This window comes from Saprospiraceae bacterium (assembly GCA_016717265.1).
Lineage (GTDB): Bacteria > Bacteroidota > Bacteroidia > Chitinophagales > Saprospiraceae > Vicinibacter.
The window spans coordinates 3,501,686-3,559,356 of sequence record JADKFX010000001.1; the positions used below are offsets into that span (position 1 = coordinate 3,501,686).

Genomic DNA, 57,671 nt, shown 5'->3' on the forward strand with positions numbered 1-57,671 from the left:
ATAATAAAAAAAATAAATATGTTATATTTTATATATATTTATTTTATTATAAATTAATGTTTTATATAGTATTAATAAATCATATGTATTAGAAAATTTAAATGTTAAATTAAATTCAAAACAGATAACTAAACGAAATTCTGGTAATTTTGAGCGTATGGACTGTAAACGTTTAATGCTTAGTTTAACTATTCAATTATTCTTGATTTTATTTATAATTGGTCAAAACAAGCCTGCTATACTGTTTGATGTAACCTATAATCTCGGTTTTCCACAAGCAGATTTGAAAAATCGCTATGGTAACCATTTAGGAATTTCCGGTGGAATTACCTATCAGCCTGCTAAAAATCATTTTAATTTTGGATTGGGCTTTGGCTACTATTTTGGATCCAATGTAAAAGAAGATGTTTTGAAAATATTCAGAACTAGTTACGAAGGTTTACTCATAGGCGAAGACCAATATCTTGCAGAAATGAAATTAAAAGAAAGAGCCTATTTAGCACAAATTTATATGGGAGGCTTAATTCCAATTGGTTCTCAAAAAATTGCTCGCCAAAGTTTTAAATGGAAGCTTGGTTTTGGTTTTTTACAACATAAAATTCGTTTTGTAGATGATGCCCGGGCCATTCGTCAATTCACTACTGAATATCTACAAGGTGTTGACCGATTGACCAATGGATTTGCATTGATCCCTTTTCTTGGATATGAATTTTTATCGAGAAAAGGATTGTTTTCATTTTATACTGGCATCGAACCCATAATTGGATTTACCCAAAATCAACGAAACTATAATTACGATACAAATGAATCTGAATTTGGAATTCATAGAAAGGATATATTAATTAATTTTAAAATTGGAATCTATCTTCCTTTTTATTTAAACACAGACCTCGAGAAGATCGAATATTGATGTTTTGGATTTACAAATTTTGCATTCCAATTTATTTTTTGGGTATCCGAATAGCCGCTCTGTTCAGGCAAGATGCAAGGCTTTGGGTCCAGGGCCGAAGGCATTGGGAACAATCCCTGGATATATTTAATAGTTTAGCTGAAAATCAAAACCGGAAGCGCATTTGGATTCATGCCTCTTCTTTGGGAGAATTTGAACAGGGAAAGGAATTAATAGAAACCTTACGGAAAAATCATCCTGAACTAATTCTTGTTTTAAGCTTTTTTTCACCATCTGGCTATGAAAAGCAAAAAAATTATAAACAGGTAGATTATGTATGTTATTTTCCATCAGACATTGCTTCAGAAATAAATAGTTTCATTCAAAAACTAAATCCAGCACTCGTACTTTTTATTAAATATGATTTTTGGTTTAATGCACTTCATTTTCTAATTCAAAGAAAAACTCCTTTTCTTTTCATATCTATGATTTTGCGACCAAATCATTATTTATTGCATCCTTTATTCAAACCATTTCTGTTATTTATAAAACAAAGTCGACAATTGTTTTTGCAAAATCAAGAAACCTATGATTTGCTTCAGTTACGTACTTTCAAAAATATGCAGATCACCGGAGATAGTCGTTTGGATCGGGTGGATCGAATTTCTAAAGAGAATACACCTATTCCAAAAATGGAACTTTTTTTAAATTCAAATCCAGTGTTTATTGCGGGCAGTATTTGGGAGTCTGATCTGGACATCATTTCAAAGGGAATTGAGCATGCCATTTTAAATTCCTGGCAAATTATTTTAGTGCCTCATCTTACAGATGAAGTGCATTTATTACAAGTTGAAAGTAGATTTCCAACAAAAACGATTCGCTATTCCTCTTTAGTAAAGAAAACAAACTATCCTATTTTAATAATGGATCAGGTGGGCTTTTTATCTTCCTTATATAAATACGCTCTTTTTGCTTATGTTGGAGGTGGATTTGGAAAAGGAATCCATAATACCTTAGAACCGGTTAGTCATAGAATTCTAGTTTGTTTTGGGCCAAATCATTTTAAATTTCCTGAAGCACAGGAGTTTATTAAAAAAGGCATAGGAATTGTTATTCATAAACCAGAAGATTTCGTTTCTTTAGTTGATGAAGTACACAGACTTTCCATCGAAATAAAGGCTTCGATAGATGATTATTTTTCAAAAAATCTGGGTGCTAGTCAAAAAATATATCAATATTTAATAGATGAACAATTGATAAGGTGAAAATAAAACAAGAGGAATTACAAATAGTAAAACAAGATTTGCGGGATCTTCATATTCTGGTAATCGGAGATATAATGTTAGACCGGTACATCCTTGGGTCGGCAACCCGTATTTCTCCGGAAGCTCCAGTCCCTGTTGTATTGTGGAAAGAAACAGAAGACAAGTTGGGAGGTGCTTCAAATGTGGTGTCAAATTTAAAATCCATGGGTTGTACAGCGAGTTTAATGGGTATCTGTGGCAATGATCCTGAAGGTAAAACACTCGAAAACCTGTTAAAAGAAATTGCGTGCGACCATTTATATTTGATCATTGATCCGGATCGTCCGACGACTTTAAAAACCCGAATTATTGCCGATCAACATCAGATCGTCAGGGTGGATCATGAAAGTGAACAGGAAATTTCAAAAGCAATACAGGATGAATGTCTTCAAACATTAAAACAAATTTTCACCTTAAAAAAAGTGGATGTCCTAATTCTACAAGATTATAATAAAGGCTTTTTACATGCTGGATGGATTCCTAAAATTATTGAATTGGCGCGTTTAAATGGGGTGAAAATAGCTGTAGATCCTAAAAAAATAATTTTTTTGAATTTAAAGGGGTTCAGCTTTTTAAACCAAATTTAAAAGAAGCGATTCAGGCTACAGAGTGGTCGCCTAAGCACCCTACGGATCTTGAACATCTATCTAAGTTACTGAAATCTAAGCTTTTATGTGATCGGGTAATGATTACTTTAGCAGCTGAAGGCATTTGGATTGACAGCAAAGAAGGCAAAAAAAAGTACCCAACTAATCCCCGCAAAGTTGCGGATGTAAGTGGTGCAGGAGATACTGTCATCAGCCTGGCAGCGATTTGCCTTGCTTATTCGTTATCAGATGAGTTTATGGCATATTGTTGCAATACAGGGGGCGGACAGGTTTGTGAACGATCGGGTGTTGTGCCTGTTGTTAAATCGGCTCTGATTAAGGAATTAGAGGATTAAATGTTAAAAATCACAATATTTTACTTCGGTTTTTTATATTTGTGGGCTTTTTTGAAAAAAAATTTATTCACTTTCATCAATTTACAGTTTTTATGAGAAAAATTTTTACATTAGTATTCTTTTTATGCTTGAGCATAAGCTGGGTAAACTCCCAGATTTTATGGGGAGGGCCAAATGATCCAAATTCTACATTTGCTGGCGGTTTCAATGGCTGGACCACACAGGGTCTAAGTTCAGAAGATCCTGCAAAAGCAGATAGTGCAAAATGGTATTTCAGTGCTGCTGCATCTGCTGCAGGTGGTGCCTATTATGGAACCAGGGGTGCAATTAATTCTACTTCTAGAGCTAATGGTGCCATGGTTTTTAATTCTGACTTATTAGACAATGCAGGAATTGCAGGAAATTTTAAAATGGGAAAATGCCCAGCTGTCCATTCTGGAGTGTTGGTGAGCCCGGTAATCAATTGTTCAACGTTTAATTCTACTGCTTTAAAATTTAACCAATATTACAGAAATTTCGAATCAACTTGTTTTGTAGATGTTAGTAATGATGGTGTAAATTGGACTCCATTTGCATTAAATACTGACATTGCTGTTAATGCTGAAACTGCTACCAATAGCCAAGTTGTAATAGATATTTCTTCTGTTGCTGCAAATCAAGCTACAGTGCAAGTGCGTTTTCGCTTCGAAGGTGAATATTATTTCTGGATTGTAGATGATGTTCAAATAATTGGAGTTCCAGGTTATGATTTGGCTTTAAATAGTCATTTTTATACACCTGCAGCCTACAGACAACCTAAACATATGATCTGCACAGATACCTTTGTTTTTTCTGCAAACCTTAATAATAAAGGAAGCCAGGCTCAAACAGATGTTGTGTTAAGAGGAGAAATTTTAGGAATCGATCGCAAAACGGTTTTGTTTAGTGATTCTGTAATTATTGATCGCTTGGAAACTACAGATGATGATACTTCCTACAGAACTGATAATTTCTTTGTTCCAAATACATTGGATTTTGGAAAATATTTTATTCGTTGGACTGTTTACAGCAAATCTGCAACCGGGGCTGATTTTAATACAAGAGATAATTCGAGAGTTGATTCATTTGAAGTTTCTTTGAATGAATTTGCAAAAGCACCTAGAAGTACCGGTGGTGTAAGAGCAGGTAGCGGTGCGGGTTATGTTTTTGGTTGCCAATATCGGACTTCAGATTGTTGGAATGACCAGGACAAATGGATCGCTAGACAAGCAAAATTTCAATTAGTTTCTAATGCTGGTGGTACGCTAGATGGATATTCTGTTTCTGTTTATTTAATGAAAGTAAAAGATGATGTAGATGCAGGATTTACAAATTTCGAAAGTTCAGGTGGTATAGCTTCAACTTCTATTGATATTTTATCTGCAGAATCCTGGACAGGTACTACTGAACAAAATTATGATGAAATCACGGTTGACCTTACAGACTTCAACACAGGTGACAATGGTATCCTGTTAGCAAAAAAATCAAGATACTTTATAGGTGCAGATCACCTTCCAACACCTTCTGGTGCTGTTCCTGTTTTCCATGCTATCAGCAATGAAAAATCTTATAATTCACAAGTTTTTTCAACGTTTGTAATTGATCAGGCTGGAGAATGGTTTAATGGATTCCAGGGAACAAATACTCCTATTATGGAATTGATTCTTGAGTTTGTTGTAAAAACAGATGATACTCCATTACCATCAACTGTAATGAGTTTATACCCAAATCCAGTGGTTAATGATAATCTTAAAGTAGGTCTTAATTTTGATAAAGCAACAGATGCAAATCTTACAATTGCTGATATCAATGGTAAAATCTTAGGATTTGAATCCCACAAAGCAGTGACAAAAGATATTTTTTCAATTAGCACTTCTGATTTGAAAGCAGGTTCTTATTTAATTCGTGTTTCTACGGATGAAGGAACCAGTACAAAACAATTTACAGTGATCAAATAAGAAATTATTAATCATTTATAAAAAGCCTGGAATCGAAAGATCTCCGGGCTTTTTTATTTTAAAAATTTAGTTGCAAATCAAGATCTACTTGAAATTCGAGGACCAAAAATAAAATGGATTCCTTGTTATAATAAATGTACTAGATTCGGAATTTTACAAAATAAATAAACTCTATTTAATCGCATTTGAATCCAACAGCTCATTGCGAATTGCATAAAGGATTAGTCCGACGATATTTTTTGAGTTTGTTTTCTCCAACAAATTTTGACGATGTCGTTTTACCGTGAGGGGAGAAATAAAAATTTTCTCAGCAATTTCTTCTGTTGTTAATTGCTGACAAATTAATAATAATATTTCAACCTCCCGTTCTGTTAATATCTCTAAGGGATCTTTATACGGTTGCAATTTTTCATTGATCAACCCATGAATCACGGTTGCACCTAACTCTGGGGAAAAAAATTGATTGCCTTCAAGAACATGATGAATACCTCGCTTTAAATCATCAAGGGAGGTGTTTTTAACAAGATAACCTTCTACTCCAATTTTATATAATTGCAAAAATAATTCCTTGTCATTATGAAATGATATCATAATAATGCGAATCTCCGGATGATTTTTTTTCATATACTTCGCAGTATCAATACCATTCAGATAAGGCATTTCAATATCCAGAAGTAAAAGATCTATTTTTGAAGTTTCTACAACGGCTATGGCTTCATTGCCATTAGCTGCCTCATAAATATGATCAATCATTGGAAATTTCTTGACGATATTTTTCATGCCGGTTCGAAAAATGGTATGATCGTCTGCAATTAATACATTGACTTTCTGCTCTGTCATATCAATAATTTTCCAGGAAGTTTGATAAAGGTATGAAATCCTTCATTTTTCTTGCTTTTATATTGTACTTCTCCTTCCAATAAGGTAACCCGACTTTTGATACTCAACAAACCATGACCCAATTTCACAACATCTGTGCCGATTCCATCATCCTGAAAACTTATCAGCAACTCTTTCTTCGGACTAATTTTAGCTTCGATTGCTATATTCTTACAATGCGAATATTTTAATGCGTTGTTGATAAGCTCCAATAAAATACGATAAATAGATAGTTCCGAGTCCTCTGCCATTTTGATCTCGGCAGGATAAAAGAACTGCACTTTGGGAGCATTCTCCGTCGTACTCAATTGTTTTAAAAAATTTGCAATCGACTTTTGTATACCTAACTCTTTAAACAAAATAGGTGAGGTACTATGACATATTCCACGGATTTCATGAATCGATTTCGCAAGTATTCCAGTCAATTCCGTTTTATACTCCTCATTCTCGTCTGTTGGCGGATAATCATAAGATTCTACTTGCAATTTAGAAATCGCAATTAAAGGAATTACCTGATCATGTAAATTTCTGGATAATTCCAATTTTTCCCGTTCGCCTGCTTCGATAACCGCTTTAAACATTTCATTGTTTTTGCGGATCATGTTTTTGTTATATTTGAAAACAAGGACAATAAAAAAAACAACAAGAAAAACTAAGGTAAACGTTGCAATAATTGCTGGAACTAAGAGTTCTCCTTGATTCTGCATAGAAAAGCGTATGAGTAAAACAAATTAGTACATATATTAATAACACTATGAATATTGTAAACATTTTCCATAAAATGAACATTCTCTAAATTTTCAGATCGGTCAAATAAACCCCAAACTATTAAGGTACTCGTAAAATACAATAATAATGCAGAACTAATCCAAAAAATTGGCTTATGAAATAATTCGCTGACTTCATCATTAACCATTTTTATTAACGTTAATGCGCAAAGACCAATTATAAGATAACAAGACACATAAACAATTGGCATATCCCATATGAAAAAATTCCCCATAAAACAGATTCTTAATACCACAAAAAGAAAATAACCCAGGATTAAGAAAAATACGTTTTTCGTGGATATCCCTGATATTTCACAAAAAAAATACAGAATCATCATTGTGCTTGTGATCCAGTGAATGTTATAAATATGACTATTTTCAATTACAATTTTCAAGCTAATAAATTCTGAGGTTGCCCATACGGCCATCACCATCATAAATAGCTTTAGCTTATTGTCAAGACCATACTTCAAGTATATAATTATACTGATTACAAAAGGGATTAGCTGAGATAAACTAGAGAAATCCGTGAAAGACATAAGAAAAATATATAAATAAGTTGGTCATAAATAAAATAATTATTGCTCTCGACAAAGAGGTGGACAAGGGCTTCCATTCTCCAAAATTGCGGCTTCATTTCCTATAAAACCCATTCCTAAGTTTAAAACAGAAACACCAGGAGAATATGACTTAGTATTTAAAATTGTTTTACCATTTTCATCTTCGGCCATGATGATAAATCTATTTTGCTTTGAATCTTCATTAGATTTAATCGCATTATATATCCGAAGTCCTTTACATTTTGGATTCGTTAATAAACTTAATAGATCCTCTCGATCAAAATACTCAGATTGCAAAAAATCAGAATCATTTAAATGTATATTTTTATACTCATTGATCATTTCTTTTGCAGCAGAATAATTCATTGCACGTACGTTTTGATTTTCCATTTTGATAAATTTTTAAAATTATTTAAATATTCAAATTAAATTAGAATAATATTTTCTTTAGAATCCTTTCCCAATAAAATCACACAAGAAATTTGGGTCTCTTTATATCCTTGAAGTTCTAGTTTTTTAATAATATCTTCATCTAAGTCACTCACTGGTTTGACTCCAAAATAAATATCTAAAAATTCACCTTTACTTATTAATTTCTTCAGATTTTTAGAAAATTTATTTTTGTCACCAATATTAAAACGCTCATAATTTATCAATAAAGTACTTTTTAAACGATTCGTTAGTTCGCTGATCTCAGGGCTTTTAAAAATTAGGTTTAAATTAGAAATTAATTGGAGTAATTCACTTAAGTCATTATTGAAATTAGTCCATTTGCGGATATAAGAATTGGCCAAATCAAGAGTTATTAAATGGTCATCTTTTGCCTTAGATGAAAATTTAGGAATAGAACCTTTACTTGGTATATTAGCCTTAGCTGCTTCAGCTTGGTTACTTGCAGTTATTGGCCTGAATTTTTCTTTCTTTGCCATAATAAAAAAATTTAGTTGATTATTGAAAATGGTTTACGTTCCAAATATAATCACTTTTTATTCATATGGAGAATTAATTAAAATATAAATATAATTAATCAATATATATAATATATTGATATACAATTTTTTAAATTTATATTGCCTTATAAAATACTACTAAAGTCGTATTGAAAATGGTTCCAAAGAACCAGTTAGATGAAGCTATAATTTTAAATTTTAAGCAGCCTGAAAGAATTCATCGGCTCTCACAGCCTATTCGTAGCGCGTACATACTCCTAAAGTACCAATAAAAAAATGGGCCTTTTTACCGATTGTTTTCCAGATACCTCCATCTGATCTTTGTATTGTAATTAGAACAACCACCAACCTCTGTCAGGAATTTTAACTGTAGAGCTCCCTAAAAATAATCATAAAAAGGTTCTCCATAACACGAGGACCTTTTTTTATGCAATCAAATTTAGCAGAATATAAGTTTATACATTGGATTTCAATTGCTTACACGGCTATTTATAAGCCGGCCAGGCGCTCTCGAAGCGCTTTTAATCTGGATTGTCCGTCTTCCAATTTTTGACGTTCCCGCTCCACTAAATCTGCTGGTGCCGAACTTACAAACCGTTCGTTTTCTAATTTTTTCATCACAGAATTAATAAAACCTTCATTGTATTGAATCTCTTTTAATAATTCAATCTTTTCTGCTTCAATATCCAATATAACCGGCAACTCCAGAAAATATTTATGCCGCATTCCAAGAAAAGATTGCGTTCCTTTTACTTCTTGTTCACTTTCTTGTATTTCACTTAAAACGGCTAACTTTCTTAAAATATCTACAGCGCCATCAACCGTCAATAAGCTAGCTTGTTCGTTTTTCATAATATACAAAGGCACGGCAACATTCATTTTAACTCCATGCTTATTGCGCAATTCTCGTACTTGTGTGATTACCGTACGTAGTTCATGTACGGATTCTAAAATCTCCTTCTTCCCTCTTTCAAATTTTGGATAAGATCCTTGCATACAATCATCACCATTCACACGCAACCTTAAACCATGCCATATTTCTTCTGTGATAAAAGGCATAAATGGATGCAGCGTTAAACAAATTTTCTCATAAATATCCAAGGTCTTTTCATATAAATCACTCGGTATTTCTTCATTCAATGGAGGCTTTGCAACTTCCAGATAAAATGCACAAAAATCTTCCCAAACAAAAGAATAAATTGTTTTTAATGCTTCCGACAATTTGAATTGCTCAAATAATTTATCGACTTCTTCTAAAGTTTCATTCAGTTTCTCATCAATCCACTGCATTAATAATTTTTCACCTTGGGTAGCAGTTTTTGTTGCATCCTGTTTCCATCCTTTGATTAATCTCAAAGCATTCCACATTTTATTTGAAAAGTTTCGCCCTTGCTCACAAAGTTTATCATCAAATAACAAATCACCACCTGCTGGCGAACATGCTAACATTCCAAAACGCACACCATCCGCTCCAAAATCTTCTATAAGTTTTAAAGCATCCGGCGAATTACCCAATGATTTACTCATTTTCCTCCGCTGCTTATCCCGCACCATTCCTGTAAAATAAACTTTATAGAATGGAAGCGTTCCTTTCCATTCATAGGATGCCATGATCATTCGCGCTACCCAAAGAAAAATAATATCCCAACCTGTAACCAATACAGCTGTTGGAAAATAATATTTAAAATCTTCTGTATCTTCATCTCCATCAAAAACGGATATCGGCCACAACCAAGATGAAAACCAGGTATCCAATACATCTTCATCTTGTTTTAAATCATTTAAACAAAGTTGTTGATTTCCCGTTTCACGGATTGCAATTTGCAAAGCTTCATCTGCTGTCTTCGCTACAAATACCTGTTCTCCATAGTACCAAGCGGGAACCCGATGCCCCCACCACAGTTGTCTTGAAATACACCAGTCCCGGATATTCTCCAACCAATGCCGGTATGTATTTTTAAAATGCTCTGGAATAAATTGAATCTCTTCATTCATCACTGCTTTTAATGCAGGTTCTGCTAATGAATCCATTTTAACATACCATTGCAAGCTTAATCTGGGTTCTACGACAGCATTTGTTCGTTCACTTCTGCCGATGCTGGTCATATAGGGTTCAATCTTAATCAAGACTCCAGCTTCTTCCAATAAAGGCTTAATTTTTTTCCGGGCTACAAAGCGATCTTCTCCGATTAAGATTTGAGCATTTTCATTGAGTGTACCATCTTCATTTAAGCAATCTATGATTTCAAGTCCATGTTTCTTACCAATTTCATAATCATTCTGATCATGAGCAGGTGTAACTTTTAATGCTCCAGTTCCAAACTCAATATCAATATAGGAATCAGTTATAATTGGAATGGATTTATTAATGAGTGGAATGATAACTCGCTTTCCATGCAAATGGGTATATCGTGAATCGTCAGGATGAACACAAACAGCGCTATCAACCATAATCGTTTCAGGTCTTTGCGTAGCAATTATGATTCCTTCCGTTTCTGAACCTTCTAGTTTATAAAGAATATGGAAAAGATTGGCTTGTTCCTGATTGTGAATTACTTCTTCATTTGATAATACCGTTTTCGCTTCGGGATCCCAATTGACCATCCGTTTACCACGGTATAATTTTCCTTTATTGTAGAGATCTACAAATGCATTTATGACCGCTTTTGAACGAATATCATCCATTGTAAAAGCCGTCCGATCCCAATCACAGGAGGAGCCCAACTTTTTTAATTGTTCAAGAATGATACTTCCATATTTATCTTTCCATTCCCAGGCATAGGATAAAAATTCATCCCGGGTAATATCAGATTTTTTAATTCCACGTTCCCGCAACATTTGAACTACTTTGGCTTCTGTTGCGATGGAGGCATGATCAGTTCCAGGTACCCAACAAGCATTTTTACCCTGGAGCCTTGCTCTTCTTATTAAAACATCCTGAATTGTATTATTAAGCATATGGCCCATATGCAAAACGCCCGTAACATTTGGAGGCGGAATCACTATTGAAAATGGCTCTCTACCATCCGGTTTAGACGAGAAATAATTGTTTTGCTCCCACCAGCTATACCATTTTGATTCAATGGGCCCTGGTTGAAATCGGGCATCTAATTCCATACACTATTTTTATCTGATACGATACTTACATTGATTCCAGATCGAAGGCTTAAGCTTGCTTCGTTCCAGGAAAACTAAATTTTCCGAGAGTTTATTTCCCATTTTCAGAGACCATTTTACCCCAGTCAAATGCTCAAAAATAAGGCCAACTGTCTCTGGATGCACAATGACCATCACTGGTTTTGGAAAAAGATTGTCAATGCCTTTTGTAAGTGCCTGAATATCAGCTTGATCATACAAATATGGGCGCATTTTTTTTGAATCTACAATAGGCTGCAAAGTCAAGATATTATTTCGAAACGGGGTTGTAAAATATCCTTCAAATGGGATTTCATTAAACAATTTCTTTAGATTAATCGCACGCCAACGCCCATCTACCGATAAACCAGGATCAAGACCAATAGTATCTTGCTCCGCATGATACAATATGATAATTAGCTGGTAATCTGCACTTTTTCCTGATTTAAGCACCAAAGAATCTCCATTTTTAAAATAAATCTGGTTAGGCGTTATACTATGAACAGTCGGCAAGTCTATTTGACTATACCCAAAATGAACATTCAGGAACAACCCGCTAATTAAAACAAGAATAAACCTTAATTGGATATTCATTAAAAAATCATTTAAAAACAAAATTACTCGGATAGAAAAACCTTAAAGTTAAGCGAGGCTCATTTAACAGGAGATTAACTTGATATATTTTTTTCTTTGGTTCTTTTAAATGGATTTCGAATCGTATATGCTTCTTCTGGTTTTAGGTATTGGACCAAATTTGGAACTAAGCGATTTGCAATTTTATTCCGATGGGTTAAGTAGCAAACCATCTCTACCGGAACTGCACCTACAGAACTTTTAATTTCAATTGCTGTGCGAGCCAGGTTAATTCGTTTAAAATTTCCGTGTATTCCGAAATCAATAAATTTCAATAAAATATTAAAATACACCTGATAACGCAAATTATTCTCAGGCATCGTACCAAGAAAATGGCCCAACAACTCATCTCCATCATTCATAAAAGAATAAAATGCAATAAGCTCATGATCTTTAAAAAAACCAAACAAACGATACCGATCCCCTAAGACTTTTTTAATATTTAGGAAGTACTCTTTATGTAAATTTACTAAATTGAAATCTGAACCATCTGCTGTATTAAAATAAAGTTTATAAATAGTGTCCTGATGTTGAGTTAATAAATCAAGGTCAAACTCCTTATGCACAAGATCTTCCGCAGCATGAAAAGCCTTTTTAATCCGCAAGCGATACTTGGATTGCAATGCATTTAAATAATCTTCCAAATTATGCCATTCACTAGATAAATTTAAAATCATAGAAGGCTGGATACAAAAAGAATGGAGATAGGATAAAGTCTTTGTTTCAGAAACTTCAAAAGATTTTAAAACTGGTAATTCCTTTATTAAACAAAGGGATGCATGTTCAATTTCTTCATTCCGTTCAAACAAAGCTTTCAGTAATTGGTCTAGAATTACTTGCAATTCATTAAAAGAAACAGTGGGCAAAGATTTCATACCATAGGGTCCGGTTGCTAATAAATTTCCATTTATTAAACCAACAAAATCAACTTGTTTGGCTACAATTTTTTTAAGCTGCTGGTAAAAACAAGAAAAAAAACTTTTCCGGGGAGCGGATGCCATTCTTAAACGTTCAGAAGCCTTAAAAGGCATCAGTTGAAAATAAAAACAAGCTATTAAGGCATCCTCCTTATATGCCAAAACATATCGAAACTTCATGGCATCGGGTGCAAATCTTTCCAGTGACAAGAGATACTCAGAACCTAACAATACGCTTGGAGCAGGAACGAAATCCCAAAGATCCTTGCTAGCTTCTAAGCTATCAAAGAGTCTGAATGAATATGGTAATTTATCAAATTTAGATTCCAAAGCTATATAAAGACAAAGTTAATAAACTTATAAAATACACAATAGTTCATAGATCCGAACGATAATACCTAAAAATTAGAGGAAAGCTAATAAATTTGTCACAAAATCATTACATTGGCTTTATGAATACTCGGGCAGCATTTTCATTTTTCATACTTATTTTGTTATCTGCTTGTGTATCCACTTCCCGATATCATTCCATGGCTTCTGAAAAAGATCAATTTGCCATTCAGAATAAAATGTATTTACTAGAAATAGATAGCTTAAAATCTCTGACGAATGAACTCGAACTTACGAAAGAACTGCTACAGAAAACGGAAAATGTACTCATTGAATTTTATGTAAAATACAATGACAAATTAAATCTGATGGATAGTGCAGCATCCCTTAAAAATGACAATACTGAGTTTCAAAATATCAATAAAATAAAATCATTAGAAACCGAACTCTCAAATTTAAAACTTCAGTTCCAAAATGTGCAGTCCGAACTCCTGATAGCTGAAAATAAGATTCTAAAACTCCAGGAAATCAAACCTGAAAAAATTTCAAAAAACAAGAAAACTGACAGTTTACATAGAGCACTAAGCAATGCAAAGCAACAACTATTAAAAAATAAAGAATTAATAATTAGCTCAAATTTTGAAATTCATAATTTAAATCAAATTATTGACTCTATAAATTCACAAAACCAATTTTTAGTGCTTCAAAATAAAAATTTGGAATATCACTTAAATGAGCTTAAAAATGAACAATTCGATGAAACTAAAAACGAATCTGTTGAAAATAAATTAAAGGAAAGCCAGTTGAAATTTGAAATTGACCAATTAACATCAAAATTAAATTTATTACAATCAAATGCTGATCAACAAGAACAAACTATTCAAACTAAAAATATTGAAATTCAGGAGCTCAATCAAAAAATAACGCAAGCGCAATCGAACGCACTTCAGCAAGAACAAAATCTTCAAAATAATATCCATGAAATCAAGGAATTAAATCAAAAATTAGACGAATCAAAAGAATTATTAGAAAATCAAAAAATTGAATTTACCATCTTATCAGAAAAAAGTAAAGCTCCCGATCAAAGCACTATAATTCAGGATTTAAAAGCAGATTTGGAACTAAAAGATAAATCCATCCATGTTCTGAATGAAATAATAGATTCAAAAAATTCAGAAATTGATAAATTAAAGCAAAGTATTAAAGAAAATAAGGAGGAACTTATTGCAAGTAAAAACCAGTTTTCTGAGCAACAGGATAAATGGAGTCAATTACAAGCTGAAAATACAAAATTAAGGAGCCTCCAAAAATCAAATGACGAACTTAATACAATTAAAAAACAACTTACCTCCCTAAATCAGAAATTGGATCAATTAGAAGCAGAAAATACAAATTTAAAGAATAAGCAAAAATCTATTGAGGAAATGAATGACATTAAAAAGCAACTTTCCTTGCAAAATGAGAAATTGTCTCAACTCGAGTATGAAAATTCAACTTTAAAGGCAAGTCAAATATCAAACGAAGAACGCAACCAATCACTCACCGCGAAAGCTCTTGAATTACATCAACAGATCCAGGAATCTGAAAAATTAAGAAAAGAGAATTCGGAACTATCTGCTGCACTCCTTAATAAAAGCGAACAAATCGAACTTTTAAGTTCGAAAATATCTGAACGGTCTGCTAACGATTCATTACAGTTAGAAAATGCCTCCATAAAAGATAGTTTACAGTACTTTAAAGATCAGGCACTAAAATCCCAACATGCAGAACGAACTTTATCTGCAAAATATCAATCGAATCAAAACGCTATAATTAAAATAAATGAATCCATCGACTCGTTGAATAAAGAGATAATGCTTAGGAAGTCAAATGAAAATAAACTGCAATTAAGTATTTTTGAAAAAGACAAACAACTAAATCAATTAAAATACGAAATTTCCAGAGTTCAGTCTATTCAAATTGAAAAAAAGGATAATCAAACTAAAACAGATGACTCGCAAACTCAAATAAACACTCCGTCCACTATAATAAAGAAAGAGGATCCAGAATATAAAACCAGTACCGAAAAAGATTTGAATCCTTTAAAATCCAACAATAAATCAATACCTGTTCAAATTATAAATAAACTAAAAGCATTTGGTAAAAATCAAACTTCGAAGGGTGTTCAAACCAACTATATTGATAATCAGTTTCATATATTGATACCGATGGATGCACTCTTTGAAAATGAACGTTTCGCTATGAAACAAACCGGAACGAACTTAATAGAATCGATGGTGTTAGCATGTAAGTCATCAAAACAAATTAAATACCAAATTAATAGTTTTTATCAAGTTCCAGACAAGCTTGAAAATAATGAAGCATCCGGGAGAAAAAAGGTAAATACTATTTCAAAACTTTTAATGGTTTATGGAATTCCGCAGTCTGCTATTTTAATATCCAATTCTATGAATGAATCCAAAAGTAATACATTAAGTATCCCTACTGGAATTGAAATAATGATTTATGCAGATTAAGAAAATTCTTGTCTTTCTTTTCAGTTTTTTGAATTTTTTTACGAGCGAAAACTTCCCATGTTATGGTCAACGTTGTTCTGTAAATTCGATTAATCAATCTACCCATACAAATACTCCAGCATCTATTTATTTACAAACAAGAAACACCTATAGTTTCAGATTGGTATTCCACATTCTATATTTGAATCCCGAAGAAAAGATTAGTTCGGCACAAGTGAATTCACAAATTGAAATTTTAAATGAGTTCTTCAGCAGTTCTACTACGAATGAAGATTTAAATATTCCAAAAACTTTTAGATCTTTAAAATCCAATCCTGGTTTTCAATTTTGCTTAGCAGATATTGACCCCAATGGAAATCCAACAACTGGTATCCATTGGTTTCCAATAAATAATCTTTCAGTTGCCTGTCAAATGCAATTTGGAAAGCGAAGTATAATGCATAAAACACTTGGCGGTGTGGATATTTGGGATCCAAAAAGATATATTAATATTTACATCGTTAACCGAGATCAATGTAATGCTTTAGGTGAAGCAATATTTCCTTGGGATGCTACGACAGAAGAAGATGGAATTATTTTAGATTATCGAACTATTGGCACTATTGGAACCGCATCGAATAACCAACCTTTTCATCAAGGGAAAACATTGGTACACGAAATGGGACATTATTTCGGATTATTGCATTTATCCGGCGATCGTTCAAATTGTAATGGAGAAGATTCTGTTGCAGACACACCTTCGCAATCTCTCGAATATTTTGGTTGTCCTGAATACCCTCAATGGAGTTGTAATTCGGAATCTATGTTTATGAACTTTATGAGTCTTGTAGATGATCCTTGTATGCAGTTTTTTACAAAGCTTCAAGTTACTAGAATGCGGACTATAATAGCTAGAGATCGTTCAGACTTATTAAACCATTCATGTTCCATAAAACCAGTTATACCCTTGGACAAAATAAGGGTAACTGAGCTGGATGGATTTTGGCAATTAATCAATTTAGAACACAATTCCTGGAGTGCTCATTTTGAATTGTATGATATATCTGGAAAGTTGATATGGTTGGATTCCGAAGAAAATATTATTTCTAAAACAATTCCAGGAATAAACATGTTATTAAACCCTGGTATATATTTTCTAAATATTTATAATAAAACATCCAAAAACTGTTTTAAGCTTTTAAAAAATTAAAAATGAAGACAATTCAAGCTTATTTACCAATCGTTTTTATCAGTATTTCAACGCTGTTATTCACCTGCAATCCTGCTAGAAAGAATTCAGGAAATAAACCGTACGAATTAAAACATTGGCTAAGCCTTCAAAAGTATCCTTGTTTTGGACATTGCCAGGTTTATAAATTAAATATTTACAGAAATGGTTTAGTAATTCTTGAAGGAAAGGAATATTTAGAGAAAACAGGGGTTTATTTTACGGAATTATCTGCAGAGAAAATTAAAAAATTTGTCCGATTAAGTGATTCCCAAAATTGGCCTTCCTATCAATCAGAATATACCGTTAATATTCCAGATTTGCCCATTACTGAATTCAATTATCATGATGAACATGGGGCCCGAATTAAAAACATCAAAAGCAATTCAAATCTTCCAAACCCAATTCATGAACTAACAAAAGAAATGGGTTCTCTCATTGGCTTTGAAAAATGGACCCAAATTCAGAAAAAAAGTGATTTAACAAATCCTGAAATAATCGCAAATGAATTTATCATAGATATGGATTCAAGCCTCAACGTTCAAATATTAGAAACTGAATTTTCACTATATGATTTAAAATCTCAAAATAAATTATCATCCAATATGAATCTTTGGAGTTTTAAATATGATGATACTAAAATAGGGAAATATGAAATGTTGATTTTACTTAGAAAAAAGTATGGCATCCGAAGTGTAAATTTCAATCGGAGAATATTACCCCGCGAATAGGCATCCTGTTTTATTTAAACAAGTTAAAAAATGTTTCAATAGCTTGCTTATTTTCAGGATCTATAAAGTTTCCCTGGCTTTCTTTTTTAAACCATGTAATTTGTCGCTTCGCATAATTTCGAGTATGCTGTTTGATTAAATTAATTGCAACTTCTAATGGGATATTCCCATCTAAATAAGAAATAATTTCTTTGTAACCCACCGTATCTAAGGCCTGACAATTCCGAAACTGGAGTAAACTTTTAGTTTCATCTACCAAACCAGATTTGATCATAAAATCCACTCTTTTGTCAATCGCTGCATACAATGTATTTCTTGCAGGCATCAAGGTAAGTTCCGAAACTTGAAAAGGCAATTCGTGTTGATTATTCAATTTAAAAGATGAATACGGTTTCCCTGTGAGTAAAATTACTTCAATTGCTCGCGCTAATCGTCTTGGGTTATTTTTATCTACCGTTGCAAAATAAGCAGGATCGGCTTTCTCAAGATAAGATTGATACCCTTCAATACCGTTTTCCAAAAACATTTGTGCCACCTGATCTTTTATTTCGCGATTAGATTCTGGTAAATTATCCAATCCTTTCAAAATAGATTTAATATAAAGTCCTGTACCACCACAAAGTATCAATTTATTATGCTTGCCAAATAATTCCAGCAGCAGTTCATTTGCATCTCGTTGAAACTGTCCCACACTATAGGATGAATCCACCGGTAATGTATCCATAAAATAGTGTTGCACAGTCTTTAGTTGATTCTGTTCAGGTTTCCCCGTACCAATATCTACTTGTTTAAAGAGTTGTCTACTATCGGCTGAAAGTATTGGACAATTCCAAATTTTTGCCCAGTTATATGCTAAATTTGATTTCCCACTTGCTGTCGGCCCGTCAATAACGATTAAAGTATTTTTCATCGAATCGTCCAAAATTAAATCAATTGTTTAATTTTACAGATTCTATTCTTATAATCTCATTAAATGTTTTACAAAATCCTTAAAATATGGGCACAACTAGCGTTTAGGCTATATTTTAGAAGAATATTCATTCAAGGTAAAGAAAACATCCCTAAAAAAGGTCCAGTCATTTTTTTGGTAAATCATCCAAATTCATTCTTAGAAGCTTGTATTATTGCTGCCTATCAACATAGAGATTTGCATTTTCTTGTACGGGGCGATATGTTTGATAAAAAATGGTTACTCCCTATATTAAAATCCACGTATCAAATTCCTATATTTAGATTTAAGGATGGCTTTGGAAAATTAAGGAATAATAAAAGCACATTCGATCAGTCATTTCAGGTACTTTCTGAAGGAAATGCACTACTACTCTTTCCTGAAGCCAGTTCAATGCTCGTAAAATATTTAAGACCTTTACAAAAAGGGGCTTCAAGATTGGCCATAGGTACCCTGGAGGAAAAAAACGTTGACTCCTTAACCATCATTCCTACTGGTATCTACTACATTGATCCAACAATCAGTAGAAACGATGTTTATTTAAAGTTTGGATCGCCCATTGATATGAAATCCTGGTATGATGAGAATAAACATCTTGAAGACAAACTAACAGCTCTAACGGCATTTTTTCAAGAAAAAATGGAAGCTGTTGTAATTTCTATAAGTCATATAAATAATGAAAAAATATATGATCAAGCATTTGAAATTACTGAAAAAGAAATATCACCCTATACCAATGCAGGCGTTTTAAAAAATGTAAATGCATTTTCAAATCTTGTAAAATTTGTTACAAAATTAAATCAACTTTCGGAAAGAAATATCCTGGAATTAGGGTCCTTAATAAGCCAATATATAAAACCAGTTCAAAATATTAAATCCATAGATGCAAGCATCCGATTTAGTTTACAATCAAAGTTAATTATAATTTTTAAAACTATTTTTTGCTTTGCAATTGGAATTTCAGGGTTTCTTGTTTATTTAATTCCACTGGCATTTTCAAAAGCATTTGCAAAAATTAAAATTAAACATTTAGAATTTTATGCACCCGTTAGATTAGCAATTAGTATGGGAACCCATCTTTTAACAAGTATTGTTGTATTTCTTATATTAACGTGTTATTTTAATATAATCGAATCCTTACTTTTATTTATTTTTATTCAATTTTCCTTATTTGTTTTTGGACTATTTATTGATTTTGCAAGATATACAAAATCTTTCTTTGATTTTGAAGTCCTAAAAAGCAAGAATCTGGCTTTAGAAAAACGTCAAAATATTTTATCAATTACCAATACTGAATAATTAAATCAGGATTTTTATTTCTATTTAACAAGCTATCGTGTTATGTAAAATATTCCCCAATACATTCAACAATTTTCAGAACATCTTCCTCCAGGATTTGATGGTGAATTGGTAAACGAAGCAACGAGCTTTCAAATTTTTCTGAATTTGGTAAATTTTGATTAAATTTATTGTGGTAAAATGGACTTTTATGCAATGCTAAAAAGTGGAAAACAGATTCAATTTCTTTGTTTCTCAGAAATATTTGTAATTCATTCCGAATTCTTTCATTCTCTAAAATGATGTAAAAAAAACTTCCATTAATCGTTGCAAATTCTGGAACCATTGGAAGCGACAGATTAGCATGAGCGCAATTCAATTGAAAAGCATCCATATACCATTTCCAGCTATTCAACCGATGTGCAAGTAAATCATCCAGACATTCAAGTTGGGCGTATAAAACAGCTGCTTGAAATTCAGACATACCAAAGGATGATCCGATATCCAGCCATTCATATTTTGAAACCTCATTTCTTATAAATGCTTTGCGGTTGGTTCCTTTTTCAAAAATTAAGGATGCCCGATCAAGGAATGTATCGTCATTAATAAATAAACAGCCACCTTCACCACAAGAAATCAATTTCGTTGCGTGAAAGGACATTGCCCCCAGAGGCGCAATGGTACCAAGATACTTATTTTTATATTTAGCTCCAATACCCTGTGCCGCATCTTCTATTACAAGAATCTGATGCAATTTTGCATATTCAAGAATGGGATCCAGATCCACTGCAATTCCTGCATAATGCACAACCACAATTACTTTTGTCCGCGCATTCACCAAGGGTAAAATTGTTTCTAATGAAATATTTGGTCGTTCCAAAATGGTATCTGCAAACCTAAGAATACAACCGTGCAAGTAGAATGCATTCGCCGTCGATACAAATGTAAAAGTTGGCAAAATAACTTCATCTCCAGCTTGAAGATTAGCCAAAATAGCTGCAAATTCTAATGCATCAGTACAAGAATTCGTAAAATAGATAGAGGGTGTATGCAATTTGGTTTGCAGCTTAGAACTACAGAGCTGATAAAATTTTCCGCCCGTAGCTGCATTACCATTAGCTAATACTTGTTCTAAATATCCAATTGAATTTGGTGGATTGTATGGAATATGAAAACGAATTCTTCGCATGGTGATTTAAAACCAATATTTTTATAAATTTACATCATAAAAGTATAACAATCCTAATTTGGAAATATACATTGATTGTAAAACTTTACTTTGATTGCAAAATAACATTAATTATTTCGATTCCTTTAGAATACCGTATTCATGGAGATTATCCAAAAACAAAGTCTTCAAAGTTCTACAATCCATTTGGCTGGTGCGATAATAGGCGCCTTAAGTACCATTTTTATTTATCCTTTGGACCTGGGATTATATGGAATTTATGGCTTCCTAACGAATACAGCTTCTCTTGTGGTGCCTTTTATAACATTGGGCTTTGGAAGCGTCTTGTTGCGTTACTTTCCTTATTATAATTTCTCTAAAAAAAATTATGCCGGATTTTTTGGCTTTATTTTTTCGGGATATGCATTGGGTATTCTAATTTTTTGTTCTGTTTTTTTAATCTTCTATCCTGAAATTTTATCCTTTTTATCTAAAAGTGATGACCAGATTAAAAGTTTTGTAATTATTTTATTACCCTTAACGATTTTGTATGTGATCTTTGAATTATTCAACACAATTTCTATAAATTTTCAACAAATTACGATACCAGCTTTAGTAATATTTATTATGAAGTTGTTACTTCCAATACTGTTCATATTAAGTGTACAAAATATCTTAACAAGGTTTCAATTTTCAATTTGCATCTGTCTATACTATGTTCTTGCTATTTGCTGGCTTATTTTATATCTCAAAAAAAAGGACAAACTGTTTGTTGATTTAAGTTTTAATTACAAACCCTTTACAAGAATCAAGCAAATGTTAAAATTTGCAGGATTTTCAATTTTAGGTGGTGCTAGTGCAATCCTTGCTTTGAGAATTGATTCCATACTAGTTACATCCTTTATCGGTGCTGAAGCCAATGGTCAATTTACATTGGCCATCTTTATTTGCAATGTGGCCTATATTCCTGCTACTGCTTTAACAGATAGTTTAAATGCTGTGGTATCCGCCATTTCAAAAAATCAAGATAATTCAGAACTTCAAAAAATATATACGAAATCATCCCGGAATATGTTTATTCCAACCTTATGGATCGCAATGTGTATTTATGTATCATTTCTTTCACTAAGTCAGCTGATGCCCAATACAGAAAAAGTGGCATACATATATCCTGCTATTGGATGGTTATTGCTCGCTAGAATAATAGATGCAATGACAGGTGTAAATCACCATATATTGTCGTATTCAAAATATTATACTTTAGAATTATACTTACTCCTTTTAATGGCTATTCTCAATATTATTTTGAATTATGTATTGTTACCAATCTATGGCATTCATGGTGCAGCGTTTGCTACGTTTGCATCGGTATGCATTTATAATATACTTAAAACCTGGATCGTATATTTAAAATTAGGGCTGCATCCATTTTCGAAAGAAACATTTCAAATTGCAGTTATCGGCATTGGATATACAATTTTCATTCTAAATATTTCATTTCCATTCAATGCGTTCGCAAATCTTTTAATTTATTCAGGAATACTTAGTATACTATTTTTAGGAACTCTTTATTATTTAAATTTGTCGCCAGATTTAAATCAATTAATAATTAGCATATTTAAGAAATTAAATCGCAATAATCTACCTCGTAGCACCTGAAAAAGATTGATTGTTTGGAATTCGAATAAAATCTAGGGAGCCGGGTTTTACGCCTAAAACAAAGGAGTAATAACCAAATTGTGGAGACCAGTCAAATCGCATAGTCCAACAATGGAGATCTCTTTCTAAACCAAGCGTTGGATATTGAATTCCGTTTTTATCAAAGTTGTATGAAATATTATTTATATTGATTCTCCAATTACTAGTTAAAGGAATACTACCATTAATTGTCAAATTATGGAGTGTCCTTTGAAAAGTATCTTTTCCACTTTCTAAACGGGTATGTCTAAAATTAATAATATACTGGATATTAAAATCATAAAAAAGTTCTTGCAATGCTGGTTTTGCTGCATCCTTTTTACTAAGAAATTCTTTATTGACTAAACCAACAAGTTGGCCGATTGTCATTCCTGAGCTTATATTTAAATAAGAGGATGTTACATAGGCCAATTTTTTATTTTTCCTTACTGCAAAAGTCTTGGAACGAATTTCTTTTCCGTTAATCAAAATTCTACCATAAGGATCCATATTTAAACCATAATATAAGGTCGTAATACCCTTAAATAATCGATTACTTCCACTAGCTGAAATAATACTCAACTTAAATGTATCGGCAAATACATTATAATTTCCTGAAAAATTGAAACCTTCAATGATTGGAATTTTTTTGGCTATAGTATCCTTCTTTGAATAATATTTCATTTCTATCCGATTGCCTAAACTAAAACCTATATTAAAATTTTCACCTGGTACGGAAGGTTCGCCAAATGGGCTTTTCGCAAAAATTAAATATTCTTTTATTGTGTTAAAAGAATCCCGAAGATCCGTATTTACAGTTCTATAATAATTAAATGGTTTGTCATGGTAGTTTGGTGAAAAATTAAAACTAATACTCGGCGTCATTTGATGTCTTATTCCTCTAAACCAACCTTTTGATGACAAAATTTGACCAAAAATTTGTGTATTCACACTGGCACCTGTTGAAAATGTTCGGAATGGGAAAAAGCCTTTATTTAGAAACTCTTCTTCAATACCATAAATGGAATCTTTTCGCACGCTATCATAAACAACGGTATCCTTCAAACGCAATTCCCGAGAATAAAAAGTGATCTCTTCATTATATGCAATACTTGGCGTAATATTAAAATACTTTAACAATTTAAAAGTCGCATTCAAATCTGCCCGATGTTTAAATCCATATTGAAGATCTTCTAATGTTTTACTGCTGAAAAGACTGGTATCTGTTGTATTCAAAGTATTTCTAATTTGAGAACTATAGGATAAATTAATACGGTCATACCATTTTTCCAATTGCGATATACGATTTTTCTTTTTAAATGGGGCAATGGTTCTCATTTGAACATTTAACTCTGGCAAAGTAATATTCAATTCATGTGAAATTAGATTCTGAGAATGGGTCATGGATGCCGATAATGAGAATGGGCTATTTGGAAAGGTATAATTATAATTTAAATTAGAGCGAAGTACGTTATTCAAAGAACGAGCAGCATCATAATAAACCAATTTACTAAATCCTCTGGTTTCGATATCCATACTACCACCAAAACTTTGGTATGGATGAGCTCCTGCATCCTGATTATGATTCCATCTTAAACTGATTGGCCGGTTAATATTCTTTTTATAATCATTTGGTATTTCCTGAATTCTATTTTCAAATTGCAAGGTAAAGCTTCCAGAATATTTATATTTTTTCTTATAGTTACCACTGGTATTCAATTTAAAAGAACCTTTAAAAAAAACATCCACTAAAAATTTCAAGTCCACATGGTCGCTTATTGGCCAATAATATCCTATATCCGCTAATCCAAATCCACGATCATCATATTCATATCGTTTGGGAAATAGAATTCCTGATCTTGCATTCTTTGAAATTGGAAAAAAACCAAATGGTAACCATAAAGGTGTTGGGACATCATTAATGACAACATTTGATGGGCCTACTACGACCAACTTATTTGGAATGATTTTTTGCCGTTTACTATAGATCCCAAAATGAGGATGCTCCGCATCGCAACTGGTAATTAAAGCATCCTGATTATAAATTACATCGTCTCCACCACTATCTTTACTTTGTTTTGAAATAAACTTGGTCTCTTCTCCATGAATATAAAGGTCTCCTTCTTTTGTAATGACCTGTTCGATTGAACCTTTCTTCGTTTTAAAATTATAACTTATTTTTTGCGCTTTAAAGGCTTGATCTCCCTCTTTAAATTCTGGAATTCCCGTTTTATTTCCGATACTATCTAACAAAGGAGTCGCAATCGCAAGATTCGTATTCATCTCAATTCGGATATAATCTGCCTTGATATCCATGGTTTTATAATGGATAAACGCATGCCCGTATAAGTGAATCACCTTATTTATATAATCAAACCGGACCTTATCATCTGCACCATACTCAACCGGAACATCAATACTATCGGAAGAAACTAAAAACAAGCTTCCTCCCTTTAAAACCAGGGAATCACCTTGTATAGATGCACTGTTGAGGCTATCTATAGGCTTTAAGGTATCTAGTATCTGGGCATGGATAGTTGATCCAAAAAGATATATTAATAAAAAAAGATATATTTTATTCAAAAAATTATAGTAATTTATATATATTATTTTATTTAATGTGTATATTTGTACTTAAGAAAACAAAACATGCAAAACTACGACAGCTCTTCAAGCATTGCAAGTGTATGTAAAATACTGAAATTCATTTTAATAACGACATACATTTCAATTAGCGTATTAAAAGCGCAACAACCTTTATTTTCATCCGGGGTAGCAATCGTTTTAGATCCAGGACATGGGGGTAAAGATGAGGGTGCTATTGGAAAATTATGTTCGGAAAAACAGGTTTGCCTCTCCATTTGCAATAAAATTCAACATTTAATTAACGACCAGATACCAGATGCCGCAGTTTTTTTTACCAGGCAAACAGATACCTTTATTCCATTACATGCCAGGTCTAAAATGGCAAATGAGTTAAATGCAGATTTATTTATATCTGTTCATTGTAATGCATTGCCTGGAAATCATGCCTCCGTTCGCGGTACAGAAACTTATGTAATGGGGCTTCATAAAGCGGAAAGTAATTTAAATGTAGCAAAAAGGGAAAATGCTGCTATTTTTCTTGAATCCGTAACAGACAATCATTATGATGTTTTAAATTTCGAAAACCCAGAATCCTTTATTGTACTGAATCACCTTCAAGATCAGTTTATTCAACAAAGTAATCGATTGGCGAAATCTGTTGAAGATGCTTTTGCCAAAAGACATCCTGGTAAAAGCAAAGGTGTTAAACAAGCGGGATTTCACGTTTTGCACCAGGTTAGTATGCCAGGAATTTTAGTAGAATGTGGTTATATGACAAATTCAGATGAAGAAAAATATTTATGCTCCTCTTCTGGACAATGGGAAATTGCACAAATGATCGTTGAAGGTATTTCAAATCATCTACTTGTCAATCCTGTTTATCCAACAATTGCCATGTCTGAACCAACTAAAAAAACTGGAACTCTAAAGAAAGAAGCGAATGATTTGATTTATAAGATACAATTAGCTTCATCCAGGTCATGCCCAGCACCACAATCCTCCTGGAGAGCTAACCCAGAATTTGAAATTATTAAAGAAGGTGAATTGTATCGTTTGGTTTATGGAAGTTTTCTTAGTTTGGAAGAAGCTCGAAAAGAAAAAGAAATAATGAGTCAAAAAGGCTTTCATGATGCATTTATAATTAAGTATGCTGGGGATCGCAAGATTAACTAAAGAAAGGACACAAATCGGGAAGGAAGATAAAAGCATCCGATTTTTCGTACTTTTGCCCTAAGAATAACAATCATATAATTTAGAATAAGTTTGCGTAACGAAATTAAAGTAGGAATACTCGGGGTTGTAACCTTGACATTATTGATTTTTGGGTATAAGTATTTGAAAGGAAGCAATTTGCTTGACCGTTCGAAAACTTATTACGTCAAATATCCTGATGTAGGACAAATGGATCCTTCGTCACCTGTTCTGACCAGAGGATTTAAAGTGGGTACGGTCACTAAAATTGAGTTAGACCCAACTAACCCTAAATTAGTCCTGGTTACCATAGATGTTAAAAATGAAATAAAAATTCCAAAAGAAACCAAGGCAATTTTAGTAAGTCAAGGTTTAATTGGAGGAAAAGCAATAGTTCTTCAGTTTAATGAATATTGTGATACAGATTGCCTACCCAATAAATCTTTAATTGAAGGTGAAATCGCTGGGATGCTTTCCAGTATGTTCAGTAAAGATGAAGTAAAAGATTATACGCAAACTATTGGTAAAGAATTAAATACACTGCTAGACACAAGTAGCACAAATCAGAATGTACAATTGGCTGCAACGGTTCGAAACGTGCATACGATCCTGGATAATTTGGCGAAATCTACAATCCAATTAAATCATTTACTGACAAACTCTGCCCAAAATATCAATAACTCACTTGTAAATTTGAACCAATTAACTTCAAGTTTATCAAAAAATGCAAACTCAATTTCTAATTCATTGAACAATCTGGAAGCTATTTCTAATAGTTTAAAACTATCAGAACCAGGTAAACTTGTAAAATCGGCAGAACAAACGATTACTGAAAGCCGTAAAACAATTCAAGAATTAAACTTAACCCTGGATGCAAGTCGAAAAACTGTACAAAAACTTAATAATATTTTAACAGAGGTTAATTCTGGAAATGGAAGTCTTGGAAAATTAATTAAAGATCCAACTTTATATCAAAATTTAAATCGAAGTTCAAAAAATTTAGATTTGCTTTTGCAAGACCTTCGTTTGAATCCAACCCGATATATAAATGTATCGGTCTTTGGAAAAAAAGGAACTTCCTATACAGCACCGGTAGAAGATCCCACCATGAAAAAATAATGAATTCTTAAACTTAAATGCTCTCAAATATATATTAGTTCGTTAGCTAAATCAATTTTCCAATTTTTTTACATTATAGTCATTCTGCAAAATACTCCTATATTTTTATCATTGGCATAAGAACTCCTTTTCCATCTGTCAATAAAAAGATACCGCAGGTCAATTGAAGCCTCCTGTTTTGACTCTTGTAAGCTAAATATTTACTTAACTTTACCTTACATGAAGGAAAGCAGACACCCATTAACAATTTACTTCTTTAAGTTTGTTTTGCTTTCAACGGTATTTTTTCCGAGTCTTGCGAAATCGCAAAATAATAGCTTAAATTTTCAACATCTTACTATTGAAAATGGTTTGTCCGACAATTCCGTAAATTGCATAACACAAGATAACGAAGGGTATATTTGGATCGGTACAGAGTTTGGTTTAAATAAGTATAATGCGTATTCTTCGAAAATTTTTCATCCAGACAAATTAGATTCAGACCTCAATGGTACAAGTCGGATAATATGTGCGTTTAGGGACCAAAAAGGGCGATTATGGTTTGGTGGAAATGGACTCATACTTTGTTATCCAAAAGAAGAGAAATTTATTAAATATCAGTTCGAAAAAGATAATCCAAACAGTCTGAATCATAATGATGTATTCTCGATTATAGAGGATGAATTCAACGACATCTGGATCGGAACAAGATTGGGATTAGCCAAATATAACGAATCTACAAATTCCTTTACCAGATTCATGCATGATACTATTGGAACTGCCACTGAAGTACATGGGCGAAATCGAATTATTGATATGTTTGCCGATAGCCGGGGTAGTCTTTGGATGACTACTTTAATGGGAATCTATCAATTTTCGCTTAAGAAGCACACATTTAAGGAATTTTTGCTGAATAAAAAGCAACGGAATTCCCACAATGCAAATCAATGTACATTTATGACACTTGATAAAAATGGTAGCATTTGGGTTAATTTTTACGCTCAGGGCATTTATAAATTGGATACCTCCACATATCAATTCACACCTTTAAATTTACCTAATATAGAATTCCAGAATGCAACTAAACGAATCGAATTCATAAGGTGCGATTCAAAAGGAAATATTTGGATTGCAAGCACTTTCAATGGTCTGTTATACTTTGATGCCATTACCAAAAACTGGAAACAATACAAACATGATATCTATAATTCAAAAAGTCTTGCCGATAACAAGACAACAACATTTTTTGAAGATTATTCTGGAATGCTATGGATCGGCACTTCAAGTCGAGGTGCGGATCGATTAAGTATGCGGTCAGAAAAATTTACAAAATATATACTTCAACCTGGAAAAACAAACTCCCTCTGTGAAAATGACATCACGAGTGCTTGTGAAGACAAAAATGCAAATCTCTGGATTGGAAGTAAAAATGGCCTTATGTATTTTAATAGAGCCCAAAATTCATTCACATGTTTTAAGCACGACCATAAAAATGTAAACTCAATATCTGATAACTATATAAATTCCATTGCAATTGATAGCTTAAATAATATTTGGGTTGCAACCGACTATGGTGTTAATTACTATAAACCGAAAATAAATAAATGGAAAAGATATTTTTACAATGAATCTAACCCAAATTCTTTACCCGGCAGAACTGCTTATGGACTTACCATTAGAAAAAACGGCGAAGTCTGGATAAACACCAATAGCTTAGTATGCCGTTATCAACCTAGCACTGATAATTTTGAAAACAGGTATAATAATAACATCATCGAAGATTTACCTCATGCATTTTACTCGACGATTTTTGAAGATAGTAAAAATACGATGTGGCTATCTACGACTCGATCAGGAATACTGAATGTAAATGATTCCTTTCATAAAATTCATGCATATATTAATTCAAGTATTTTTAATGCAAATACTGTTCATCAATTTGCTGAAGACTATTTAGGAAATATTTGGATGGCATCTAATAAAGGATTATATTATTGGAAAAGATCAAGTGCCACATTTCATAAATTGATAAGCAATCATGATATTTTAAATGGCGAAATAAAATCTGTTATTATTCCAAACAAAGAAACGCTATGGGTCAGTACCTTAAAAGGTTTAGTGCAAATTAAATTAACAAATACAAATGAAGTAAAACAAATTAAAACATTTACAATTTATGATGGACTTCAAAGTATTGCTTTTAATTCATCTGCTGCATTTCAACTAAGTTCCGGAGAACTATTTTTTGGTGGAATCAATGGATTCAACATATTTAAACAAGATTCAATCTTCTACAATACCTATATTCCCCCAATTTTGCTTTCTTCGTTTAAAGTATTTAATCAAGAAATAAAAATTACAAGAAAAGATCACATTCCAACATCCATTACTTTAAATTATAAACAAAATTTCTTTTCCTTTGAAATGAATGCCCTAAATTATGATTCCCCGGAAAAGAATCAATATGCATATCAATTAAAAGGATTTGACAAAGAAATGAATTTTGCAGGAACCAATAGAATTGCATATTATACCAACGTGCCTCCTGGCAATTATTCACTTTATATTACGGCTTCTAACAATGATGACTTGTGGAATCAAGCCGGAACTACCATCAATATTATAATCACCCCACCATTTTGGCAAACCAATTGGTTTCGTGCTTTCATGCTATTTCTAGTTGGTCTGTGTGCTTATTTACTATATTCATTCCGTATCCGTCATATTAAAAATCTAGAAAAAAATAAAACTGAAATAAACAAACAAATTGCCGAAGCACGTTTAACTGCCTTACGGGCACAAATGAATCCGCATTTCATTTTTAATTCGTTAAATTCAATTCAACAACTTATCTCGGAATCAGAAAAAGAGAATGCTCTAAAATATCTTTCAAAATTTTCAAAACTCATAAGAATTGTTCTTCAAAATTCAAATAAACATTCAAATTTCATATCTAATGAATTGAACCTGTTAGAATTATATCTGGAATTGGAAATATTAAGATTTTCAAATAGATTTACCTACCAATTTAAGATTGACCCAGAAATAAATATTCATACTATTGAAATTCCATCTATGCTGATTCAGCCGTATGTAGAAAATGCTGTGGTGCATGGATTATTAAACAAGAACAATTCCGGACATCTTCAAATAGTCCTAACTAAAAATGAAAATAAAATATACTGCATCATTGAAGATAATGGAATCGGAAGGGCTGCTGCTTCTATAATAAATAACAAAAAGAAAGGCCGACATGAATCCTTAGGCCTTCAAGTGACAAATGATAGAGTGCATATGATTGAAAAAATATCAAATAAAAAAGTAAGCGTATCTATTACAGATTTATTGGATGCCAATGGAAATGGTATCGGTACAAAGGTTACGATTGAAATACCTATTGAATTGTAAGTATGTTGAAAGCAATTATCATTGAAGACGAGCTGCGAAGTATTAAATTACTTGAGAATTTATTAGCAACGTATTGCACCGATGTCCAAATTCAAGGCACTGCAACTACGATTGAAGACGGATATAAACTCATCGTAAATAATTCTCCAGATGTCATTTTTCTAGATATTGAAATGCAAAGTGCAACTGGTTTTGATTTATTAAGTAAATTTAATGAAATTAACTTTGAAATTATTTTTACTACTGCTTTTGAACACTATGCCATAAAGGCCATAAAATTTTGTGCATTGGATTATCTCTTGAAACCAATTGATATTGAGGAATTAAAAACGGCTATTGTAAAAGTTCATTTGACAAGACAAAAAAATCAATTAAATAAAAAATTTGAAGCGTTCATAAATAATATGAATCATACTAAAACGGAACATTTTCAAATCGCATTACCATCTACTGAAGGTCTCAATATCATTCGGATTCAGGATATTATTTATTTAAAATCAGACAGACAATATACTATTTTCTATTTGAATTCCGGCGAAAAAATTATCACATCAAAAAACCTTGGAGAATACGAAGAATTATTATTAGAACATAATTTCTTTCGAGTGCATCATTCTGCAATTATTAACCTAAACGAAGTTAAAAAATATATGCGCGGTGAAGGTGGTGTTGCAGTCATGAGTAATGGCGAGCAAATTGAAGTATCTAAGCGAAAAAAGGAAGCCTTCATTAAAAATTTTTCTAAAAAATAATTAGCGAGCGCTTGAATCCTCTTGTAAAGCAATTTCCACCGCTTGTCAATTGCCACATTTTTAGAATCTCAAAAAGTAGAAATTTGCAATAGCACTGATTCACAATTCGTGATCATATTCAATCAAGCCATATTCAACAGTAGTTATTGAATACCCCTTGAATCATTAGAATCCCCATTTCTGATGATTCAAGCAAAAATTCAGAATATAAATTGCAATGTAGAATTCATTTCAATTAGAATCATTATTCAAGATAATTTAAATAAATATTTAATCACATTAAATTAATAAAATATGAAATCAGCATTGAATGCACTTCTTTTAGTTCTTAGTTTCCAAATTTTATCAGCTCAAACATTTAACCTAAATTTGGCGGCTAAATTAAAAGTAACCTTAGATTCGTTAGTCAGTATATATCCAAACACGAAAGGGATGTCTGCAAGTGTATATTGCCCCGACCAAGGCATTTGGACAGGTGCTAGTGGCTTCTCACATACCGGACAAGTAATTACAACAGATATGCAGTTTGGAATTGCAAGTAATTCCAAATTATTTACAGCGGTGGCACTGCTAAAACTAGCCGAAAATAATATTATAAGCCTGGAGGATTCACTTCATGAGTGGTTGCCAGATTTCGATAATATTGATCACAATGTCACGATCCGTCAACTACTTAACCATACGAGTGGCATCAGTGACATGTTTTCAACCAAGGCCCAACTTGATTCCATAAATAAAAATCCGAATCGAAATTGGACACCTGAAGAAGTGTTGAGTTGGATAGAACCAATGCAATTCTCACCGGGTACTAACTTCTTCTACTCTAACACAAATTATATACTAGCTGGAATGATAGCTGAAAGTGCTACAGGTTTTCATATTTCAAGAATTATTCGCGATAGCATTTTAACACCATTACAATTAGACAGTATTTTCAATGATGTAAAAGAAAATGAAATTGGTCCGATTGCACATAGATGGTTTGGTGGTATTGATTACCATGATACTTCCAGAGTTTCATTAAATACTGCTGGCGGACCTGCAGGTGCTATTTTCTCAAGCTCCAGTGAAATGGCAAAATGGTTTCAAGCACTTATGGATGGTCAGATTTTAAATGCTACTTCATTAGCTCAAATGACAACATTTTTAAAACCTGGAAATTACGGTTTGGGCATTGGCCTCTTTTCATTTTTCGGAAACAGCTGTTGGGGTCATGGTGGCATCACCATTGGATATAAAAGCAGAACCATTTATGATCCCTGTATGAAAACATTCGTTTGTGGTCTTTCAAATTCCAATCCATCTGCTGTAGATGGAATAACAGCATTGCTCTATAAAGTTCTTGTGGATTATTTGCCTGCATGCAGTGGAATAATTCAAGGTGCAACGGTGGTTTGTCAAGGTCAAAAATCAGTCGTTTATTCTGTCCCAATTATCAAAAATGCTACAAGCTATATTTGGACATTACCAAATGGTGCTCTTGGCACTAGCTCCACAAATAGCATTGTTGTCAATTATGGAGTAACTGCTGTCAATGGAATTATATCTGTTAAAGGAGTAAATTCATATGGAGATGGAGCTACTTCTACATTAACAATCACTGTAAACCCACTCCCTATAACAACGATCACTGTAAATGGATCAACAACGATCTGCCAGGGAACTTCAGTGACATTAACTGCAAGTGATGCAAGTGCTTACTTGTGGAATCAAGGCGAAAAAACAAAAAATATACTCGTTTCTAAAGCAGGAAATTACTTCGTTACCAATACAAATGAATATGGATGTAAAGCAACTTCGAATATTACAATAATAAATGTTATCAACACACCTTCCATGCCAGATCAAATCACTGGAAAAAAATTAGCAGTTTGTGCGAATTCTTCAGAAAACTATTCCGTACCAATTGTGAATGGAGTAAATTATTATTGGATTCCACCAACAGGTGCAACGGTAACACAGGGTCAAGGTAGTAACAACATTCAAGTAAATTTTGGTGGCTCATTTACAAATGGAAATTTAGCAGTGGTAATGTATAATACTTGTGGAATAAGTCCAATGCGAAAACTTATGATAAATTCCATTCCTTCAATTCCTGGCAATATTTCAGGTACTCCGTTTCCAACATGTAATTCACCAATCGTTTATTCAATCAAAAAAATTGAAGGTGCAATAGCTTATATTTGGTCAACGAATGTAAATGGCGCAGTAATCACACAAAATCCAAGTCCGGAAGACACCGCAGCTAGCATCGTATTTCCACAATTTATTACTGGAACCGTAAGTGTCAAAGCTACGAATGACTGTGGTTCCGGGCCATCAAGAACGATATCAATTAATGGATCCCCTGCATCAGCGACAAATATATTTGGAAATACCTCTCCTTGCGTTGGCGCAAAAGAATACTATTACATTGCAAAAATTTCGGGTGCAAGTTCTTATAAATGGACGGTGCCTAACGGAAGCAGTATTTTAACGGACCCTAACTTAAATAGTATTCAAGTTCTTATTGGAAATAATGCAGGAGACATTTCTGTCGCTGGAATAAATAGTTGTGGAACAGGCATCTCAAAAAAAATATCAATAATTAAACCCTGTCAAAGCCTCAAGTCGAAGTCAAAATCAGAATACAATCTTTATGCTTTTCCAAATCCTGCAACGGATCAAATTAAGCTTACATTTTTTGGAATTGAATTTGGAACTGGACATCTACAACTTTTTGATACTCGTGGAAGCTTATTACAATCGAAGCATGTATTCATAAATAAAGGTGAAAATCATCATGTTTTCGACTTACACAACTATTCTGAAGGCATTTACACCCTTCGATTAATAACTAATGATACAAATCAAACAGTCAGGATTGTAAAGGAATAAAATCATTGTATCATAATTTATTATGCAATCATAAAAGCTACTTATTAAAAACGATTAAAAGCCATTGAATACATCCTAATTTGCAAACAAAAGATTGATATTAAATTCCTCTAAAGAATGAATCAAGACTTCTTGCAATTTAGGATGCATTCAATGAAATCTCCAATATTAAAAAAGGTGGAACTCAGATATATCGCAACAAATTTGTTGCTGGTAAAAAATAATTAAATTGAAAGAAATACGATACTTCTTATGAAATAAAATTTTAAAAATGAGTATATTATAATTCGTGCTAAATATTGCAAAAAAGTCTATCAATATATACCATTATTCTGCCAACTTAACGATTTTACCGCTATCCAATAATAAACCAAATTTAGTGATTTTATAATAATACAATCCAGCTTCTATTGTTTGATCAAATTGGATTTTAGAAATCGAAGAATTTAAAATTTTTGTCAAAATAATTTTTCCTTGACAATCTATGATCTCCAAATTATAATCACCTGCAATACAATCACATTTTACCGTTATTTCATGAACGAATGGATTTGGATAAACCAGCATTTTATGTTTAGAATTTTCTCCAATAGGATCGCTTTCAGTAGATGGAATCCCTCCATGGAGTGTCAGCATACCATAGGCTGGTATACTGATATTTGCTTGTCCGTTAATTACATTGACGGTAGATGCTTTCCAATAATCATTTTCCTTAGAAACATAGGCATTCAATACAACATTAGTATATGGTAATTTCAAGGTGGTCGTTTGTAAATTTGTACTTGTGTTTAGAATTACAATCGTAATTTTTTTATTTTGATCCTGGGTATATGCACTCGCTACAATTCCATTTCCTCCAAGTACGTTTGCGTTAATCCTAACAGCACCGGGACGGATAAATTTATAAAAATGTTTGGCCGCATTAAATTTTGGGGAACTGTTTCCGCTAGCTTGATTTGACAAACCATATTGACTTACATTTCCATTGCTATCACTATCTGTAAACGTCCAGTAAATCCATGCACTTTCCATACCATTGGTGAGCGCCTGATGAATTCGAATCCCAACACCAAAAGCACCTTCTCCAGGAAAACCAGCTTTAGGATATATCCAATCAGGATATTCGCCAGAAGTCTCTGTCATCCAGGATTTTTTTCCAAGACTAGAAAAGCCTTTAACATTTGCAGGAATGCCAGGAGCTGGACTCGTAGTCCATCCTTTAACCCACCAATCCCACAATCCTGGATTTGATCCGGAAGTACTAACTCCATCACTTGCATATCCATGAATACATAAAAAATCTAAGGCTTTTAATGCTTCAGGATCTGCAGCAATATTCTTCAAATATTGCAAATTTTTATGAACAGGTCCACCATATTCCCACATACCATAGGAATCACCTCCCAATAAATCTTCAGGACCCATGATTCTTATATCTTTTAATTCTGGGTATTTGTCAAATTCGTTTCGAACCACTTTAATCGCCGCAATATATTGTGAAGAAAGTGGATAGGTCATACTACTATAATAAACTTCAAAATTCAATTCGTTCTGAATACTAATAGCATAAAATTTTTGTTGATGGAATCGTTGATAGCCTAAAATATATGCAGCCGTGCTCCTTGCAAATTGCGTTAACGAACTCGTTGGTCCTGTTCCTCCTAAATTTAAATCATTAAAAACTTGCAAAGGAGTATTTGAAACATCTAATCTGCCACCAGAAAAATTACCACCCCAAATAAATGGCCATGGTGAATTAATTACTGGACCCGGCCACCAATTCTCTGGATACCTATTTCCAGAGGAAACTTTAACCCAAGGTAATGGCGACCATATAGAGCCTATTAATTTAAAATCACCTAATTGGTTTATTCGCTGTTTTCCTGTTTGAATCGCAGTATTTACATCATACCGAAAATAGGCAATGTTTTTTTCAATATCGGGTCCCATAACGGCAATAGGTGCAGATCGACCTCCAAATTGTCGGGAATAGTCATTCGGACCAGTATACGTCCTGACACGATTACCCTCGGGTCCATTTGGATTGGATGCATCTTCAAAATTAAAAACACTTTTGACTGATGACCCCATGAACCAAGGTGAAAAACAATTCAAATCAGAATAGGGTGAAACTAATTTAGGAGTCAGATCTACCCTATAAATACTGCATTCTAAATCATCGTAAAACAATTGGTTCCACCAGGATTGATTTATGGAAGCATCACTTTGATGTGCCCCAAAACCATCTATAATTTGATATTTTACAGTATCTGAAATCGTAATGCTCCCAGGCTGGGCGAAATTAGGATTCAAACAAAAAATACAGATCAACAGTAGATTTAAAACTAATTTTTTCAAAAACATAGGATAGAATTTTAAAAAGAAAACCCAAACAATAAATGAGCATAGAAGCTCATTCAATAAGACCCGTAAGATAAACTAAAAGCTGCCTACCATAGGATTATAAACCAATTATCTCAATTTGAAATCTCTCTCAAGGTTTCTCTTTTCATCTTTTTCTTTAATGGATTCCCGCTTATCATACGACTTCTTACCAGAAGCTACAATGATTTCCAATTTCAGTAAACCCCTTTCTGATAAGTACATTTTATAAGGGATCAAGGTTAATCCTTTCTCCGCTATTTTACGTTCAATTTTTCTAATTTCTGACTTATTCAATAACAACTTCCGATCGCGCTTCGGATTATACTCCTTTTCCATACTTTGTTTATATTCTGTTATATGGAAATTTTTAATCCAAACTTCACCTCGTTCAATTATACAATATGCATCACTCATATTTGCATTTCCAGCTTTTATAGATTTTACTTCGCTCCCCGACAATAGAATTCCTGCTTCAAAGGATTGAAGAAAATGATATGAAAAACTTGCTTTCCGATTTATAATTTCTATGCCTTTCACTGTGTCACATATCGAGTGTAATCAAAAACTAACTTCTTGTCACCTGCCAGGTTTGAAATACTTGCAGACATAATATCAAACGCCTCTCTTTTATACTGAACGATTTGTGGGAAATCATGCTGTTCATTGACAAATTTCAATGCCACAATGGGGTCTGGCACCCATTTAAATAATACAGCATTGTTTTTATTCTCTACTAATATTGCCTCAAAAAACCAGGCATCCTTTCCTGTTGAAAAAATGCGCATATTTTCTGTTATGACTGCATAGCCTTTTGATAAATCATATGCAAGTCCTTTATATTCTGTTTGAGATACTTTAATCCATTTTTCGTAAAGCTCCCCATCCTTTTGCTTCCATTTCCCAACGATCCAATCAACCTCAATAGCCTTCTTATTCACGAGTGTTGTTGTACTTCCACAAGAAGCTAAGGTCAATCCCAATATTAATAATAGATATACGTGAAATTTTTTCATAATTAATTAAATTTTTTCTAATACAAATGAAGTCATTTTCGTAAATAAATGAAACTTGACCTTTTGTCCGAATAGGTCATGATTTTGATTAGGATAAAAATAGGTATCAAATTGTTTTTGATTTTTTATTAATGCAGATGCCATTTCCACCGTATTTTGAAAATGCACATTATCATCTGTGAGTCCATGAACTAAAAGCAAGTTTCCTTTTAATTGATCTGCAAAGTTAATAGGAGAATTCTCTTCATACCCATTTTGATTCTCCTTATAATTCCGCATATAACGCTCTGTATAAACCGAACTATACCATTTCCAATTGGTAACGGGTGCAATTGCTATTGCAGCTTTAAATACATCATTTCCTTTTAAAAGGCAAAGGCTTGCAATATACGCACCATAGCTTTTACCAAAAATTCCCATTCTGCTACTGTCAATGTATCTTTGTTTTGCTAAATATCGAGCTACATCTATTTGATCTTCTGTCTCCAATTTTCCTAATTGCAAATACGTCATTTTTTTAAATTCCTGGCCTCTACCACCGGTGCCTCTATTATCGACTATACAAACAATATAATTTTTTTGGGCAAGCATTTGAAACCACCAAAAGAATCCAAAAGAATCCCATTTATCTAATACCTTTTGACTTCCTGGTCCGCCATAACAAAACATCAGGACTGGATATTTTTTATTTACATCAAAAGTGTTTGGCTTTATAATGATCGTGTTTAGATCTACATTTGTCCGATTTCGAATACTTGTAATATCCACTTTTGAAGTTCCAAATTCTTTCAATTTGTCTTGAATTTCAAAGTTATTTTCTAACACAATTTGTTCGATTCCATTGGAATCAACAATTCGATACATTGGAGGACTGGAAATCGTTGAACTAGAAAGTAGAAAATTCTGCATTCCCAAACTCGCCAACAGCTGGTGTGTACCTTCTGTTCTTGTCATATTCGTTTTTGCTCCGTTCTCTAATGAAAGTTTATAGATTTGACGACGCAAGCCGCGATTTTCTGCGAATTGAACAAATACTGTAACCTCCCTTTTATCCAATCCGTAAACTTCCGCAACTTCATTGGTACCATTTGACAATTTTCGAATTAAGCTGCCATTCGAATCATAAAAATAAATATGATTGAAGCCATCCTGCTCACTCGTCCAAAGGAAATTTCCATTTTTTAAAAACCGAAGGTTTTCCTGAATTTCAATATAGTATTTGTTTCTTTCTTCCAACAATGTTTTAAAGCTAGAAGTTTTTGTATTCACAAGAATTAATTTAAGGTAATTCTGAGAACGATTCAGCCAGGTAATACATACTTTATCGTTCTCCTGAGTCCATTGAATTCTCGGAATATAATCATCTTCCCGAATACCTATTTTTATTGGCTTTAATTTTCTCTTCATGACATTATAGTTCCATACACTAAGCCTGGCATTTTTCTCACCAACTTTAGGATATTTAAAAGTATAATCCTCAGGAAAAACCTGACCAGTATAATATTCTAGTTTAAAATCTTCTACTTCTGATTCGTCAAATTTAAGGAAAACAATTTGATCGCCTTCCGGTGACCATTCAAATGCCCGGGTAACAGAAAATTCTTCTTCATAGATCCAATCTGAAGCTCCATTAATTATTGAATTAATAGCCCCATCTTTTGTAATCTGATCAATTTTATTGTCTGTCAAATTTTGAATATACAGGTTGTTTTCATAAACAAATGCAACTTTATCTCCTTTAGGGTTAAAACTTGGGTACATTATTTTCTTTGAAAAATAAAGATTTGTCAATTTTTTAGAATTCAAATTATAAACATAATAAACTCCTGACTTAGAGTATCTATAGATTTGACTCGGTTCTGTTTCCAACAAAACACTGGATTCATCGAAATTGAATTTGTAAGATTCAATTTTATTATATAAAATTCCATTTAAATCAGATTTTGAATCAAACAAAACACTTTCAGATATACCTGTTTTTATATTGTACTTCATTATTTTTGATCCTACAGATTGAGAATAATGAAGTCCATCCTTCATAAAATTAAACCCGGAAGGTTCTTTTAAAGCATAGGTACCCCTTTCATAAATAGCATCCAGCTGAATTTCCTTTGTCTGGGAATAAAGTACATAACTAAGAAAAAATAGTCCGAAAAAAATAAATTTTACTTTCATACTTTACCTAAATATTTAAAAGCAATATTTAATATTTTCACTTTCCAGGAATCAAATGGCGGATAAAAAAAACGAAGTGAATTAATTAATTTCCCTTGTTTGCTAATACCTCGTTTATGAGAAAACGCTTCAAATCCAAAAATTCCATGATTTGAACCCTGGCCACTTTGTTGGTCCCCTCCAAACGGCAAATTAAAATTACAATAATTCAATAAGCAATTATTAATAGTTACACCACCAGATCTTACAGTGTTTAATACCTTTTCAATAAATACTTTCTGCTCACTAAAAATATATAAAACCAAAGGTCGATCCATAGATTGCATTCTATTCAATTCAGGTTCAATAAATTCATACTCGATAATCGGTAAAACGGGTCCAAAAATTTCATCGGCCATACAAGGATGTTCCCATTTTGAATTCATTAATAGCACCGGTTTTATCTTTCTTTGGATTGGGTCACATTGAATTGGTTCAGATAATACTGCTCCTTGATCTAAACAAGATTGAATTAAATTTATCAATCTATCATAATGAATGGGATTTATGATTCCACCATAATCAGAATTATTCATTAAGTTACTGCCATATAAATTTTCAATTGCAACATTCCATTGCAATACAAATTCAGTTTTAAGTGTTTTAGGAATTAAGATATAATCTGGTGCTACACAGGTTTGACCTGCATTAATACACTTGCCATACACAATATCTTTAACGACTTTTTTTAAATTGATAGATTCATCTATAATCAATGGATTCTTTCCACCTAACTCCAGGGTTACCGTACTTAAATTTTCAGCAGCAGCTTTCATAACTTTCTTAGCGGTAGCTTGAGAACCCGTAAAGAAAATATGATTAAATGGAAGTTTTAGCAATATTTCTGCAACCTGGACATCTCCTTTACAAACTATAACTTCATTTGAAGAAAAGGTGTCGGCAATTAACTGTTCGATTACATCTGCTGTATTTTTAGAAATTTCTGAAGGTTTTAAAATAATTTTATTACCTGCTGACCAAGCAGCAATCAATGGGATGATTGATAAATTCACAGGATAATTCCAAGGTGAAATAATCAACACGACTCCTTTGGGTTCCTGTCGAATGTAATGTGAACTACCCAATAACTCCGTTGGGGTGGCGACCATTTTAGGCCTCATCCATTTAGCCAACTCGCGTTTTGCAATTCTTAATTCTAATAAACAAGTCAATATTTCTGAAGTATCAGATTCGAATTCGCATTTATTTAAATCTTGTTTGATTGCTTCTGTTATATGTTGCTTATATTTTAATAATTGGGTTTCCAATCTCTTCAATCCATTCAATCGATATTGTAAATCTGAATTTGGGTTTTTAAAGAATTCAGATTGGAGTTTCCTAAAATTTTGCTGAAGCTTATATTCTAAATTGGTAGCGGTCTCTGTTAATTCCATAATTGATTTCTATTGTAAAGATACATCTATGCCTTGAAGCCAATTAAAAATTTACTTTGCTTCAGTCTCTGCGGAATAGGTAAAATCGATACTTTAGGGTTGAAAATAGATTTATATTGGAATTAATGAGCTGCCTCTGAAACGGCTTTTGCTACTCTATGGGCAATGGTTTCATCCAATGCAGATGGAATAATATTTTCAGGAGTAGGATGCTCTACCGCTGATGCAATTGCAGCAGCTGCCGCAAATTTCATAGATAAGGTAATGCGTTTAGCTTTTGCATGAAGTGCTCCAAGAAAAATCCCTGGAAATGCCAACACATTATTAACTTGATTTGGGAAATCTGATCGTCCGGTACAAACAATGAATGCTCCACCTGCAATAGCTTCCTCTGGTAAAATTTCTGGAATTGGGTTTGCAAGTGCCAATATTAATGGGTCCTTTGCCATAGAACGGATATGTTCCCTATTTAAAAGATTTGCTTTACTTACTCCAATGAAAACATCGGCATCCAAAAGTGCATCATTTATAGTTCCGATCAAATTTCTTGGATTCGTATAAGACAATAATTCTTCTTTTATGTCATTCACCCCCAATCGATTTTTATGAATAATACCCATCGTGTCGCACATCACAATTTCTTTTGCAATGTGTTGATTCGTAGCTTCCCGATCCCGCTTCCCTAAATACCTCGCAATTGCAATACCAGCTGCACCCGCTCCATTAATGACAATTTTCAGGTCTTCCATTTTTCTTCCTGTTAACCGACAATAATTCATAAGCGCGGCTAAAACTACAATCGCAGTGCCATGCTGATCATCATGAAAAACCGGAATTCCTATATCTTGCAGCCGCTCTTCAATTTCAAAGCACCGAGGTGACGAAATATCTTCAAGATTAATTCCACCAAAAACAGGCGCTATATTTTTAACTATTGAAATGATTTCTTCTGTTTTTTGCGTGCTGATACAGATTGGAAACCCATTAATCCCGGCAAATCTTTTAAATAACATCGCTTTTCCTTCCATCACTGGAATCGCTGCGTGGGCCCCAATATTTCCAAGCCCAAGTACAGCAGAACCATCACTTACGATCGCGATCGTATTGCCTTTAATGGTATAATCATAAACTTTCGATGGATCTGTATGGATCTCTTCACAAGGTGCTGCGACCCCTGGAGAATAAGCTAATGACAAATCATCCTTTGTCCGAATGTCCAACTTATTTTCAACTGTAATCTTTCCACGCAATTCCTTGTGTAAATGAATGGAACGCTCGAATATATCCATAGAAGCCATATATCACAAAAATATTGCCATAATTGGATTACTGGTTATAGTATTAAATATCCTTCTGTTAAAAGTTGATAAACCTTTGGATTAAATTTTGAAATAATTTACACAAATAGCTGATAATGTGACTACTAAAATGATATTTTCGTCCAAAATCTAAATTTGTACCGCGAAATAATATTCAAGCTTAGGATCCATTTATTATACTATTCAATACGATATAGCACTATTTAAAAATTAAGCATCTAAACTTTACTTAGTATTTCTCCTATAAATTTCACATTTCCAAATTACAATTTTATCAATATGTAAAAAATATTGAATGAATTCTTCGGTTGGATTACTGAAAATTGAATTTGAATAAATCAAAATGAAGTTTCATCCATTTCTCATTGCATTTACCGCACTTGATTTTTCATAATGAATCCACCTAAAGACATTTCAATTTCCAACTTTAGATTTTTTTTCAAGCTGCATAATATTCGTACCGCCACCACCTCTTCGTCTCCTATTTTCCTTTTCCCTTTTGAATATATCAATCCGGGTTGGAGCTAATTCAATATTCCATTGATTGTTTGTCAAATCAATATCGGCTGTTTCTTTAAATGGATCCAATTGAATAGATTTTACTGGTTTTGTTCGGATAAATGTTTTTGTAACTTCGTTTTCATTTTTTCTCCAAATTTGAACATTTAAACGTTCATCTTCATAGGTTCCATCTGTATAATTCCAACGCAAAATAATGGGCATAACCATTCCACCTTTATTAGAAAATTGAATTTCATATAAAAAACAACTATCCATGGAATTCTGACTTTCAATATTTGAAATTACTGGATTATACTTCAGTTTCTTTTTCTCATTGAGATTATGATAATAATAAAAATCCCGCAAGGAAGTATCCTGATCAATTAAAAAACGCATCCCCGATTTCCGGTTTAGGTATTTCGTAATAGATTCATTGGATTCTTCTGTTTGCATATAATAATTTGTTACTCTTGGTGCCGGCATTACATCTGCAATTCCAAATTTTACGGAGTCAATGGAAATATCACAAGGTTCAATATCATAAAACCAAGCTCTCCAAAACCAATCCAGATCAGTACCTGATGCATCTTCCAGGGTCCTGAAAAAATCAGCTGGTGTTGGATGATGGAATGCCCACCGATTTGCATAGGTTTTAAAAGCATGATCAAATAATTCTCGACCTAATATAGTTTCTCTTAAAATATTTAATCCGGCAGCTGTTTTTGCATAGGCATTTGAACCAAAATGAATCAGGTTTTCACTATTGGTCATAATAGGTTCTAATTGTTCTCTAGGCAGTTTCATATAATCAACAATTTTACTAGCAGAACCCCGATCTGTTGGATGGTCATTATCAAATTCTTCCTGAGTTAAAAACTGAACAAATGTATTAAGTCCTTCATCCATCCATGTCCATTGACGTTCATCGCTGTTTATTATCATGGGAAAAAAGTTATGACCCACTTCATGTATGATTACACCAAGCATACCATTTTTAGTGCCTTCTGAATAAGTACCATCTTTTTCAGTTCTTCCAAAATTAAAACAGATCATTGGATACTCCATACCATTATTTGCCTCCACTGAAATTGCAACAGGGTAAGAATATGGAATCGTATATTTAGAATAAGTACGAATGGTATGGGCAACGGTCTTCGTAGAATATTTCCGGTATAATCCATATGCCTCCTTTGCATAATAACTCATACACATTACTTGTTTTCCATCAACATTTATTGGCATCGCATCCCATATGAATTTTCGGGAAGAACCCCAGGCAAAATCCCGAACATTCACAGCTTTATAAATCCAGGTTTTTGTCTCTTTTGATTTTTTCGCTTCAGCGGCTTTTGCTTCATCCAAAGTTACAATTTCCAATACCTCCTTACTTTTTTGGGCTTGCTGCCATCTTGAATACTGTGCTTTTGTCAATACATTTTTATAATTTTCACATTGTCCTGTTGCAGCAATTATATGATCAGCAGGAACCGTTAATTCAACATGATAATTCCCAAAAGCAAGAGCAAATTCAGCTCTACCTGTAAATTGCTTGTTTTGCCAACCTTGAAAATCAGAATAAACACACATTCTGGGAAACCATTGAGACATGGTAAATAAGTGATTTCCATCTTCTTTAAAAAATTCATAACCACCTCTGCCACCTAAACTCATACGATCCGGAATCCTATAATTCCATTTAATAAAAAATTTGATTTTCTTGCCTGGCAATAATGTTTTTGGCAAATCAATCCGCATCATTGTTTGATTTACGAAATAATTTAATTTCCTGCCATTCTCATCGGTAACTTGTTCTATATTAACTCCATACCCTTCCAAAGATGCCCTTTTATCAACGCGCTCTAAATCATTCTGAGAAATGGGCGCTTCCAATTTACTTTCATTGGATTCATAATTACTCGGAACTGTTGGATGATGTTCATTTTCATCTAATTGGAGCCATACATATTGAAGTTTATCTGGTGAATTATTATAATATGTAATCCATTCAGATCCAAATAATTTAGTTTTTTGTTCGTCCAATTTTGCTTGGATCTTATAATCAGCCCTCATTTGCCAATACTGATTTCCAGGGGACCCCGATGCAGTTCTATAAGGATTCGCATCTGGCAATATAAAACCTAATTGTTCGAATTTATTGCCATGATTTGATCTTGGATTATTCCTAATATTCTGGCATACAGCTTTAGAAAAAGCACCAACTAACAGTAAAACAATACAAAATTTATTCATAATTTAAAATCCTTTTAAGGAGCATTTGAAGAGCCCAAAGCAAAATTACGAAAGTTATCGTAGTTGTAATTATTTTTTCTTTCGACTTCCAAAAACTGATTAAAATAAATTTTAATATCAAGACAAACAAGACGATTATTATTTGACCTGCTTCCAACCCTAGATTAAAATAAAATAAAGGCAGTAGGATGCTCTCCTGATGTCCAAGCATTGATTTTAACAAATAAGAAAAACCAAGACCATGGACACACCCAAATAATACGACAGTCAAATACCTCCCCGAAATATCCGTTTGATTGCGTTTTAAATCTAAAAGGTTGAAAATGCTACTTATTACAATAGTTAAAGCAATACAAACCTCTACAAATGACCTTTGCAATTGGATCCAGTCAAACACACTCATCGCAAGGGTCAAAGAATGTCCTATTGTAAATGCCGTGACCAGAAATAATAGCGGTTTCCAATCCCGATAACTAAACAAAATAGATAAGACCAAAATAAATAAAATGTGATCGTAGCCATTTAAATCAAGGATATGCTCTGCTCCCGTCCGAAACCATAGTTGAAAATCATCCATTCCATGTATTTTTGTAGGATGCAAATTACAAAAAACAAATTCTTATTAAATTGCTTCGTCCTGATATTCATCAGCCTTGGTTCTTTGGCATTTTGTTTTAAGTTTCATCCCTTTTACTTAAGCGTTACTGAAATTCATTATAATGAATCGACAAAAAAAATTGAAATTAGTGCAAAGTTATTTATAGATGATTTTGAAAAAACCTTGGCTCAAACGTATAAAGTACCCATTGATTTAATCCATCCTAAAGATGAAATTTTCTTACAAAATAAAATAGAATCCTATATACAATCCAGATTATCCATTTCCTGTGATAAACAAATTCTAAATTTGATTTATTTGGGTTCTGAAATTGAAGAGGATGTAATTTGGTGCTATTTTGAATCGAAAGAAATCAACAAACCAAAATTAATTTCTGTTTCAAACTCCTTACTTTATCAATTTATAGAAAGCCAAATTAATATACTTCATTTAACGATTGGTAAATCTAAAAAGAGCTATAAATTAGAAAATCCAAATTCAACAGTTGATTTTATATTTTAAATCAACTTAAAAGTTAAATAAAAAATCCTTTCGGAGATATTAATCACAAGCTAAAAAATTAAATTTTAATTAATTTTCTGGAGTATATAGTATCCCCTTGTAAAATTTGAATAATATATGAACCCGATACGAATTGATCCAAATTCCATTTCAAAATTTGAAAATCATTTTTTGGTTGAATTTGATTTTCATAAATAGTCTTACCATCCATCGTTCTTACAAAGAGTCGAACAAGATCTGAATTATGATTTTGGAACTCAATTTGCACATTTGAACTTGTCGGATTCGGTGAAATACTTAATAAGGATGCTTTGTCAATTTGTTTGGTACCTACCGGTTGTGCAACTACAAAATCATATTGAAATCCGGCACCAAAATCTGAATTAAAATTCTTAATTGGCAACACTACATTATTCACTTTCCGCATCATTCGTGCATTCCCATTGCCATTCCCTGCATAAAACCAAAAATACAAACCATCGTGTGAAGCATCATTCACGTATAATGTATAGCAACCTGCCGGCAACAATAATTCATCTCGATAAGAAGTATTTATTGCCATATTTGAACGTTCCAACACGGTTACACCCTGACTATTTACGATTTTATAATCATTATCCTGCGGAATATTATTTGTTTTAAAATCAAAAAATAAATTCACTGCATACCGATCAACCATTTTAAATGGAGTGACTTTTTTATTATTCAAAATATCCGCATCCTGGATTGAATTTATTTCCGTAATTTCAACTTCGAAGACAAATAAACTATCCAATCCAGGATTCCAAAAATTAATATTTTGAACTGGTAATTCAATTTGTATTTCCTGTAATGAATTTAGCGTACCATTCCAGATGTAGGTTTCTTTTATTCCATTTTTTATTCCGTAAACAAGTTTGAGATTAGAAATTAGATCGCTACCACTATTTCGCACTAATACGGTAGGTGAGTTACACGATGGATTTAATCTATCAAACTCAACACGACCCGAACTTGGCCTTATAATTTCTTGCAAACTTGCATCTAACTTATGGTTTAAATCTCCATATGCAACAATTTGACTTGAGACCAAATAATTTGCTTGGTCTAGCTGAGGAGGCTCTAAACCATAATCAATAAGTACTTCATTTCCAGGAGCGGATAGACTTGTAATATCAAAACTAGTTAATTGAGAAGGCGCACCAGGGCACCAACCTGCTCTATCAAAAATCCAAGTTCCCCCTTGAGGATATATAGGATTCCAGGCGCATTCTTTCCAAACCGTAAATGGAAATTTCTTATTGCTATTACCATTAACAGTCACAAAGTGGTTCCTTGGTGTAAATTCTCCATTCTGCTCGTGACCTGTAATTGAAAACCGAAGTTTATAATTTTTAGATGCCGGGTTCAATAAAATTTTACGAGGTTCAAATCGACTGTTATTCAAAATCTCTGAAAAATAGCCTCTTTGAAATGTCCAGATATTGGATATATCGATTACATTTCGTTCAGGTGTTCCTTTTATAAATACAAATTTTAAATCAATCTCCTCTTGATTTTCACCACCTAATTCCATGGAAATTAATTTATTCCCTTTTAATATTGGTGTAAAATCAGTAACATCAAAAACAAAGGTTTTTCCATCCTTTCCTAAATCCAGATTATTTCCATAGGGTGTAACCAATGACAACAATTCAAATTTCGCAGGAGTCTTATTAAAATATTTTAAATTCGAAATTTCTAAGAGATCTTCCGGTTCAATAAAATTAGATTCTGCAATATCTCCATTCTCAAATCGAATATTATCATCTGCAGCAGCATAAATATAAAATACAGAATCCAGGATTAAATTATTTTGTACGACTTTATATTGAAGTACTTTTCTAGGTCCATTTGGTATTGAATCCTGCACATTTATATTGGTTATTTTAGATCCTGAATAAACACCTTGAATAAAACTGATATTCGGTCTATCATTGGATGCTGTAAAATTCAGCATGGATTTATCACCTCGCTCCTGATGTCTAATTAGTGGAGTTGGCAAAAGTAAATTATCCGGATCTTTTGATTTATCATTAATAATCGCTGGGTTTGCATCTTGAAAATCATAATAATAAATAAGTGAAGCATATGCAGGATGCGATGCCTGAATTGTTTTATTTTTCCATAGATTAATGGTAGTAGAATCCAGGACTTTATTCCATACAGACAATTCCCTCATTCTTCCATAAAATGGGCCTTGATAACTTGCTGGAGCCCCAATGGTTAAACTCGATAATTGAATTGGGTTAAATTTGGCAATTCCACTTTGCCATAATTCTCCATTTCGGTATATTTTCATTTCACCAGTGAGTGCATTTTTAGTAAATGTCCAATGGATCCACTGGGACTCATAGTCTGAAACCGTTGCTGTTTTTTCAATTCTATCATAGGATCCATTTTTAGAACCACAATCGAAATAAATACCTCCATTACTCCAGGGCAAATGGATATTTAATGCACGTTGACCTTTATTGTCTAAGCCTTCCAAAATACTTCCATTACTTGGCTGTAAGTGTGCTGTGCCAAAAGACCAAAAACTAAGGGTTAGTTCGTTTGAAATATTCATTAACTTAGAAGCAGTAGATGTAGCACCTACACCATCCCAAACAATAGATTGTTCTTTACCGAAAGCAGAAATTGAAAACTGATTTGAACCGGCATCATGGAATAAAAATTTAGGAGGATTCACTTGGTTGAATTCGGTATAACTTAGATCTACTAAAATTGAAGAAGATCCATTCCAAGTAAATGGATTATAAAACTGTAAACGGTTTAAACCTACGATTTTAAACTCTGTATCTTTATAATAGACTTCAGTGAATCCTTCTACATCCGGAACATTTTCGGATAAAGTCGACTTAGCAACAGCTTTTATCCGAATTCTCAAATGCGGTAATTTATTTCCAATATTAGCAACCTGGAGATCTATTCCTGTTAATGTACCTGCTTTTGCCCCAGCATTCAGTAATTCCTGAGCTGTAAATAAATACTGTGATCTAAAGCTGCCATCTTTAGTTTCCAGCGCTTGGACTTTCGTTCCATTTCCTATCATTCGCTTTTGCTCAGATACAATTGCTGTGTAGGTGGCATCTTTTTGAATCAACCGATAAAAAGTATTCGTCGGTATTGTAGTATAATAAAATTGAAGACCATTAAATCCTGAAATAACGTAATTTCCAATGGTAGAAACACTGCTATCTAACTTTGTACTATCTGTAATAAAGGTATTGCAACTATAATCCCATTCATAACAACCGACACTGCCAACACCCACCCGAGCCCCATGACATCGCATATTATAATACATTAAGATTTTGCGATATGTTTGAGAAGGATCATCCGGGAACTGAAATACCCCTCTTCGGCTATTGTTATCCCAGGTAAAGGTCTGTATCGTAATGCTATCTTGACTGAATAAGCAAGAAACAAATGAAAAGCTTACAATAAATAATAATAAATATTTCATACGGTATGAATTGATAGAAGGTAAAATTAATTCCAAAATGGAAATAATTTCTTTAAAGTTGGAAATTGAACAAAAGCTTGAATTTAGTTATAAAAAAAAGTCCCGCCGAAATGGCAGGACTTTTTACTTATATTTCTAAATCTAATGAAAATATTACATCATTCCATCCATTCCACCACCACCATGGTGATGACCGCCACCGCCTCTATCTTCTTTAGGCTTATCATTCACAACACACTCAGTCATTAAAATCATTCCTGCAATGGAAGCCGCTTTTTCTAAAGCTATTCTTGTAACCTTCGTTGGATCAATAACACCTGCCTTTTTTAGGTCTTCATATTCACCTGTTCTGGCATTAAATCCATAGGAACCTCTTTTAGCAGAAACATTCATAAACACTACTGAACCTTCTACCCCTGCGTTCTCTGCGATTACCCGGATTGGTGATTCCAAAGCTTTTTTCACAATCTCGATTCCGATATTTTCATCATCATTGATTGTTTTGGTTTTTGCCATAGAAGCGATTGCTCGTACTAAAGCAACTCCACCTCCAGTTACAATTCCTTCTTCAACAGCTGCACGGGTAGCATGTAAAGCATCATCCACGCGATCTTTCTTTTCTTTCATTTCAACTTCCGTAGCTGCACCAATATTTAATACCGCAACACCTCCAGCTAATTTTGCCAAACGTTCCTGTAGTTTTTCTTTATCATAATCAGAAGTAGAGGATTCAATTTGTTGTTTAATCTGATTGATACGAGCCTCTATCATTTTCTTTTGGCCTTTACCTTTTACGATAATAGTATTGTCTTTATCAACTGAAATTTTCTCACAAGTACCTAAATGATCCAATTCCGTATTTTCTAATTTATAGCCTTTTTCATCAGAAATTACAGTACCATTTGTGAGAATAGCAATATCTTCCAACATTGCTTTTCTTCGATCACCAAATCCTGGTGCTTTTACTGCAATAACTTTTAAACCACCGCGCAATCTATTCACAACTAAAACTCCTAGAGCTTGAGAATCTACATCTTCCGCAATAATTAATAATGGTTTTCCAGTTTGAACAACTTTTTCTAATATCGGAAGCATTTCCTGCATATTAGAAATCTTTTTATCATAAATCAAAATTAATGGATTCTCATATTCTGCTGTCATGCTTTCTGCATTGGTAACAAAATACGGACTCAAATAACCACGATCAAATTGCATCCCTTCAACTACATCAACGGTGGTTTCTGTTCCTTTCGCTTCTTCAACAGTGATAACACCATTGATTCCTACTTTTTTCATTGCATTCGCAATTAACTCACCAATAAGTTCGTCGTTGTTAGCTGATATAGAACCTACTTGTTTAATTTTACTAAAATCATTTCCGATTTGTTCAGATTGTTTTTTCAAGTCTGCTATAACGGTTGCAACTGCTTTATCAATTCCACGTTTTAAATCCATTGGATTTGCACCGGCAGCAACATATTTCATTCCAGCGGTAACCATTGCTTGCGCTAAAACAGTTGCTGTAGTGGTTCCATCTCCGGCAAGATCATTTGTTTTAGAAGCAGCTTCTTTTAATAACTGCGCACCCATATTTTCTATTGGATCTTCTAGCTCAATTTCTTTAGCTACAGTAACTCCATCTTTGGTTACTTGAGGTGCACCAAAACTTTTTTGAATTACAACATTTCTTCCTTTCGGACCTAATGTTACTTTAACAGCATTTGCCATTTGATCAATACCCGATTTTAATTTTTCACGGGCATCTGAATTAAAGCTTATTTCTTTAGCCATATTGTTTCGATTTTATTGTATTATAAATTGAATTAAATAATGATTAGGATATCGTCTTCTCTCATGATAAGATAATCCTGTCCTTTGTAATTAAATTCCTGACCTGCATATTTACCATAAAGTACAAAATCGCCTTTGTGAACAGTCATTAAATTTCCGTCTTTTCCTGGTCCAACGGCAATTACTTCTCCTCTCAGTGGTTTCTCCTTAGCTGTATCTGGTATTATGATACCGCCTTTGGTTTTCTGTTCAGCCGGAGCCGGTTTAATTACTACACGGTCGTTAATTGGCTTCATATTATAAAATTTTTTAATAAGTTAAATGATTAAATTTGTTTCGACTACACTCACCTATCATAGATTGTGCCACCCGAAAAATCGGGTTGTTTTGGCAGTCTTTTGTGCCAGAATGCTGAAAATTTATAATTTTTCTTGAATCTTTGAGGACAAATTGGCATATAAAATGAGCTTGCTTGCTCCATTTTTAAGGCTCTATACAAAATTCAAGTTTTCAATTCTTTGATTTTTTACGAATAAAGTAAACCATATTCTGATATAATCCCGGATCCTATATAAATACCATTTAAGTTTAGAGAGCACATAAATTGCACCAATACAAACTTGCAAAACCTATGCTAGAATTTGAAATTTTATACAATATCCTTACTAAAATACCGCGTAGAGATTAAACTTATAAACACGAAACCTATACACACAATTGGCGGCAGAAATGTAAATACCAACATTACGATAAAAGCAATACCGAATATGAAACAATATATATTTAAAACTCCGGTCATGACTTGTTTCGTCAAATTACATTTAAAAAGATAGAATAATAAAATGCCACCAAACAAACAGATTAAAGTAAAACATGCACTCACAGATAAAAAGATTTCATGAAATGTTCGAACAAATCCAGCACCCATATCCATTTGATAATTATTCATTAAATCTAATAATTGCCGCTCAGAATCATTTGCAGGTTCAGGTTTAGCAAAAAAACTTAAGGAATGGAAAATTGCTGATAGGAATAGAAATACCAAAGAGCTTACTATTGAAATACGATAGCCTTTCATTGTGTTTACTTTACATAAAATTACATTTTCCAAATCAAAAATATAAATAAAATTCAAAATCCTTTAAAGGCTACCTATGATGGTAGCGGAAAATCATTTAAAAACAGAAAAAATTAATTCGCCGAACCATGCGCTGTTGGTTGGTAAGGTATTCCATATTTCATTGTGCAATAAGCCAAATTTACCGCACTATTTTTATGATTAACAAATAAATCCATGAGCCCATTATAATTGCTGTGCATGATTCAGAAATAATCAAGAGTCTAATGATTAATGGTCAATGATCAGTAGTCAAATGATCAATAGTCAAATGATCAATAGTCAAATGGTCAAATGGTCGATAGTCAAATGATTAATAGTCAAATGGTCAATAGTTAAATGATCAATACTCAAATGGTCAATAGTCAAATGATCAATACTCAAATGGTCAATAGTCAAATGATCAATAGTCAAATAATCAACTAGACAAAGGAGCAAATTTCATCTGTCTTCAATAAAATTTTAAAATACGATTAAAATTGCCGAAAGAAAATTCGTTTCTTAGAAGCCAATTTTTACTTAGGATCACTTGTTGGCGGTTGAACAGGCTGCTCTGCAGGTTGTTCCGTAGGTGTTTCCTCCCCTGGTTGTGAATTTCCGATATTTCCACTAGCAGAAGACATAATCGCAGCAACGATACATAAAGCAATTAAAATACCGGCTAACCACCATGTTAACTTTTCAACAAAATCAGCTGATCTGGCAGCTCCAAACATTTGGTTGGCACTCTGACCTCCAAATGTAGAATCTACACCACCTCCTTTTGGGTTCTGAATTAATACAACCCCAATTAGGAGGATACAATCTAATGCAATCAATATTGTAATAAAAGTCAACATACAACTTAGCTTTTTAATTTTTGAATAGCGGCTGCAAATGTAGTACCTTTTTCCGGATATTTGCTTGCCAATTTTTGATACATTACTATAGCTTCTTCCTTATGTCCTTGTCTTGCCAAAAGCTTAGCGAGCGTTTCTGATACAATTTCTTCCCCTAATTTCAAGCTGCTTTCTACTGCTTTCCGGGTTTCATCCACTGGTAAAACATCCTTTTTAATCAAGGTTTTTTGTGATCTTTCCGCTTTTTTACGGTGTTTTGGATTGGTTTCAAGGTTTAATTCCTCTAACCAGGCGTAAAAATCAAGGTTTTTTGAAATTCGTTTACTTTGCTTTTCTGGCTTAGACACTTCTGGAATAACTACAAATACCTCCATATCATTTTGTTCTATTTTAGAACTATCTTCTAATTCCGCATCTATTTCAGTAGATTTTACGAGCTTTCTACCTTTTCGTTTTTTAAATTTTGAGTCGCTTTTAACACCTGTTTTCGATATTGCAGATTCTTGAAGCAAATTCGTTTTCAAATTTGGTTCTCGATCTGATGCATCCGTATTTAATATGATGGATGGATTATCATTACTTTTAATAACAGCTTCTTCAAATTCTTCAGGAATAAATTCTTCCTTTTTCTGCTCAACATTCAATTCATTTTCTTGAATAGCTGTTATTGCTTCTACTTGATTTTTATTCTCTTTTTCAACAACTACATCTAATTCAGCTGCTATTTCTACTTCCGTTTCTTGTTCTAATTCGGGATGTTTAGATTCCTGTTCCGAGCTTAATGCAACTTCTAAAATGGATTCTTCTGGTATCACTTCCTTAACAAAATCAATACGTGCTTTTTGACTTTTGTCATTCAAAACCTCCATGGCCTTTGTAAATTGGTAACTTGGCCAATTAAAAGAATCTGAATAGGAAGGATCTGGAAGTCTTACTGCAAGTTCCTGAATATCTGCAGATGATGCAAGCCAAAGATGTGAGACTAAAGGATGTGATTGCAATAATAATTTTGCATCCTCTTTAGAAATCTGTGCTTGTTTTTTCATGACTACCAATTCGTAAAGGCCTTATTAAAAATATCTTCAATTAATAATCCGTTAATATCAGAAGTTAAGCGTTGTTGTTCTGTAGAAAAATTTTTACCAGCATCAAAATCCTGATATCTAGTAAATGGAGATTTCCAATTTAGCTTTTCATCTTGTTTATTTACAAATTCAACTTCTATCGTAACGGTAAGTCTATTGATTGCAGAAGATACACCCGGCACAGGTGCTTGACTGGCTACTCCAAAGGCAGTAACTTTACATTTAAACACAATGTCCGGATTTTGATTATTTAAAATTAATCTGGATTCTTTTCGAATTTTGTTAGTTAACGCTTCCGAAAAATCAATGGCATAGGTTGCTGGTGCATTATAAGATTGATCTAACACTTGATCAATTGAAAATGTATTTACTTCTGGGGCAATAGAGATTCCCTTAAAACTATAGCATGCTGTTAAACAAAACATACTCATTACAATGAAGCCTTTTGTTATCATGTGTCGAGTGCGTATTCTTTTATTTTTCGATAAAGTGTTCGTTCAGAAATACCCAATTCTTCAGCAGCGTCTTTTCGCTTACCATTAAATTTTTTCAAGGCTTTTGAAATCATATCTTTCTCCATATCTTCTAAGGATAAGGTTTCCTCCATAACTTCAACTGCTTCAAAATTATTTTTATCACCCGCAAGTATAATTGGGTTTTCGTTGTTCTGATTCGATAACGATGCATTTGGATTTGTATTCCACACAGCTTGATTTTGAGTATTAAAAGCTAATTGCTGATTTTGGTTGAAACTTGAGGATACATTTTCCATTGCATCCGGCATCTCTAAATCATTTGTATGCACTAATTGAAAAAACATATTTTTCAATTGATTCAAATCTTGTTTCATATCAAACAAGAGTTTATATAAAATTTCTCTTTCATGAAAGCCCGTTTGAGCATCCGGCTCCATTGTATTCATTGGAAGATTCCGTGCATTCACATTTGGAATAATGCGAATTAAATCCTGCGCTTTTATAACTTTTTGATCCGATAAAACAGATAATTGTTCAACTGCATTCCGAAGTTCCCGGATATTTCCTGGCCAGGTATAATTTTCTATCAAAGTTGCACTTTGTTCATCAAGCTCAATGGGGGTTGTCCGATATTTTTCAGCAAAATCTTGTGCAAATTTTCTAAACAGAATTTGAATATCTTCCCTTCGTTCTTTTAAAGATGGCACTCGAATCGGAACTGTATTTAAGCGGTAATATAAATCTTCTCTAAATTTTCCATTCCGAACCCGATCCAATAAATTTACATTACTAGCTGCCACAACGCGCACATTTGTTTTTAATACTTTTGAAGCCCCGACTCTTATAAATTCACCAGACTCCAAAATACGCAATAAAAAGGCCTGTGTATCTTGCGGCATTTCTGCTATCTCATCAAGAAATATAGTACCTCCGTCTGCTGTTTCAAAATAACCTTTCCGATCTGCGGTAGCTCCCGTAAAAGAGCCTTTTTCGTGTCCAAATAATTCTGAATTAATAGTACCCGCTGGAATTGCACCACAATTAACTGCTATAAATTGATTGTGCTTTCGCGGACTTAAACTATGTATAATTTTTGAAAAAATTTCTTTACCAGTTCCACTTTCACCTGAAATTAAAACTGTCAAATCTGTACTTGCCACCCGAATCGCAGTATCCAATGCTTGATGCAATTGTTCAGATCTTCCATAGATCCCAAATCGTTGTTTTATTGCTTGTACGGATTCCAAAAATTAATTTTATTAATTATAAATAACTTGTTTCCCTATCAAGGTTGCACTGGTAGCTTCAGTTACTTCTACATCAACATAAGAACCTAGACCTACTGCATCATTTGCTGGGAATACGATAACTTTATTTTGTGAGTTGCGACCTTTCCACATCAATTCAGATTTTTTGGATTTGCCTTCAACTAAAACCTTATAGATCTTACCTAAATCTTTTAAATTATGCTCAAGTGAAATCTTCCGTTGCAAATCTACGATTTCTGATAACCGTCTTCTTTTTACAACTTCCGGAATATCATCAACATATTTTTTTGCCGCTAAGGTGCCAGGCCGTTCAGAATAAAAAAACATATAGGATAAACTAAATCGGGAATATTCCATCAAACTTAGGGTATCCTGATGCTCTTCTTCTGTTTCACTACAAAATCCTGCAATCATATCTGAGGAAATTGCACAATCCGGTAAGACTTTATAGATTTCATCAATCTTTCCCATATACCATTCCCGATCATAGGTACGATTCATTAATTTTAAAATTCTACTATTTCCAGACTGGCAAGGAAGATGGATATAATTACAAATATTTTCATGTTTTGCAATGGTTAGAATAACATCCAGGGTAATATCTTTTGGATGTGATGTTGAAAATCGAATTCTCAAATCCTTATGGACCAAGGCAACCATTTCCAAAAGTTTTGCAAAACTTATAGTT

At 33.1% G+C, this 57,671-nt stretch carries 43 protein-coding genes (1 of these 43 cut by a window edge); 16 read left to right on the plus strand and 27 right to left on the minus strand.

Annotation, left to right across the window (positions count from 1 at the left end; all coding sequences use genetic code 11):
* Positions 1 to 157 precede the first annotated feature (157 nt).
* The 5 genes from IPO86_13805 to IPO86_13825 all read left to right on the plus strand — a co-directional run bounded on the left by IPO86_13805 (position 158) and on the right by IPO86_13825 (position 5,112).
* Entirely contained in the window at positions 158 to 910 is a 753-nt protein-coding gene (locus tag IPO86_13805; protein MBK9729178.1) for a hypothetical protein, read from the plus strand.
* 38 nt (positions 911 to 948) lie between these two features.
* Positions 949 to 2,154, plus strand: a complete 1,206-nt coding sequence (locus tag IPO86_13810) for a 3-deoxy-D-manno-octulosonic acid transferase (protein MBK9729179.1) — start codon at positions 949 to 951, stop codon at positions 2,152 to 2,154.
* Positions 2,151 to 2,780: a hypothetical protein gene (locus IPO86_13815; GenBank protein MBK9729180.1), complete on the plus strand. Its 630-nt coding sequence runs from the start codon at positions 2,151 to 2,153 to the stop codon at positions 2,778 to 2,780. The genes IPO86_13810 and IPO86_13815 overlap by 4 nt, the downstream gene beginning before the upstream one ends.
* A gap of 8 nt (positions 2,781 to 2,788) precedes the next feature.
* On the plus strand, positions 2,789 to 3,136 hold the full coding sequence (locus tag IPO86_13820; GenBank protein MBK9729181.1) for a hypothetical protein: 348 nt from the start codon (positions 2,789 to 2,791) through the stop codon (positions 3,134 to 3,136).
* A gap of 92 nt (positions 3,137 to 3,228) precedes the next feature.
* Positions 3,229 to 5,112: a T9SS type A sorting domain-containing protein gene (locus IPO86_13825; protein MBK9729182.1), complete on the plus strand. Its 1,884-nt coding sequence runs from the start codon at positions 3,229 to 3,231 to the stop codon at positions 5,110 to 5,112.
* Between the two features lie 171 nt (positions 5,113 to 5,283).
* Here the strand turns inward: IPO86_13825 and IPO86_13830 are convergent, their stop codons facing one another.
* The 7 genes from IPO86_13830 to IPO86_13860 form a co-directional block, all read right to left on the minus strand.
* Complete coding sequence (locus IPO86_13830) at positions 5,284 to 5,952, minus strand: response regulator transcription factor (protein MBK9729183.1); 669 nt, start codon at positions 5,950 to 5,952, stop codon at positions 5,284 to 5,286.
* Positions 5,949 to 6,698, minus strand: coding sequence for a hypothetical protein (locus IPO86_13835; GenBank protein ID MBK9729184.1), 750 nt, complete (start codon positions 6,696 to 6,698; stop codon positions 5,949 to 5,951). The genes IPO86_13830 and IPO86_13835 overlap by 4 nt, the downstream gene beginning before the upstream one ends.
* Positions 6,699 to 7,339: 641 nt before the next feature.
* Complete coding sequence (locus IPO86_13840; protein MBK9729185.1) at positions 7,340 to 7,711, minus strand: hypothetical protein; 372 nt, start codon at positions 7,709 to 7,711, stop codon at positions 7,340 to 7,342.
* Between the two features lie 35 nt (positions 7,712 to 7,746).
* Positions 7,747 to 8,250: a hypothetical protein gene (locus tag IPO86_13845; GenBank protein ID MBK9729186.1), complete on the minus strand. Its 504-nt coding sequence runs from the start codon at positions 8,248 to 8,250 to the stop codon at positions 7,747 to 7,749.
* Between the two features lie 510 nt (positions 8,251 to 8,760).
* Positions 8,761 to 11,388: a valine--tRNA ligase gene (locus tag IPO86_13850; protein ID MBK9729187.1), complete on the minus strand. Its 2,628-nt coding sequence runs from the start codon at positions 11,386 to 11,388 to the stop codon at positions 8,761 to 8,763.
* Positions 11,389 to 11,397: 9 nt separating this feature from the next.
* Complete coding sequence (locus IPO86_13855; GenBank protein MBK9729188.1) at positions 11,398 to 12,000, minus strand: hypothetical protein; 603 nt, start codon at positions 11,998 to 12,000, stop codon at positions 11,398 to 11,400.
* 74 nt (positions 12,001 to 12,074) lie between these two features.
* Positions 12,075 to 13,286, minus strand: a complete 1,212-nt coding sequence (locus tag IPO86_13860; GenBank protein MBK9729189.1) for an N-acetyltransferase — start codon at positions 13,284 to 13,286, stop codon at positions 12,075 to 12,077.
* A gap of 122 nt (positions 13,287 to 13,408) precedes the next feature.
* On the opposite strand from IPO86_13860, the gene IPO86_13865 reads away from it, so the two are divergent.
* Genes IPO86_13865 through IPO86_13875 form a run of 3 tightly spaced genes read left to right on the plus strand, consistent with a single transcriptional unit; the run spans position 13,409 to position 17,740 of the window.
* Entirely contained in the window at positions 13,409 to 15,802 is a 2,394-nt protein-coding gene (locus IPO86_13865) for a hypothetical protein (protein ID MBK9729190.1), read from the plus strand.
* Positions 15,792 to 16,991 carry a T9SS type A sorting domain-containing protein gene (locus IPO86_13870; protein ID MBK9729191.1) on the plus strand — a complete coding sequence of 400 codons (1,200 nt, stop codon included), beginning with the start codon at positions 15,792 to 15,794 and terminating at the stop codon, positions 16,989 to 16,991. Before IPO86_13865 ends, IPO86_13870 begins: the two co-directional genes overlap by 11 nt.
* Positions 16,992 to 16,993: 2 nt before the next feature.
* Positions 16,994 to 17,740: a hypothetical protein gene (locus tag IPO86_13875; GenBank protein MBK9729192.1), complete on the plus strand. Its 747-nt coding sequence runs from the start codon at positions 16,994 to 16,996 to the stop codon at positions 17,738 to 17,740.
* Between the two features lie 10 nt (positions 17,741 to 17,750).
* Here the strand turns inward: IPO86_13875 and miaA are convergent, their stop codons facing one another.
* Positions 17,751 to 18,650, minus strand: coding sequence for a tRNA (adenosine(37)-N6)-dimethylallyltransferase MiaA (miaA, locus tag IPO86_13880; protein ID MBK9729193.1), 900 nt, complete (start codon positions 18,648 to 18,650; stop codon positions 17,751 to 17,753).
* A gap of 63 nt (positions 18,651 to 18,713) precedes the next feature.
* Between miaA and IPO86_13885 the strand changes: the two genes are divergently transcribed.
* Complete coding sequence (locus IPO86_13885) at positions 18,714 to 19,988, plus strand: 1-acyl-sn-glycerol-3-phosphate acyltransferase (protein MBK9729194.1); 1,275 nt, start codon at positions 18,714 to 18,716, stop codon at positions 19,986 to 19,988.
* Between the two features lie 40 nt (positions 19,989 to 20,028).
* Here the strand turns inward: IPO86_13885 and rffA are convergent, their stop codons facing one another.
* A complete protein-coding gene (gene rffA, locus IPO86_13890) occupies positions 20,029 to 21,156 on the minus strand; it encodes a dTDP-4-amino-4,6-dideoxygalactose transaminase (protein ID MBK9729195.1) in 1,128 nt (375 codons plus the stop codon).
* Between the two features lie 141 nt (positions 21,157 to 21,297).
* Here rffA and IPO86_13895 point away from each other — a divergent pair, with 141 nt between their 5' ends.
* Positions 21,298 to 22,794: a polysaccharide biosynthesis C-terminal domain-containing protein gene (locus IPO86_13895; GenBank protein ID MBK9729196.1), complete on the plus strand. Its 1,497-nt coding sequence runs from the start codon at positions 21,298 to 21,300 to the stop codon at positions 22,792 to 22,794.
* On the opposite strand, the gene IPO86_13900 is transcribed toward IPO86_13895, so the two are convergent.
* Positions 22,777 to 25,395, minus strand: coding sequence for an LPS-assembly protein LptD (locus IPO86_13900; protein ID MBK9729197.1), 2,619 nt, complete (start codon positions 25,393 to 25,395; stop codon positions 22,777 to 22,779). The genes IPO86_13895 and IPO86_13900 overlap by 18 nt on opposite strands.
* 66 nt (positions 25,396 to 25,461) lie before the next feature.
* Here IPO86_13900 and IPO86_13905 point away from each other — a divergent pair, with 66 nt between their 5' ends.
* The 5 genes from IPO86_13905 to IPO86_13925 all read left to right on the plus strand — a co-directional run bounded on the left by IPO86_13905 (position 25,462) and on the right by IPO86_13925 (position 34,724).
* Entirely contained in the window at positions 25,462 to 26,571 is a 1,110-nt protein-coding gene (locus IPO86_13905; GenBank protein MBK9729198.1) for an N-acetylmuramoyl-L-alanine amidase, read from the plus strand.
* A 90-nt stretch (positions 26,572 to 26,661) separates the two neighbouring features.
* Positions 26,662 to 27,708, plus strand: a complete 1,047-nt coding sequence (locus tag IPO86_13910; GenBank protein ID MBK9729199.1) for an MCE family protein — start codon at positions 26,662 to 26,664, stop codon at positions 27,706 to 27,708.
* Positions 27,709 to 27,927: 219 nt separating this feature from the next.
* Positions 27,928 to 31,095 (plus strand): histidine kinase, encoded by a 3,168-nt coding sequence (locus tag IPO86_13915; GenBank protein MBK9729200.1) that lies wholly within the window; start codon positions 27,928 to 27,930, stop codon positions 31,093 to 31,095.
* A gap of 2 nt (positions 31,096 to 31,097) precedes the next feature.
* Positions 31,098 to 31,847 carry a response regulator transcription factor gene (locus tag IPO86_13920; protein MBK9729201.1) on the plus strand — a complete coding sequence of 250 codons (750 nt, stop codon included), beginning with the start codon at positions 31,098 to 31,100 and terminating at the stop codon, positions 31,845 to 31,847.
* 294 nt (positions 31,848 to 32,141) lie between these two features.
* Positions 32,142 to 34,724, plus strand: coding sequence for a serine hydrolase (locus IPO86_13925; protein MBK9729202.1), 2,583 nt, complete (start codon positions 32,142 to 32,144; stop codon positions 34,722 to 34,724).
* 327 nt (positions 34,725 to 35,051) lie between these two features.
* On the opposite strand, the gene IPO86_13930 is transcribed toward IPO86_13925, so the two are convergent.
* The 8 genes from IPO86_13930 to IPO86_13965 form a co-directional block, all read right to left on the minus strand.
* Positions 35,052 to 37,088, minus strand: coding sequence for a T9SS type A sorting domain-containing protein (locus IPO86_13930; protein MBK9729203.1), 2,037 nt, complete (start codon positions 37,086 to 37,088; stop codon positions 35,052 to 35,054).
* 108 nt (positions 37,089 to 37,196) lie between these two features.
* On the minus strand, positions 37,197 to 37,658 hold the full coding sequence (smpB, locus tag IPO86_13935; protein ID MBK9729204.1) for an SsrA-binding protein SmpB: 462 nt from the start codon (positions 37,656 to 37,658) through the stop codon (positions 37,197 to 37,199).
* Positions 37,643 to 38,122 carry a hypothetical protein gene (locus IPO86_13940; GenBank protein ID MBK9729205.1) on the minus strand — a complete coding sequence of 160 codons (480 nt, stop codon included), beginning with the start codon at positions 38,120 to 38,122 and terminating at the stop codon, positions 37,643 to 37,645. Before IPO86_13940 ends, smpB begins: the two co-directional genes overlap by 16 nt.
* Positions 38,123 to 38,128: 6 nt before the next feature.
* A complete protein-coding gene (locus IPO86_13945; protein MBK9729206.1) occupies positions 38,129 to 40,297 on the minus strand; it encodes a S9 family peptidase in 2,169 nt (722 codons plus the stop codon).
* Complete coding sequence (locus IPO86_13950; GenBank protein MBK9729207.1) at positions 40,294 to 41,730, minus strand: aldehyde dehydrogenase family protein; 1,437 nt, start codon at positions 41,728 to 41,730, stop codon at positions 40,294 to 40,296. The genes IPO86_13945 and IPO86_13950 overlap by 4 nt, the downstream gene beginning before the upstream one ends.
* Before the next feature lie 122 nt (positions 41,731 to 41,852).
* Complete coding sequence (locus IPO86_13955) at positions 41,853 to 43,019, minus strand: NADP-dependent malic enzyme (protein ID MBK9729208.1); 1,167 nt, start codon at positions 43,017 to 43,019, stop codon at positions 41,853 to 41,855.
* Between the two features lie 444 nt (positions 43,020 to 43,463).
* On the minus strand, positions 43,464 to 45,800 hold the full coding sequence (locus IPO86_13960) for a M1 family metallopeptidase (GenBank protein MBK9729209.1): 2,337 nt from the start codon (positions 45,798 to 45,800) through the stop codon (positions 43,464 to 43,466).
* A complete protein-coding gene (locus tag IPO86_13965; protein MBK9729210.1) occupies positions 45,793 to 46,377 on the minus strand; it encodes a HupE/UreJ family protein in 585 nt (194 codons plus the stop codon). Before IPO86_13965 ends, IPO86_13960 begins: the two co-directional genes overlap by 8 nt.
* 18 nt (positions 46,378 to 46,395) lie before the next feature.
* On the opposite strand from IPO86_13965, the gene IPO86_13970 reads away from it, so the two are divergent.
* Entirely contained in the window at positions 46,396 to 46,920 is a 525-nt protein-coding gene (locus tag IPO86_13970; GenBank protein MBK9729211.1) for a hypothetical protein, read from the plus strand.
* A gap of 58 nt (positions 46,921 to 46,978) precedes the next feature.
* On the opposite strand, the gene IPO86_13975 is transcribed toward IPO86_13970, so the two are convergent.
* The 9 genes from IPO86_13975 to miaB all read right to left on the minus strand — a co-directional run.
* Positions 46,979 to 50,407: a T9SS type A sorting domain-containing protein gene (locus IPO86_13975; GenBank protein ID MBK9729212.1), complete on the minus strand. Its 3,429-nt coding sequence runs from the start codon at positions 50,405 to 50,407 to the stop codon at positions 46,979 to 46,981.
* A 153-nt stretch (positions 50,408 to 50,560) separates the two neighbouring features.
* A complete protein-coding gene (groL, locus tag IPO86_13980; GenBank protein MBK9729213.1) occupies positions 50,561 to 52,198 on the minus strand; it encodes a chaperonin GroEL in 1,638 nt (545 codons plus the stop codon).
* Positions 52,199 to 52,230: 32 nt separating this feature from the next.
* On the minus strand, positions 52,231 to 52,494 hold the full coding sequence (locus IPO86_13985) for a co-chaperone GroES (GenBank protein MBK9729214.1): 264 nt from the start codon (positions 52,492 to 52,494) through the stop codon (positions 52,231 to 52,233).
* Positions 52,495 to 52,847: 353 nt separating this feature from the next.
* Positions 52,848 to 53,276 (minus strand): hypothetical protein, encoded by a 429-nt coding sequence (locus IPO86_13990; GenBank protein ID MBK9729215.1) that lies wholly within the window; start codon positions 53,274 to 53,276, stop codon positions 52,848 to 52,850.
* Positions 53,277 to 53,830: 554 nt separating this feature from the next.
* The gene (gene secG / locus IPO86_13995) at positions 53,831 to 54,154 is read right to left on the minus strand and encodes a preprotein translocase subunit SecG (protein MBK9729216.1); all 324 of its coding nucleotides are present in this window, start codon (positions 54,152 to 54,154) and stop codon (positions 53,831 to 53,833) included.
* A gap of 5 nt (positions 54,155 to 54,159) precedes the next feature.
* On the minus strand, positions 54,160 to 55,200 hold the full coding sequence (locus tag IPO86_14000; GenBank protein MBK9729217.1) for a hypothetical protein: 1,041 nt from the start codon (positions 55,198 to 55,200) through the stop codon (positions 54,160 to 54,162).
* Positions 55,201 to 55,202: 2 nt separating this feature from the next.
* On the minus strand, positions 55,203 to 55,664 hold the full coding sequence (locus tag IPO86_14005; protein MBK9729218.1) for a hypothetical protein: 462 nt from the start codon (positions 55,662 to 55,664) through the stop codon (positions 55,203 to 55,205).
* Positions 55,665 to 55,690: 26 nt separating this feature from the next.
* The gene (locus tag IPO86_14010; GenBank protein ID MBK9729219.1) at positions 55,691 to 56,962 is read right to left on the minus strand and encodes a sigma-54-dependent Fis family transcriptional regulator; all 1,272 of its coding nucleotides are present in this window, start codon (positions 56,960 to 56,962) and stop codon (positions 55,691 to 55,693) included.
* A 12-nt stretch (positions 56,963 to 56,974) separates the two neighbouring features.
* Positions 56,975 to 57,671, minus strand: the final stretch of a protein-coding gene (gene miaB / locus IPO86_14015; protein ID MBK9729220.1) for a tRNA (N6-isopentenyl adenosine(37)-C2)-methylthiotransferase MiaB. The gene runs 734 nt beyond the window's last position; the window shows 697 of its 1,431 coding nt (coding positions 735-1,431); its start codon lies off the right edge, out of view; the stop codon is at positions 56,975 to 56,977.

What these genes read in the sequence shown, in the direction of transcription:
- IPO86_13945 (MBK9729206.1), bottom strand. Translation starts at nt 40,297, where the DNA reads ATGAAAGTAAAATTTATTTTTTTCGGACTATTTTTTCTTAGTTATGTA.
- IPO86_13905 (MBK9729198.1), top strand. Translation starts at nt 25,462, where the DNA reads ATGCAAAACTACGACAGCTCTTCAAGCATTGCAAGTGTATGTAAAATA.
- IPO86_13990 (MBK9729215.1), bottom strand. Translation starts at nt 53,276, where the DNA reads ATGAAAGGCTATCGTATTTCAATAGTAAGCTCTTTGGTATTTCTATTC.
- IPO86_13845 (MBK9729186.1), bottom strand. Translation starts at nt 8,250, where the DNA reads ATGGCAAAGAAAGAAAAATTCAGGCCAATAACTGCAAGTAACCAAGCT.
- IPO86_13875 (MBK9729192.1), top strand. Translation starts at nt 16,994, where the DNA reads ATGAAGACAATTCAAGCTTATTTACCAATCGTTTTTATCAGTATTTCA.
- IPO86_13835 (MBK9729184.1), bottom strand. Translation starts at nt 6,698, where the DNA reads ATGCAGAATCAAGGAGAACTCTTAGTTCCAGCAATTATTGCAACGTTT.
- IPO86_13950 (MBK9729207.1), bottom strand. Translation starts at nt 41,730, where the DNA reads ATGGAATTAACAGAGACCGCTACCAATTTAGAATATAAGCTTCAGCAA.
- IPO86_13830 (MBK9729183.1), bottom strand. Translation starts at nt 5,952, where the DNA reads ATGACAGAGCAGAAAGTCAATGTATTAATTGCAGACGATCATACCATT.
- groL (MBK9729213.1), bottom strand. Translation starts at nt 52,198, where the DNA reads ATGGCTAAAGAAATAAGCTTTAATTCAGATGCCCGTGAAAAATTAAAA.
- IPO86_13885 (MBK9729194.1), top strand. Translation starts at nt 18,714, where the DNA reads ATGTTTTACAAAATCCTTAAAATATGGGCACAACTAGCGTTTAGGCTA.
- IPO86_13920 (MBK9729201.1), top strand. Translation starts at nt 31,098, where the DNA reads ATGTTGAAAGCAATTATCATTGAAGACGAGCTGCGAAGTATTAAATTA.
- IPO86_13840 (MBK9729185.1), bottom strand. Translation starts at nt 7,711, where the DNA reads ATGGAAAATCAAAACGTACGTGCAATGAATTATTCTGCTGCAAAAGAA.
- miaA (MBK9729193.1), bottom strand. Translation starts at nt 18,650, where the DNA reads ATGAAAAATACTTTAATCGTTATTGACGGGCCGACAGCAAGTGGGAAA.
- IPO86_13970 (MBK9729211.1), top strand. Translation starts at nt 46,396, where the DNA reads ATGCAAATTACAAAAAACAAATTCTTATTAAATTGCTTCGTCCTGATA.
- IPO86_13925 (MBK9729202.1), top strand. Translation starts at nt 32,142, where the DNA reads ATGAAATCAGCATTGAATGCACTTCTTTTAGTTCTTAGTTTCCAAATT.
- secG (MBK9729216.1), bottom strand. Translation starts at nt 54,154, where the DNA reads ATGTTGACTTTTATTACAATATTGATTGCATTAGATTGTATCCTCCTA.
- IPO86_14000 (MBK9729217.1), bottom strand. Translation starts at nt 55,200, where the DNA reads ATGAAAAAACAAGCACAGATTTCTAAAGAGGATGCAAAATTATTATTG.
- rffA (MBK9729195.1), bottom strand. Translation starts at nt 21,156, where the DNA reads ATGCGAAGAATTCGTTTTCATATTCCATACAATCCACCAAATTCAATT.
- IPO86_13915 (MBK9729200.1), top strand. Translation starts at nt 27,928, where the DNA reads ATGAAGGAAAGCAGACACCCATTAACAATTTACTTCTTTAAGTTTGTT.
- IPO86_13865 (MBK9729190.1), top strand. Translation starts at nt 13,409, where the DNA reads ATGAATACTCGGGCAGCATTTTCATTTTTCATACTTATTTTGTTATCT.
- IPO86_13955 (MBK9729208.1), bottom strand. Translation starts at nt 43,019, where the DNA reads ATGGATATATTCGAGCGTTCCATTCATTTACACAAGGAATTGCGTGGA.
- IPO86_13805 (MBK9729178.1), top strand. Translation starts at nt 158, where the DNA reads ATGGACTGTAAACGTTTAATGCTTAGTTTAACTATTCAATTATTCTTG.
- IPO86_13940 (MBK9729205.1), bottom strand. Translation starts at nt 38,122, where the DNA reads ATGAAAAAATTTCACGTATATCTATTATTAATATTGGGATTGACCTTA.
- IPO86_13985 (MBK9729214.1), bottom strand. Translation starts at nt 52,494, where the DNA reads ATGAAGCCAATTAACGACCGTGTAGTAATTAAACCGGCTCCGGCTGAA.
- IPO86_13960 (MBK9729209.1), bottom strand. Translation starts at nt 45,800, where the DNA reads ATGAATAAATTTTGTATTGTTTTACTGTTAGTTGGTGCTTTTTCTAAA.
- IPO86_13895 (MBK9729196.1), top strand. Translation starts at nt 21,298, where the DNA reads ATGGAGATTATCCAAAAACAAAGTCTTCAAAGTTCTACAATCCATTTG.
- IPO86_13855 (MBK9729188.1), bottom strand. Translation starts at nt 12,000, where the DNA reads ATGAATATCCAATTAAGGTTTATTCTTGTTTTAATTAGCGGGTTGTTC.
- IPO86_13930 (MBK9729203.1), bottom strand. Translation starts at nt 37,088, where the DNA reads ATGTTTTTGAAAAAATTAGTTTTAAATCTACTGTTGATCTGTATTTTT.
- IPO86_13870 (MBK9729191.1), top strand. Translation starts at nt 15,792, where the DNA reads ATGCAGATTAAGAAAATTCTTGTCTTTCTTTTCAGTTTTTTGAATTTT.
- IPO86_13825 (MBK9729182.1), top strand. Translation starts at nt 3,229, where the DNA reads ATGAGAAAAATTTTTACATTAGTATTCTTTTTATGCTTGAGCATAAGC.
- IPO86_13965 (MBK9729210.1), bottom strand. Translation starts at nt 46,377, where the DNA reads ATGGATGATTTTCAACTATGGTTTCGGACGGGAGCAGAGCATATCCTT.
- IPO86_13975 (MBK9729212.1), bottom strand. Translation starts at nt 50,407, where the DNA reads ATGAAATATTTATTATTATTTATTGTAAGCTTTTCATTTGTTTCTTGC.
- IPO86_13850 (MBK9729187.1), bottom strand. Translation starts at nt 11,388, where the DNA reads ATGGAATTAGATGCCCGATTTCAACCAGGGCCCATTGAATCAAAATGG.
- IPO86_14005 (MBK9729218.1), bottom strand. Translation starts at nt 55,664, where the DNA reads ATGTTTTGTTTAACAGCATGCTATAGTTTTAAGGGAATCTCTATTGCC.